The sequence below is a fragment of the Antricoccus suffuscus genome (assembly GCF_003003235.1).
Taxonomy (GTDB): domain Bacteria; phylum Actinomycetota; class Actinomycetes; order Mycobacteriales; family Antricoccaceae; genus Antricoccus; species Antricoccus suffuscus.
Map to the genome: position 1 here is coordinate 284221 of NZ_PVUE01000001.1, position 55072 is coordinate 339292.

Annotated in this window: 60 protein-coding genes (2 of these 60 running past the window's edge); 21 read left to right on the forward strand and 39 right to left on the reverse strand. The window is 64.2% G+C overall.

The features are described 5' to 3' along the window. The 3 genes from CLV47_RS01390 to CLV47_RS01400 form a co-directional block, all read right to left on the reverse strand. Nucleotides 1-634, reverse strand: partial view of a class I adenylate-forming enzyme family protein gene (locus tag CLV47_RS01390; protein WP_106347203.1) — the 5' portion only. It extends 914 nt beyond the left edge of the window; the window shows 634 of its 1548 coding nt (coding positions 1-634); the start codon lies at nt 632-634; the stop codon falls past the left edge of the window. A 158-nt stretch (nt 635-792) separates the two neighbouring features. After that, complete coding sequence (gene fdxA / locus CLV47_RS01395) at nt 793-1134, reverse strand: ferredoxin (protein WP_106347204.1); 342 nt, start codon at nt 1132-1134, stop codon at nt 793-795. After that, nucleotides 1131-1610, reverse strand: a complete 480-nt coding sequence (locus CLV47_RS01400) for a carboxymuconolactone decarboxylase family protein (RefSeq protein ID WP_106347205.1) — start codon at nt 1608-1610, stop codon at nt 1131-1133. Before CLV47_RS01400 ends, fdxA begins: the two co-directional genes overlap by 4 nt. 133 nt (nt 1611-1743) lie before the next feature. Here CLV47_RS01400 and CLV47_RS01405 point away from each other — a divergent pair, with 133 nt between their 5' ends. Beyond that, on the forward strand, nt 1744-2436 hold the full coding sequence (locus CLV47_RS01405) for a helix-turn-helix transcriptional regulator (protein ID WP_106347206.1): 693 nt from the start codon (nt 1744-1746) through the stop codon (nt 2434-2436). A 35-nt stretch (nt 2437-2471) separates the two neighbouring features. After that, nucleotides 2472-3119 carry a nitroreductase family protein gene (locus tag CLV47_RS01410; RefSeq protein WP_106347207.1) on the forward strand — a complete coding sequence of 216 codons (648 nt, stop codon included), beginning with the start codon at nt 2472-2474 and terminating at the stop codon, nt 3117-3119. 69 nt (nt 3120-3188) lie between these two features. Here the strand turns inward: CLV47_RS01410 and CLV47_RS01415 are convergent, their stop codons facing one another. Together CLV47_RS01415 and CLV47_RS01420 are read right to left on the reverse strand one after the other, a co-directional pair. Continuing rightward, nucleotides 3189-3629, reverse strand: a complete 441-nt coding sequence (locus tag CLV47_RS01415) for an OsmC family peroxiredoxin (RefSeq protein ID WP_106347208.1) — start codon at nt 3627-3629, stop codon at nt 3189-3191. 95 nt (nt 3630-3724) lie between these two features. Beyond that, complete coding sequence (locus CLV47_RS01420; protein ID WP_106347209.1) at nt 3725-4513, reverse strand: hotdog family protein; 789 nt, start codon at nt 4511-4513, stop codon at nt 3725-3727. Between the two features lie 175 nt (nt 4514-4688). Here CLV47_RS01420 and CLV47_RS01425 point away from each other — a divergent pair, with 175 nt between their 5' ends. Beyond that, nucleotides 4689-4991 (forward strand): hypothetical protein, encoded by a 303-nt coding sequence (locus CLV47_RS01425; protein WP_146135250.1) that lies wholly within the window; start codon nt 4689-4691, stop codon nt 4989-4991. 43 nt (nt 4992-5034) lie between these two features. On the opposite strand, the gene CLV47_RS01430 is transcribed toward CLV47_RS01425, so the two are convergent. The 11 genes from CLV47_RS01430 to CLV47_RS01480 all read right to left on the reverse strand — a co-directional run bounded on the left by CLV47_RS01430 (nt 5035) and on the right by CLV47_RS01480 (nt 15993). Next, nucleotides 5035-5661 carry a response regulator transcription factor gene (locus CLV47_RS01430; RefSeq protein WP_177557458.1) on the reverse strand — a complete coding sequence of 209 codons (627 nt, stop codon included), beginning with the start codon at nt 5659-5661 and terminating at the stop codon, nt 5035-5037. Beyond that, the gene (locus CLV47_RS01435) at nt 5658-6953 is read right to left on the reverse strand and encodes a sensor histidine kinase (RefSeq protein WP_106347211.1); all 1296 of its coding nucleotides are present in this window, start codon (nt 6951-6953) and stop codon (nt 5658-5660) included. The genes CLV47_RS01430 and CLV47_RS01435 overlap by 4 nt, the downstream gene beginning before the upstream one ends. 9 nt (nt 6954-6962) lie before the next feature. Continuing rightward, nucleotides 6963-7700: an ABC transporter permease gene (locus tag CLV47_RS01440; protein WP_106347212.1), complete on the reverse strand. Its 738-nt coding sequence runs from the start codon at nt 7698-7700 to the stop codon at nt 6963-6965. Nucleotides 7701-7734: 34 nt separating this feature from the next. Further along, the gene (locus CLV47_RS01445) at nt 7735-8637 is read right to left on the reverse strand and encodes an ABC transporter ATP-binding protein (protein ID WP_106347213.1); all 903 of its coding nucleotides are present in this window, start codon (nt 8635-8637) and stop codon (nt 7735-7737) included. Between the two features lie 195 nt (nt 8638-8832). Next, entirely contained in the window at nt 8833-9612 is a 780-nt protein-coding gene (locus CLV47_RS01450) for an SDR family NAD(P)-dependent oxidoreductase (protein WP_106347214.1), read from the reverse strand. A 21-nt stretch (nt 9613-9633) separates the two neighbouring features. Then, a complete protein-coding gene (locus CLV47_RS01455; RefSeq protein WP_106347215.1) occupies nt 9634-10401 on the reverse strand; it encodes an SDR family NAD(P)-dependent oxidoreductase in 768 nt (255 codons plus the stop codon). A gap of 74 nt (nt 10402-10475) precedes the next feature. Beyond that, a complete protein-coding gene (locus CLV47_RS01460) occupies nt 10476-11255 on the reverse strand; it encodes a hypothetical protein (RefSeq protein WP_106347216.1) in 780 nt (259 codons plus the stop codon). A gap of 138 nt (nt 11256-11393) precedes the next feature. Next, nucleotides 11394-12023 (reverse strand): GntR family transcriptional regulator, encoded by a 630-nt coding sequence (locus tag CLV47_RS01465; protein WP_106347217.1) that lies wholly within the window; start codon nt 12021-12023, stop codon nt 11394-11396. 31 nt (nt 12024-12054) lie between these two features. Beyond that, complete coding sequence (gene tcuA / locus CLV47_RS01470; RefSeq protein WP_106347218.1) at nt 12055-13548, reverse strand: FAD-dependent tricarballylate dehydrogenase TcuA; 1494 nt, start codon at nt 13546-13548, stop codon at nt 12055-12057. Continuing rightward, complete coding sequence (locus tag CLV47_RS01475; RefSeq protein WP_106347219.1) at nt 13548-14459, reverse strand: NAD(P)-dependent oxidoreductase; 912 nt, start codon at nt 14457-14459, stop codon at nt 13548-13550. The genes tcuA and CLV47_RS01475 overlap by 1 nt, the downstream gene beginning before the upstream one ends. Before the next feature lie 43 nt (nt 14460-14502). Next, on the reverse strand, nt 14503-15993 hold the full coding sequence (locus tag CLV47_RS01480; protein ID WP_202862316.1) for an aldehyde dehydrogenase: 1491 nt from the start codon (nt 15991-15993) through the stop codon (nt 14503-14505). A gap of 287 nt (nt 15994-16280) precedes the next feature. On the opposite strand from CLV47_RS01480, the gene CLV47_RS01485 reads away from it, so the two are divergent. Both CLV47_RS01485 and CLV47_RS01490 read left to right on the forward strand, forming a co-directional pair. Next, a complete protein-coding gene (locus CLV47_RS01485; RefSeq protein ID WP_106347221.1) occupies nt 16281-16949 on the forward strand; it encodes a 3-oxoacid CoA-transferase subunit A in 669 nt (222 codons plus the stop codon). Beyond that, nucleotides 16946-17596 (forward strand): 3-oxoacid CoA-transferase subunit B, encoded by a 651-nt coding sequence (locus CLV47_RS01490; RefSeq protein WP_106347222.1) that lies wholly within the window; start codon nt 16946-16948, stop codon nt 17594-17596. Before CLV47_RS01485 ends, CLV47_RS01490 begins: the two co-directional genes overlap by 4 nt. 3 nt (nt 17597-17599) lie before the next feature. Here CLV47_RS01490 and CLV47_RS22275 read toward each other — a convergent pair whose 3' ends face one another. Together CLV47_RS22275 and CLV47_RS22280 are read right to left on the reverse strand one after the other, a co-directional pair. Then, nucleotides 17600-18376: an FAD-dependent monooxygenase gene (locus CLV47_RS22275; RefSeq protein ID WP_202862350.1), complete on the reverse strand. Its 777-nt coding sequence runs from the start codon at nt 18374-18376 to the stop codon at nt 17600-17602. A gap of 15 nt (nt 18377-18391) precedes the next feature. Further along, entirely contained in the window at nt 18392-18799 is a 408-nt protein-coding gene (locus CLV47_RS22280) for an FAD-dependent monooxygenase (protein WP_202862317.1), read from the reverse strand. Nucleotides 18800-18937: 138 nt separating this feature from the next. Here CLV47_RS22280 and CLV47_RS01500 point away from each other — a divergent pair, with 138 nt between their 5' ends. Both CLV47_RS01500 and CLV47_RS01505 read left to right on the forward strand, forming a co-directional pair. Further along, on the forward strand, nt 18938-19339 hold the full coding sequence (locus tag CLV47_RS01500; protein ID WP_146135251.1) for an MFS transporter: 402 nt from the start codon (nt 18938-18940) through the stop codon (nt 19337-19339). A 46-nt stretch (nt 19340-19385) separates the two neighbouring features. Further along, complete coding sequence (locus CLV47_RS01505) at nt 19386-20276, forward strand: crotonase/enoyl-CoA hydratase family protein (protein ID WP_202862318.1); 891 nt, start codon at nt 19386-19388, stop codon at nt 20274-20276. A gap of 62 nt (nt 20277-20338) precedes the next feature. On the opposite strand, the gene CLV47_RS01510 is transcribed toward CLV47_RS01505, so the two are convergent. Together CLV47_RS01510 and CLV47_RS01515 are read right to left on the reverse strand one after the other, a co-directional pair. Beyond that, on the reverse strand, nt 20339-20689 hold the full coding sequence (locus CLV47_RS01510) for a hypothetical protein (RefSeq protein ID WP_106347225.1): 351 nt from the start codon (nt 20687-20689) through the stop codon (nt 20339-20341). A gap of 34 nt (nt 20690-20723) precedes the next feature. After that, nucleotides 20724-22397: a class I adenylate-forming enzyme family protein gene (locus tag CLV47_RS01515; RefSeq protein WP_106347226.1), complete on the reverse strand. Its 1674-nt coding sequence runs from the start codon at nt 22395-22397 to the stop codon at nt 20724-20726. Nucleotides 22398-22576: 179 nt separating this feature from the next. Here CLV47_RS01515 and CLV47_RS01520 point away from each other — a divergent pair, with 179 nt between their 5' ends. Then, nucleotides 22577-23233, forward strand: coding sequence for a class I SAM-dependent DNA methyltransferase (locus tag CLV47_RS01520; protein WP_202862319.1), 657 nt, complete (start codon nt 22577-22579; stop codon nt 23231-23233). Here the strand turns inward: CLV47_RS01520 and CLV47_RS01525 are convergent. The 7 genes from CLV47_RS01525 to CLV47_RS01555 all read right to left on the reverse strand — a co-directional run bounded on the left by CLV47_RS01525 (nt 23230) and on the right by CLV47_RS01555 (nt 31254). After that, complete coding sequence (locus CLV47_RS01525) at nt 23230-24681, reverse strand: aldehyde dehydrogenase family protein (RefSeq protein ID WP_106347227.1); 1452 nt, start codon at nt 24679-24681, stop codon at nt 23230-23232. The two genes, CLV47_RS01520 and CLV47_RS01525, sit on opposite strands and share 4 nt — an antisense overlap. 1 nt (nt 24682) lies before the next feature. Continuing rightward, nucleotides 24683-25906: a M20 family metallopeptidase gene (locus CLV47_RS01530; protein ID WP_106347228.1), complete on the reverse strand. Its 1224-nt coding sequence runs from the start codon at nt 25904-25906 to the stop codon at nt 24683-24685. Further along, the gene (locus CLV47_RS01535) at nt 25903-26793 is read right to left on the reverse strand and encodes an ATP-binding cassette domain-containing protein (protein WP_106347478.1); all 891 of its coding nucleotides are present in this window, start codon (nt 26791-26793) and stop codon (nt 25903-25905) included. Before CLV47_RS01535 ends, CLV47_RS01530 begins: the two co-directional genes overlap by 4 nt. Before the next feature lie 79 nt (nt 26794-26872). Continuing rightward, complete coding sequence (locus CLV47_RS01540) at nt 26873-27919, reverse strand: ABC transporter ATP-binding protein (RefSeq protein WP_106347229.1); 1047 nt, start codon at nt 27917-27919, stop codon at nt 26873-26875. Further along, nucleotides 27916-28734, reverse strand: a complete 819-nt coding sequence (locus CLV47_RS01545; RefSeq protein WP_106347230.1) for an ABC transporter permease — start codon at nt 28732-28734, stop codon at nt 27916-27918. Before CLV47_RS01545 ends, CLV47_RS01540 begins: the two co-directional genes overlap by 4 nt. Continuing rightward, nucleotides 28731-29678 carry an ABC transporter permease gene (locus tag CLV47_RS01550; RefSeq protein ID WP_106347231.1) on the reverse strand — a complete coding sequence of 316 codons (948 nt, stop codon included), beginning with the start codon at nt 29676-29678 and terminating at the stop codon, nt 28731-28733. The genes CLV47_RS01545 and CLV47_RS01550 overlap by 4 nt, the downstream gene beginning before the upstream one ends. 61 nt (nt 29679-29739) lie before the next feature. Then, a complete protein-coding gene (locus tag CLV47_RS01555) occupies nt 29740-31254 on the reverse strand; it encodes an ABC transporter substrate-binding protein (RefSeq protein ID WP_106347232.1) in 1515 nt (504 codons plus the stop codon). A gap of 244 nt (nt 31255-31498) precedes the next feature. Here CLV47_RS01555 and CLV47_RS01560 point away from each other — a divergent pair, with 244 nt between their 5' ends. Then, a complete protein-coding gene (locus tag CLV47_RS01560; protein ID WP_106347233.1) occupies nt 31499-33130 on the forward strand; it encodes a flavin-containing monooxygenase in 1632 nt (543 codons plus the stop codon). A gap of 253 nt (nt 33131-33383) precedes the next feature. Beyond that, complete coding sequence (locus CLV47_RS01565) at nt 33384-33944, forward strand: DUF5134 domain-containing protein (RefSeq protein WP_170110910.1); 561 nt, start codon at nt 33384-33386, stop codon at nt 33942-33944. 49 nt (nt 33945-33993) lie between these two features. On the opposite strand, the gene CLV47_RS01570 is transcribed toward CLV47_RS01565, so the two are convergent. Then, nucleotides 33994-34749 carry a hypothetical protein gene (locus tag CLV47_RS01570; RefSeq protein ID WP_106347235.1) on the reverse strand — a complete coding sequence of 252 codons (756 nt, stop codon included), beginning with the start codon at nt 34747-34749 and terminating at the stop codon, nt 33994-33996. 173 nt (nt 34750-34922) lie between these two features. Here CLV47_RS01570 and CLV47_RS01575 point away from each other — a divergent pair, with 173 nt between their 5' ends. The 7 genes from CLV47_RS01575 to paaE all read left to right on the forward strand — a co-directional run bounded on the left by CLV47_RS01575 (nt 34923) and on the right by paaE (nt 40542). After that, entirely contained in the window at nt 34923-35384 is a 462-nt protein-coding gene (locus CLV47_RS01575; RefSeq protein WP_202862320.1) for a MarR family winged helix-turn-helix transcriptional regulator, read from the forward strand. Then, on the forward strand, nt 35384-36667 hold the full coding sequence (locus tag CLV47_RS01580; RefSeq protein ID WP_106347236.1) for an MFS transporter: 1284 nt from the start codon (nt 35384-35386) through the stop codon (nt 36665-36667). The genes CLV47_RS01575 and CLV47_RS01580 overlap by 1 nt, the downstream gene beginning before the upstream one ends. 88 nt (nt 36668-36755) lie before the next feature. Beyond that, the gene (gene paaA / locus CLV47_RS01585) at nt 36756-37721 is read left to right on the forward strand and encodes a 1,2-phenylacetyl-CoA epoxidase subunit PaaA (RefSeq protein WP_106347237.1); all 966 of its coding nucleotides are present in this window, start codon (nt 36756-36758) and stop codon (nt 37719-37721) included. Beyond that, on the forward strand, nt 37718-38029 hold the full coding sequence (paaB, locus tag CLV47_RS01590; RefSeq protein WP_106347238.1) for a 1,2-phenylacetyl-CoA epoxidase subunit PaaB: 312 nt from the start codon (nt 37718-37720) through the stop codon (nt 38027-38029). The genes paaA and paaB overlap by 4 nt, the downstream gene beginning before the upstream one ends. Further along, nucleotides 38029-38862, forward strand: coding sequence for a 1,2-phenylacetyl-CoA epoxidase subunit PaaC (gene paaC, locus CLV47_RS01595; RefSeq protein WP_106347239.1), 834 nt, complete (start codon nt 38029-38031; stop codon nt 38860-38862). The genes paaB and paaC overlap by 1 nt, the downstream gene beginning before the upstream one ends. Further along, entirely contained in the window at nt 38859-39455 is a 597-nt protein-coding gene (gene paaD / locus CLV47_RS01600; protein WP_238145161.1) for a 1,2-phenylacetyl-CoA epoxidase subunit PaaD, read from the forward strand. The genes paaC and paaD overlap by 4 nt, the downstream gene beginning before the upstream one ends. Nucleotides 39456-39462: 7 nt before the next feature. After that, on the forward strand, nt 39463-40542 hold the full coding sequence (paaE, locus tag CLV47_RS01605; protein ID WP_106347240.1) for a 1,2-phenylacetyl-CoA epoxidase subunit PaaE: 1080 nt from the start codon (nt 39463-39465) through the stop codon (nt 40540-40542). Nucleotides 40543-40565: 23 nt separating this feature from the next. Here the strand turns inward: paaE and CLV47_RS01610 are convergent, their stop codons facing one another. From CLV47_RS01610 to CLV47_RS01620, 4 genes are read right to left on the reverse strand one after another with little or no spacing between them, the layout of a single operon-like run. Next, entirely contained in the window at nt 40566-41177 is a 612-nt protein-coding gene (locus tag CLV47_RS01610) for a TetR-type transcription factor C-terminal domain-containing protein (protein WP_106347241.1), read from the reverse strand. A gap of 1 nt (nt 41178) precedes the next feature. Beyond that, on the reverse strand, nt 41179-41526 hold the full coding sequence (locus tag CLV47_RS22285) for a DUF6285 domain-containing protein (protein ID WP_202862321.1): 348 nt from the start codon (nt 41524-41526) through the stop codon (nt 41179-41181). Then, on the reverse strand, nt 41523-42521 hold the full coding sequence (locus CLV47_RS01615; protein WP_202862322.1) for a phosphotransferase family protein: 999 nt from the start codon (nt 42519-42521) through the stop codon (nt 41523-41525). The genes CLV47_RS22285 and CLV47_RS01615 overlap by 4 nt, the downstream gene beginning before the upstream one ends. 2 nt (nt 42522-42523) lie before the next feature. After that, on the reverse strand, nt 42524-43297 hold the full coding sequence (locus tag CLV47_RS01620) for an enoyl-CoA hydratase/isomerase family protein (RefSeq protein ID WP_106347242.1): 774 nt from the start codon (nt 43295-43297) through the stop codon (nt 42524-42526). A 172-nt stretch (nt 43298-43469) separates the two neighbouring features. On the opposite strand from CLV47_RS01620, the gene CLV47_RS22205 reads away from it, so the two are divergent. Together CLV47_RS22205 and CLV47_RS01630 are read left to right on the forward strand one after the other, a co-directional pair. Continuing rightward, entirely contained in the window at nt 43470-43757 is a 288-nt protein-coding gene (locus CLV47_RS22205; protein ID WP_177557461.1) for a hypothetical protein, read from the forward strand. A gap of 9 nt (nt 43758-43766) precedes the next feature. Beyond that, nucleotides 43767-45332 carry a long-chain-fatty-acid--CoA ligase gene (locus CLV47_RS01630; RefSeq protein WP_106347243.1) on the forward strand — a complete coding sequence of 522 codons (1566 nt, stop codon included), beginning with the start codon at nt 43767-43769 and terminating at the stop codon, nt 45330-45332. 92 nt (nt 45333-45424) lie between these two features. Here the strand turns inward: CLV47_RS01630 and CLV47_RS01635 are convergent, their stop codons facing one another. The 5 genes from CLV47_RS01635 to CLV47_RS01655 all read right to left on the reverse strand — a co-directional run bounded on the left by CLV47_RS01635 (nt 45425) and on the right by CLV47_RS01655 (nt 51277). Next, nucleotides 45425-47857: a LuxR C-terminal-related transcriptional regulator gene (locus CLV47_RS01635; protein ID WP_170110911.1), complete on the reverse strand. Its 2433-nt coding sequence runs from the start codon at nt 47855-47857 to the stop codon at nt 45425-45427. Nucleotides 47858-48576: 719 nt separating this feature from the next. Further along, nucleotides 48577-49620, reverse strand: coding sequence for a hypothetical protein (locus tag CLV47_RS01640; RefSeq protein WP_106347245.1), 1044 nt, complete (start codon nt 49618-49620; stop codon nt 48577-48579). Nucleotides 49621-49641: 21 nt separating this feature from the next. Further along, nucleotides 49642-50268, reverse strand: a complete 627-nt coding sequence (locus tag CLV47_RS01645) for a TetR/AcrR family transcriptional regulator (RefSeq protein ID WP_170110912.1) — start codon at nt 50266-50268, stop codon at nt 49642-49644. A 10-nt stretch (nt 50269-50278) separates the two neighbouring features. After that, a complete protein-coding gene (locus CLV47_RS01650; protein ID WP_106347247.1) occupies nt 50279-50719 on the reverse strand; it encodes a MaoC family dehydratase in 441 nt (146 codons plus the stop codon). Between the two features lie 9 nt (nt 50720-50728). After that, nucleotides 50729-51277, reverse strand: a complete 549-nt coding sequence (locus CLV47_RS01655; protein WP_106347248.1) for an FAS1-like dehydratase domain-containing protein — start codon at nt 51275-51277, stop codon at nt 50729-50731. A gap of 162 nt (nt 51278-51439) precedes the next feature. Between CLV47_RS01655 and CLV47_RS01660 the strand changes: the two genes are divergently transcribed. Together CLV47_RS01660 and CLV47_RS01665 are read left to right on the forward strand one after the other, a co-directional pair. Then, on the forward strand, nt 51440-51940 hold the full coding sequence (locus tag CLV47_RS01660) for a winged helix-turn-helix transcriptional regulator (RefSeq protein ID WP_106347249.1): 501 nt from the start codon (nt 51440-51442) through the stop codon (nt 51938-51940). A gap of 121 nt (nt 51941-52061) precedes the next feature. Next, entirely contained in the window at nt 52062-53162 is a 1101-nt protein-coding gene (locus CLV47_RS01665; RefSeq protein ID WP_106347250.1) for an LLM class flavin-dependent oxidoreductase, read from the forward strand. On the opposite strand, the gene CLV47_RS01670 is transcribed toward CLV47_RS01665, so the two are convergent. Both CLV47_RS01670 and CLV47_RS01675 read right to left on the reverse strand, forming a co-directional pair. Further along, on the reverse strand, nt 53159-54472 hold the full coding sequence (locus CLV47_RS01670) for a phenylacetate--CoA ligase family protein (RefSeq protein WP_106347251.1): 1314 nt from the start codon (nt 54470-54472) through the stop codon (nt 53159-53161). The two genes, CLV47_RS01665 and CLV47_RS01670, sit on opposite strands and share 4 nt — an antisense overlap. Before the next feature lie 66 nt (nt 54473-54538). Further along, on the reverse strand, nt 54539-55072 hold the 3' portion of the coding sequence (locus tag CLV47_RS01675; RefSeq protein WP_106347481.1) for a TetR/AcrR family transcriptional regulator. The gene runs 63 nt beyond the window's last position; only the last 534 of its 597 coding nucleotides appear in the window; the start codon falls outside the window, past its right edge; it ends in the stop codon at nt 54539-54541.

Sequence of the window (55072 nt, forward strand, 5' to 3'; positions counted from 1 at the left end):
TGACGTCGTCGTGCCGTGCGTCCACGTGCTTGTTTTGGGCGCTGCCGGAAGCGATCAGGCTGGCGTGGGTCAGCGTCGCGCCCTTGGGACGCCCGGTCGTACCCGAGGTGAAAAGGATGACCGCCGGGTCCTCTGGTTTCGGTGCCGGCAGGTCGCCGTCGTACGACGCGCCCGCGGCGAGCAGATCGGCGTAGGTGCTGCCGGCGCGCGTACCGCCGAGGAAGAAGACGTCTTCGACCGAGGGGACGTGCGGCCGCAGCGTGTCGTAGAGCGACTCGAAGTCGAAGTCGCCTTGCCGAGCCGAACTGACGACCAGCTTCGTCCCGGACTTGGTGAGCATGTAGCTCAGTTCGCTTTCGCGGTAGCGAATGTTGAGGGTGACGGTGATGATCCCGACGCGGGCCGCGCCGAACAGCAGCTCTAGCCATTCGATCTGGTTGGGCGCGGCGATAGCGACTCGATCGCCGGGCTTGAGCCCGCGGGCGAGCAAGGCGCGGGCCATCGCGATGCTGCGCTCGTTCATGTCGCGGTAGGTCACCGCGACCATGGACTCATCCTGCGAGTCGACGTAAAGGAAAACCTTGTCCGGGTGCTTTTCGGCACCGTCCGTCAGCAAAGTCGCGTAGGTCGTCATATCGAAGACGCTAGGCCATCGCGCCGTGTTTCGTCACTACCTTCCGGACGTTCGTGCTTTCTGGACCGCTGTTGAAGATCTCGTGTGTAGAGGAAGGGCGTCTATAGCGCCCAATGTCTACACACGAACCGTGCGCGCGACGTTGGCGCTGGTCCAGATCAGCCTTGGGGTGCGTGCGTGCCGACGAGTTCGGTGTCCACTCCAAGGGCGCCGGTCTTGGCCGCGCCGCCCGGCGACCCGAGCGGTTCGCTGCGGTCGGTGAGCAGATCGGTGAAGAAGCGCGCGTTGTCGTTGAGGTAAATGACCCACTCGTCGGGTAGATCGTCTTCGTAGAAGATGGCCTCGACCGGGCACACCGGCTCGCAGGCGCCGCAGTCGACGCACTCGTCCGGATGAATGTAGAGCGCACGTTCGCCTTCATAGATGCAATCGACAGGGCATTCTTCGACGCAGGCGCGGTCGATGATGTCGATACAAGGTTCGGCGATTACATAGGTCATGCCGTGGACTCACAAACACTAGCGGGCGGATTTTCGGTCGGGTGATGCGTGCTGGACTCCAGCAGGCTCCACCCATTGATCGAGCTGATGACGATGAGTAGGTCAACGACTTCGCGTTCTTCGAATGCCAATGACGCGTCGTGCCAGACCGGCTTCGGCACCGAACACTCACCGTGGGCGTGCAGCGACTCGGCGAACGCCAACGCGGCTTGCTCTCGCGCAGAGAAGAAGCCCGGTGAGTCCGCCCAAGTCTGAAGTACGTCGAGGCGCCCCGGGGACTCGCCCATCGCGAGCGCCTGATCGGCGTACATCGCGCGGCAATAGGAGCAACCGTTGAGCTCTGCGGTGCGGACCTTGACCAGTAGGACTAGCCGAGGATCAAGCGCGCCTTCGTCAAGGTAGCGCTCCATCCCGAGTTCATTGTCGAGCGCGATCGGGTCGATATCGCCGTACTGTAAGTGACTGTGCTTGCTCATCTCGCCCCCGCTGATCTGACTCGGTACTTATTTATACGACTAAATCGTGTTAATTACAAGCCGTAGAATGAGGCCGGACAGGGACTGTAGCGACACCCAAGGTATTTACACGAACGAGTGATACATTCGAACGATGGTCTCGCGGACGGGCAATAATGCTCTCCAGATGCTCGGCGGCAGTAGGCGCCGGGTGCTAGGCGTACTCCGGGAGGCGCGCCGTCCCATCGACGTGCAAGAGGTCGTCCAGCGTGTTGGGTTACACGCCAACACGGTTCGATTTCATCTCGATGGCCTCGTGGAGGCCGGCTTGGCCAAACGTGGGGCCGAGGATCGCACGCGCCCGGGTCGTCCTCGCACGACGTACGCCGCCGCCGTGCTTGACGACCCGAGTGACCAGCGTGGCTACCGATTGCTCGCCAACATGCTGACCGGCTACGTCGCCACCGAAGTGAAAGACCCGGCCGCCGCGGCCCGACGTACCGGACGGGACTGGGGCCGCTACCTGGCCGGACGCCCAACCCCCGCCCAGAATCTAGATGCGCACGGCGCCACCGAGCAGGTCGTGCGGAGGTTGGCCGACGTCGGGTTTGCGCCGGAGGCGGTCGAGCATGACGGCGCGACACAAGTCCTTATGCGGCACTGTCCTTTTCTGGAGACAGCCGAGCGACACTCCAACGTTGTGTGCTCGCTGCATCTTGGGTTGATGCAAGGCATGTTGGCCGAGACTGGAGCGCCGGTGCATACCGATCGGCTTGAGCCGTTCGTCGAACCGTCGCTGTGTATTGCCTACCTGGCCATGGACGGCACCGGCAAGCACGACGACTAGCGAGCCCGGAAATGCCCAACGGCTATGGTCGAGCCATGACGATTACTGCCGAACAGAAGCAGGCCGCCGACTGGCTGCTGAGCACGACCCGCGCCGTACGCAAGAGGCTCGACCTCGAACGCCCCGTCGAACCCGAGGTAATTCTTGACTGTCTACGCCTCGCCGTACAGGCACCTACTGGAAGCAACTCTCAGGGCTGGCGCTGGATGGTTGTCACCGACCAGGCCAAGCGCGCGAAGCTTGCCGAGTTCTACAAATCGGTGGGCAACAAGTACATGGCCGCGAAGGGCCAGGAAGACACCGATGCGCAGACCCGCAAGGTGCGCGACTCGGCGGGCTACCTCGTCGACGTGATCGAGAAGGTCCCTGCGCTCGTGATCCCTTGCATCGCCGGAAAACCGACGAGTGTTGAGCAAGCGGCCGGGTTCTTCGGCTCGATCCATCCGGCGATCTGGAGCTTCTCGCTGGCGCTGCGCTCGCGTGGCCTCGGTTCGGTGTGGACGACCTTCCATCTCGCGCATGCTCAGGAAACCGCGGAGCTGCTCGGGATTCCTGAGGGCTTCACGCAGGCCGCGATGCTTCCGGTTGCCTACACCAAGGGCACCGACTTCAAGCCCGCCGTCCGCGGTCCGATCGAGGACATCACCTTCTGGAACACCTGGGACAACTCGACTCCGGAATAGACATGGCCTAACTGAAAGGGAGCCGACGGCTGAAACGCCAGCGGTCGACTCCCTTTCAGGTGCGCCGTACTACTTCTCGAGGCTGGCGTCGACGGTAATTTGCGCACCGGCGAACAGCCGGGAGATCGGGCAGAATGCCGCAGCTTCCTCGGCCGTCTTGATGAACGCTGCCTCCTCGATTCCCGGTACTCGACCGACGACGGTGAGTTCCGAGGATACGATCGTGGGTGCTCCATCGACTTCGTCCAGAGTCACCTCGGCCGTGACCGTAAGTTTCTCCGGGGGCGTTTTCGCCTTGCCAAGCATCAACGACAGCGCCATCGAATAGCAGGAGGAGTGTGCCGCTGCGGCCAACTCCTCGGGACTGGTCTTCCCGCCTGGGGCCTCGGTGCGCGCCGCCCATGTGACCGCGAGGTCTTTCAACGCGCCGCTGCCACCGTTGACTGTGCCCGCGCCTTCGGGGAGGTTACCTTCCCACACCGTCTGGGCCGTACGTTCCGCGATTGCCATTGCTAACTCCCTCTCGTTGAGTGAATGTGGCCTCACCATAGGCGTGGAGGCGGCCGCGTGGCCAGGGACAAACGGCTACGACTGAGCGCCTCGACTCAGGACGCTTCGGCCACCTGGCGTGGTAGGTAAATTGCCGTGTGCGTGATGGTCGAGACGATCGAGTCGTCGGCGAACACGGCGAGGTCGAGCTCGACGAACCGGTGACCGGACCGCTCGTATTCGCGGCCGACCGTCCCGCGGGTCACCAGATGTGCCCCCGCCGAGACGGGCGCGTAGTTCTGCACTGCGCTGCCCACGTGGATCCACGGACCCAGTACGACGTTACTGACCAGGATCCGGTTACCCATCCGAAGCATCCAGCCGGGATGGGCGAGTCCGTCCTCGGCGTACAGCGACAGGTCTTCGCGTACGTCGTCCAGGTACGTCGTCGATGTGTCGTCGGGGAAGTCGGTCACGAAGCTGGCCAGGATCGTGCCGGTCGCGAGGCTCTTGGGTGAGGCGGCCGGTTTGTCCCCGTGCAGCTCTGCGAAGGGGAAACGTGAGGGATCGGGCGGTTCCGGTGCCGCATCTGGCAGAGTCGCCTGGCCGGTGGAGACGACTTCGCCGTCCGGATTGCGCAGCCGGCACTCGCCGCTGTCCTCATCAAACTCGACCGTCACGAGGTCGCCGTCATAAGCCGGCTTGCCGAAGCGGGCCTCAAGGGTGCCGCGACTGAGCCAGTCGGCGCCCCACGTGGAGACCGGACCCCAACTCAGATAGCCGTATACTTCGACCCCGGGCACTAGGCCGCCGGTAAACCCGAAACGCTGCGCGGTGGCGTCGTCGTGGATCTTGTTTTCGGACTCGGCCGCGGTGTTGTATGCACGGAGTGCTCGACTAATCATGCTCGGGAGCGTATCGCGATTAGCAGTCCATGCGCAGGTCCGAGTGGTCGGAAGCCAGTCATGAGTCACCCAACCGGTCAACGGGGGATGGTCTTGTGCCACAGTGGCCACGTCGGCCGCGGATGGCGCTCTTGCGAGTGCACGTCGTATTGCGGTCGTTGTGTCAATCCCATCGATGGACAGGAATCGTGCTGTGATCGCCCTGGTCAACTCTTATCCACTTCCGATGCGACCGTCGGCGGCCGCGCCCGACCGCAGCGCCGTGTGGGAATGGCTCGCCCCACTCCAGGCCGACGGCACGGTGAAGTACTTCTACCCGAAGCTGGGTCGCGGCGCCGTCGCCTTGTTTGAGGTCGACTCGGCCGAGACGTTGCAGGGATACCTGACCCAGTGGGCGGAGTTCGTGCCGTGCACGTTCGACGTCACAGTCCTCGTTGACCCGGGCTACCAGAAGCGGCTCGTTGGAGCCGACGACTAATACTTGCTTGTTCCCGTCTGAGGCCGACATTGCGGCGGGCTCACTAACCGAGCAGGCCGCGCTTGTACGCCTCGCCGACCGCCGCCGCCCGATCGCGCACGCCGAGCTTCTCGTAGACGTGCAGCAGGTGGGTCTTGATCGTGGTCTCGCCGATGTAGAGCTTTTCTGCGGCCTGGCGGTTGGTGGAGCCGTCGGCGATCAGCCGCAGGACCTCGGTCTCGCGGGGGCTCAGTGTCGCCGCGGCGGGTTTTCCGACCTGGCCCATCAGCCGCCCGGCGACACTGGGCGCGAGCATGGGCCTCCCGGCGTACGCCGCACGCACCCCTTCCTTGAGCTCAGCCGCGGAGGAGTCCTTCAGTAGATAGCCAATAGCGCCGGCCTCGATCGCCGGCAGCACGTCGCTGTCCGTGTCGAACGTCGTCAGGACCAACGCGCGCACGCTCGGCCAGCGTTCGCGGATGGCGCCGATTGCCTCCACGCCGCCCATTTCGGGCATCCGCAGATCCATCAGTACGACGTCGACCAACTCCTGCTCCAGCCGGCGCAGCGCCTCGATGCCGTTACCGGCCTCGCCGACAACCTCGAAGCTCGCGTCGCTGGCAAAAACTCCGTGCAGACCGTCCCGGACGATCGGGTGGTCGTCGACGATCAGGATCTTGATCGGGCTCACGACTCTCCTTGGACGGCAGGCTGTGCGGTGACCGGTACGACGGCGCTGACCGTTGTACCCTCGCCGGGCGTGGAATCGAGTGAGAACTCGCCGCCGGCTCGTTCAATCCTGTCACGCATCGCGCGCAGCCCATACCCGCCGAGCGCGGACGCGCCCACGCGCGCGTCCTTGTCAAAGCCGGTCCCGTCGTCGCGTACGTCGAGAGCGACCGCGTAGTCCATATACGAGAGGGTAAGTACGACGTTGCCGGACGAGGCGTGCTTGGCGATATTGGTCAGCGACTCCTGCGTAACGCGATAGAGCGCGACCTCAAGGTCGGCGAGGATCTGGAAACTTTCCCCGGTGACACGTACGTCGACGTTGACGTTGTTGACCTCGGCCCAATGCTTCGCGAGCGCGGTCACCGCCTCTGGGAGCCGAGCTTCCTCCAGCGGCGCCGGCTGCAACGCATGCACCGAACGGCGCGCCTCGGTGAGGCTTTCCCGGGCGATCGACCGGGCGACTTCGAGATGGCGCGACCTCGCTTCGTCGTCGACCGACTGGTCCGCCGCCTCCAGCTGGGTGATGACCCCGGCCAGCCCTTGCGCGATCGTATCGTGGATTTCGCGGGCCATCCGCTGACGCTCATCGGTGATGCCGGCCTCGCGCGCCTGAGCGACCAACTGGACGTGAAGCCCGGCGTTCTCCGCCAGCGCGCTCTCGAGTCGAGAATTTGATTCTTGAAGGCGCTCGATGTCACGTAGGCGCTGTTCTCCGCGGACCTCGCTGACATGCTCGAACTGGACCATCGCGCCGCCAATTCCTGCGTTGACCAAGAAAAGGGCGGGCCACGCAAACCATCCACCGTGCAGCACCGTCGCTTGACCGCCGCATTGCCCGAAGCCGAGGATGGCCGCCGTCGCGAGAAGGAAACCCCAGCGTGGCCCTTTGCGGGACGTCGCCTCCACCGAGCGCAACAGGAGAAACCAGGTAGCGAGCGCGAACCAGGGCTGGAGCCAGACAAGCGAGGCAGCGATGAGCATGTGCCCCGACAGGTACACGGACGTATACCTCGAGGAGAGATCAGCACGAGGCGCCGGGCGTGAGGTCCAAAACAGGTATTCCCACGCCGCGCTCGCGATGACCAGGCAGCCGACGGCGACGCGGGCCGCTACGGTTGCCGGGGGAATCGCGATCGAGGTAGCGAACGCGATCGCCAGCAACACATACGGAGCGCCGAGATAGAACGCCGGCTGGCGACGTTCCCACACCGCGAGCCGATGTTCTACCTTCGCCTGCGAGTCCTTGGCCATCTATGAGTATTACTCCCAGCGAAATGTTTTCACGGCGATACCGCCGAATACAACTATGTAAGCGACGAGAACACCGACGTGCCCGATCTGCGGCCATCCGCCGGAAGCGGCCGCCTCCAGGCATCTCGTGGCTGCACCGAGCGGAGTGTATTCGGAAATGGTGGCCAGCGTCTTAGGCATCGCCTGGATCGGAATCCACAAACCGGCAAAGAACATCAGTGGGAAGAACAGGATAGTGCCAACTGCGGTGGCCACCTTCGCGGTCTTCGCGATGGACGCGACCAGGAGCCCGAGTGAGAGCAGCACGACGGCGATCAGTATCAGGCTGAGTAGGTAGCCGACGATGTTGTCAGCCAGCGGTACGTCGAACGCCAGCCGCGCGATCACGATTACGGCGACGATCATGACGGCCGCAAAAATGAGGTTGATCAGGAGCTGCGCGGCGAGCATCTTCGAACGGCCGATTGGCGTGGTCGCGAGCCGCTTGAGGATGAGCCGCTCGCGGTACGTCGTAAGTGTGGTCGGCAGGCCGGACACCGCGAGGAACGTCATCGCCATCAACAGCAGCGTCGGCGTATAGGTGTTGATCAGCCGCAGGCCGGTATCCGGATCGGTGTCCCGGAACGCGGGGATGAGACCGAAGATGATCAGCAGCCCGATGGGGAAGGCGAGTGACCAGAAGACGGCTGCCGGCTCGCGCAAGAACAGCCGTCCCTCGTTCTTGGTCATGACAGTGAGTGCAGACATAACAGAAATCCTTATGCGGTAGAGAAGTCAGTGGCTAGCGGTTTTTGCCGGTGATCGCGACGAATGCGTCGTCGAGGTCCGCCTGGTCGACGCGCAGCTGCCCGGCCACGATGTTGTTGCGCGCAAGCACGCCCATGACGGCTTGGATGACAGTGTCGTTGCCAGCGATGACGAGGTGGTCGCCGTCATGGCTGACCGAGGTGACCTCGGGGAGTGCCTTGAGCGCCGCCTCGTCGACCGGCGCGGATGGGATGAACCTCATCGTCTGTTCGGCGGCGACCTGCATTGCCAGCCCGGCCGGCGTATCGAGCGCGACGACCCGGCCTGCGTCGATGATCGCGATGCGGTCACAGAGGTGTTCGGCTTCCTCCATGAAGTGAGTGACGAGCACGATCGTCACGCCCCGGTCGCGCATCCGCTCGATCAGCGACCAGGTCTCCCTGCGTGCCACCGGGTCGAGACCGGTCGTGAGCTCGTCGAGTACGGCGATGCGCGGCTGCCCGATGAGCGCGAGCGCGATCGACAGCCGTTGCTTCTGGCCGCCGGACAGCTTCGCGAACCGAGTCTTCGCGGAGTCCTGAATACCGAGATCCTGGAGCAGCTCGTCGATATCCGCCGGATCGTCGTAGAACGACGAATACAGCTCCATCGCCTCGGCGACGGTCATCTTGTCGGGCAACGAGGCTTCCTGCAGTTGTACGCCGACGTACTTGGTCAACGCCTGCTGCTGGCGTACGGGATTGAGCCCGAGCACTTCGAGCGTGCCGCCGTCCGGCTTCGTCAGCCCGATCATGCATTCGACGGTCGTGGTCTTGCCGGCGCCGTTGGGGCCGAGGATACCGAAGATCTCGCCTTCCTCGACCGTGAAAGACACGTCCTCGACAGCGACCTTGTCGCCGTACGTCTTGCGTAGGTTGCTGATTGCGATGACCGACACCGGTCTGCCTCTCTCGATACGTCATGTTCGCTATCGAGAGTGCCCGCTCGCAGGCCGCGGCGGTATCGGGCAACAGGACAGAATCCATACGCCTTAAGGATGAGGGCCGGCATCCTCCAGATGGTGGATGCCGGCCCTTCGCTCGTTTGCGCTGCCCGTCCGTTGCGCTGTCGGTCCGTTGTGTGGACCCGACGCTCAGGTGTTCTGCGCGATCATGCCGCCGTCGACCGGGATGATCGCTCCGTTGAGGTACGACGCCGCGGGGAGCACCAGCGACAGCGTGATCTGGGCGACCTCTTCGGGGTCGCCGTACCGGCGCAGCGGCACCCGGCGGCGGGCGAACTTGTTCTTCGCCTCGTCGTTGATCCCTGCGGTCATGCCCGTGCGGATCGGTCCCGGGCAGATGCAGTTGACGGTCACCCCGCGGTCGCCGTACTCCAGGGCGAGCGAGCGGGTCAGTCCGGTGACTCCGGTCTTAGACGCCGTGTAGGGGCTCATGCCCTTGGTCGCGCCAAGTCCTTCTGTGGAGGCGATGTTGACGATCCGGCCATCCGCGTTGCGCACGAGGTCGTCATGACAGGCGCGGACGAGCTTGGCCTGGGCGGTGATGTTGACGGCGAAGCTCTTGATCCAGTTCTCTTCCCAGTGATCGTCGGTGATCACGCCAGGAAGGCTGATGCCCGCGTTGTTGATTAGGATGTCAATCGGCCCGAGGTCCCCGCGGACCTGATCGACGAGGCCTGGAATCGCGTCGCCGTCGGCAAGATCGGCGACGTATCCCTTCGCCGTACCGCCGGCATCGGTGATCTCGCGGACTACGGACTCGACGCCCTCGGAGTTGCGGTCGACCACGGCGACCTTCGCTCCTTCATCGGCGAACAGGTGGCTGGTCGCGCGGCCCATCCCTGACGCGGCCCCGGTGACGATCGCTACGCGACCATCGATTGAACGGCTCAGTGTGCTTAGTCTCGACATATTCGGACACTAGCGCACCGGCTAGTTGGGCGGCTCGTAGCGGCCGTCGATCGCGGTCCACCCGCCGTCGACGTACAGCACGCTGCCGGTCACGAACGACGACGCGTCGCTACACAGATACACTGCCGCGCCGGCCATCTCGTCGGCCCGCGCCCATCTGCCGAGCGCGCTCTTGGTCGCGTATGCGTCGTACCACTCCTTGTTGTCGCGGATCTGTTGCGTCAGGGGCGTTTCGACGACTCCTGGGGCGATCGCGTTGAGGCGTACGCCGGACGGGCCGAACTCGGCGGCCGCCGTCCGTAACAGCTGCACCAGGCCGGCCTTGGTTGCGGCGTACACCGACTGGCCGGGCTCCACGGCGACGGCGCGGATGGACGAGAAGCCGACGATCGAGCCGCGACCGCGTGCGGCCATGACCTTGCCGAACTCGCGAATGAGGTTGAACGACGCGCGCATATTGAGTGACACCACGCGGTCGAACTCGTCGACGCTGTAGTCGGCTATCCGTTTGCGGACGTTGGTAGCCGCGGTGAACACCAGCGCGTCGACGGCGCCCAGATTCCTTGCCGCAGTGGCAATCGCGGCCTCATCGAGTACGTCGAGCTCGTACGACGTGAGCCGGTCGCCAAGCGCGCACGTATGCGCGGCAGCGTCGGCATCGCGATCCGCGACAGTCACCCTCGCGCCGTGCGCCGACAGGGCCAGTGCGCACTCGCGGCCGATTCCGCTGCCGCCACCGATGACGACCGCGTGCCGGCCACTCATGTCAAACAACCTGCCGTAGTCCATCAACTCTCCCTATTAGGTGTTAGCGGGAGAGTTTGGTGCGCTGAGCGCACCAAATCTTCCAGCTAAGTCTCAGACTAGGGGCATTTGCGGCAACGCACGAACGACCCCGCCCAACCCAGCTGGATGAGCTGACCGACTACTTCAACCGCGACGCCGCACGGTTCCACGAAAATCTCCTCGGGCCCGTAGCGCAATGTCGGATGACCGGCGCGCACGTTGCGGTTGTCGCGAGCCCGGTCCCGAAATGCATCGGCATGCCAACGCCGCCCATCAACTTCAACGACGAGCCCGCAATCCTCGTACAGATTGTCGACCCATTCCCGTTCACTCCCGGCATGAGCTTGCCGGTGCGCGGTCGGTAAGCCGTGCGGTCGTTCGACCCGATTGACGTAGTCGAGTTCGATCACGCTGTGTACGCCGGCGCCGACGTCATCGAGCAACTTCTCAATCAACTCGCGGTGTGGCATTCGTTGGCGGCGAGAAAGAGCTTCCTTTAACCGCGCTGGTGTCGTGAGCCGACGCTGAGCAACGACGGTCACCCACCCGACGATCTCGCGCGGCGTGGCTGTGCTGCACAAATCCAGCACCGTGTCCTCGACTCCTACGCACCGCAGCCCACTTCGGGTGCGGTGTCGACGTACCGTCGGATCGACGCGGATGTACGACGCGTACTTCCGGGCGGTCACGCGCTGATGATGCGGGACCATCAGCTCGATCGGAAATCCAGGCTCATCCGCGAAGTCCTGGAGGTACGCCGCGGCATGCCCCGAGATGAGCGCCTCGCTACCTCCAACGATGAAAGCCGACCACGCGAGCGCTGACCAGGGAGGCGTCGCGGTGCCGGTCCAAAACATGCCCCGATCGATCGCGAACCGCTGGCAGGGTGCTTGCCGCAAATCTGTGGATAGCGCGAAAGGCTGTGGACGGCGGTTAGCGGGAAAGTTTGGTGCGCTGAGCGCATCAAGTCTTCCAGCTAAGGCGGCGTACGACGACTAGCCGACGATTTCCTTGCTGTAGATCTCAAGGCGCAGGTTGCGCGCGGTTTCCATGTGCGCCCCGGCGAGTTCGGCCGCGCGCACGTGATCGCGCGCCTCGATCGCCGCGATGATTGCCTCGTGCTCGGCGAGCGCCTCGTCCCAGCGACCGGCGGAGGAAAGCGTGGTCGCCGGGTAACGGGTGAGGTGGTTGTTGAGCCGGGTCAGCAGGTCGACGATGGTGCCGTTGTGGCTCGCCGCCCAGATCGTCTCGTGCACATTGCGGTTTGCCGCGGCCATCGCGTGCGGGTCGCTCGGCGAGACCCTGGCCATCGCGGACTGCGCGGCCTTGATTCGCATCAGGTCCAGTTCGGTACGCCGCTGCGCTGCCGCTCCACTCGCCGTGGCCTCGAGGGTGATCCGCACTTCGTAGATCTCCAGAATTTCCTCTGGGCTGCGGGTGCGCACGCACATCCCGCGCGATCCGCGTTCGACGAGCCCATCTTGTTCGAGCCGGCGTAGAGCCTCGCGGATCGGCGTACGGCTCGTTCCGTAGCGTTCGGCGAGCGAGACCTCGACGAGCGCCGTACCGGGTGCGAACTCGCCTTCGACGATCTCTGCGCGTAAGCGTTCGTATGCGTCCGGCATTCCGGTACCTCCGTCTATTCGGGTGTGGCGGTTATCCGGAGACTTTGTTGAGCGCGGTGAGCGCCGCGTGCTCCCCAGCAAGTCGCCCAAACACTGCCCCGGAGGTCAGACCCGAACCACCGGGGTAGTTGCCTGAGAATAGCCCGCCGACCATCTCGCCGGCCGCATACAGGCCGCGAATGGACGAGCCGTCACGATCAAGAACGTTGGCCGTGTCGTCGACGTGTACGCCGCCGAAGGTGAACGTCACGCCGCAGCCGACGGCGTACCCGTAGTACGGCGGGGTCTGCAGCGCCATCGCCCAGTTGGACTTGGGCGGCATGACCTGCGCGGCGCGCCCGTCGAAGACCGCCGGGTCGAACGGTTTGTCGATGATCGAGGCGTTGAAAGCGTCCACGGTCTCGACGAGCCCGTCGGGATCGATGCCGAGCTTTGTGGCCAGCTCGGGCAGGCTGTCGGCGACCGCGTCGGAGATCGGTGTCGAGTCGTACTCTTCCTTGCGCAGCAGCGGCCGGGTTGTCGCGTCGAATAGCTGAAAGGCGCGGCCTTCCGGCTGCGCCAGGATCTCCTTGCCGTACTTCGCGTAGGTGTAGTTGCGGAAGTCGGCGCCCTCGTCAACGAAGCGCTCACCGGCGGTGTTGACGACAATCCCGATCGGGTAGCTCTGTCGGGTCAGCTGGTTAGTCAGCTCACGGTTGCCGCCCTGTGGCGGTGCTCCGGCGTCCCACGCGACGCTGTGACATGAGGTCCAGTCGCCGTACGGCGCCGCGCCCGCCGCCAGCGCCAATTCGAGTACGTCGCCGGTGTTTGTCGGGCAGCCACGCACCATCGCCGCGCCCCAGCCGGCCCCTAGGTACTTCTCGCGGCGTTCAGGGCTCGACTCGAAGCCGCCTGCGGCGAGGACGATCGCGCCGGCGTATACCTGCGTAGCCTTGCCGTCGCCAAACCGGTAGTTGACCATTGGCTGGCCGGTCAGGGAGAAGCCCGTGACGTCCGCGCCGTACCGGATCTCGACCCCGGCGGCGCGCGCGGCCGCGGTGTGCCGGGCGATCAGGCCCTTGCCGCCGCTGACGGTGCCGACGTACAGGCCGCCGGAGAAGACCCACTTGCCTCCAGAGAGGTAGGACTGTCGTTCATACATCAGGCGCCACTGCAGACCGCGGCCCGCGAGCCAGCGCACCGTGTCCGCAGATCGGCTGACCAGTACGTCGGTCAGTAACGGGTCGCAGCGGCCCTCGGTGACTCGCTCCATGTCATGGCGGAAGTCCGCCACGGTGTACGGCGGAAGCACCGAGTCGGAGAGCCGCTCAGTAGTTATCTCGTCGTCGAAGAGGTCCACCACGTCGTCGAGACTGTCTATCGCGAAGCGAAAGGCGCCCGCAGTGTAGAAGGAATTGCCCCCGGCTTCGGTTTCGGGCGCGCGTTCGAGCATGAGCACCGAGGCGCCTTGCTCGGCTGCGGCGTGCGCTGCGCAGAACCCCGCGTTGCCGCCGCCGATGATCACTACGTCGTAGTCGGCAGGCATTAGTGATCCTCCGCCGTCGGCTTGGCGGACATCGGGCGGTCGGTCCACCGCTCCCAGAGGGTCGCGATCGATGAGTAGTCGAGACGTCCTAGGCCTTCGCTCATGGCGAGTTCGTAGACCGTGTGCGCGGCCTGTGTGGCAAACAGCGGTACGCCGGTCTCCTGCGCGAGGGTGAGGGCCAGCGTCGAGTCCTTGCGGGCCGCGTCGGTCGGCATCCCGCCGGCATAGTCACCATTCATGATTCGCTCGGCGAACCGGTAGGTCAGCGGCCGGGTCAAGCCGGCGTCCGGGCCGCTGAGCAGGTCGACTAGTGCCTGCGCCTCGACACCGGTCGCCGACGCGAGCGCCCCCGCCTCAACGAGGATGACCATTACGGCATGCGCGACCGCGTTGTTGATGACCTTCGCGGCCATCCCGCTGCCGAGCGCGCCGAACCTCTTCACGGTGGGCGCCAAGGCATCCAGTACGCGGCTCGCTTTCTCGATGTGCTCGTCCGCGCCGCCGACCAGCAAGGTCGACGTACCTTGCGCCATCTGCGCGACGCCGGACAGGATTGCCGCGTCGATCAGGCCGACGCCGTACGTCGTACACAACTCGTTTTGGTGCGCGATGTCCTGCGGGTTGACGGTGCTTGTCTCCACGATGACGCTGCCGTCGCCCAACGCGGGCGCCAACGTGGACACGACGTGCAGTGACGACTGTGGTGTGGGCAGCGAGAGTACGACGAGACTGGATTCGGCGAGTTCGCGTACGTCGGACGCCGGCGTGATGCCGTGCTCGTCGACGGCCGCGGCGAGCCTGTCGGGGTCGAGGTCGAAGCCGAGCACCGGACCGACGGCGGCGAGCCGCCCTGCCACAGCATGGCCCATGTTGCCCAGTCCGCAGAGCGAGACGGTCGGGATATCTGTCACGAGATGACTCCTAAGAAGCGTTGGTACGAAGGAAGACTGCCGGTCAGGTGCGGATAGAGAACGGGTCGGCGGTCTTGCCGGACAGGTCGATCATGACGTTCTTCGTGGTCAGGTATTCCTGCAGCGCCTCGAGTCCGCGCTCGCGGCCGTAGCCGGACTGCCGGGTGCCCCCGAACGGCGCCTGCGCGGCGCTCGCGCGGTACGTGTTTACCCACACCGTGCCGGCCCGCAGCCGACGGGCGACCTTGTGCGCGCGGGTCAGGTCGTTGGTCCAGATGCCCGAGGCCAGGCCATAGTTGCTGTCGTTGGCGATCGCGATGGCCTCTTCGTCGTCCTCGAACGGGATCGCGCTGAGGACCGGACCGAAGATCTCCTCGCGCGCCAGTGGTGAGGTATTGGAGACGTCCCCAAACACGGTCGGCCGCACGAACAGGCCGTTGCCGAGCCCCGCGCCGTCCAGCGGCCCCGTCGTCGTCACGGCGTGTGCCCCGGACTCCAGTCCGCCGGCGATCACCGCCTGGATTCGCTCGAACTGGGGCCGGTTGGCGACCGGTCCCATCTGGGTCTGCGGGTCGCGCGGGTCTCCTAGCCGGATTTCGTCGGCACGCTTCGCTACCGCGGAAACTACCTCGTCGTACACGGCGCGCTGGACGAGCAGGCGGCTGCCGGCGATGCAGGTCTGGCCGCCGGCGGCGAAGATGCCCGCGACGGCACCGGTCACGGCGCGGTCCAGGTCGGCGTCGGCGAAGACGATGTTGGGCGACTTGCCCCCGAGCTCTAACGTCACCGGCACCAGGTTCTGGGCGGCGGCCGTCGCGATCGCTCGGCCAGTGGGCACACTGCCGGTGAAACTGATCCGATCCAGGCCGGGGTGACTGGTCAGGGCGGCTCCGGCGGCAGCGCCACCGGAGATGATATTGATGACGCCGGCCGGAAAACCGGCTTGCTCGATGAGGTCGGCTATCGCCAGCGTGGACAGTGACGCGTGTTCCGATGGCTTGATCACCACGCAGTTGCCCGCAGCGAGGGCCGGCGCCAGTTTGTTGGCCAGCAACTGCATCGGTGAGTTCCACGCAGTGATCAGCGCGGCGACGCCGGCTGGCTCGGCCAGGGTGTAGTCGAAGGTGTCGATCGAGTCCATCGGGATCGTGCGACCGGACAGCTTGTCCGCGGCGCCGGCGAAGAACCGGTAATTGCGTGCAGCGAACCGTGCCTGGCTCGTGGTCTCGCGGACCAGCTTGCCGTTGTCGCGGGACTCGAGCAGCCCGATCTGCTCGGCGTTCTCCTCCAGAAGGTCGGCGAAGCGGTGCATCAGGGCCGCCCGTTGTACGCCGGGAGTGTCGCGCCAGGTCCCGTCGAACGCCGCGCGGGCAGCCTCGATGGCGACGTCGACGTCGGGTGCGCCGGCGTCCGGAATAGTGGCGAAGTCCTCGCCAAGGTAAGGATCGGTGACCGGCAGCTCGGCGCCGGAGGAGGCCGGCACCCGGTTGCCGTTGATGAGCATCGTCGTAGTGGGTGCAATTGCTGAAGTCACAGGGGACCGCTCCGTTCGTCGTGGGTCGAGGGCGAGGCCCACTGGGCAATGTATACCATGGCATGCGATGTGAGCGGTGGTTGGCGGACCAGGTCCGGCGCCGCAGGTACTTAGGATGCCTAAGTGAATGTGAGGTCGGAAACCAACTGGCCTCTGACGAGCATCCATCCGGTAACCTTTGGCTGCGCGACCATCCGTGAGTAAGTACCGCTCAGCCGTGAGTCTGTCTGCGCAATCTGTCCCCCTCGCTTGGTACTGCGCACATCCTAATCCTGTGGAGGAAGAGCTTGATCGACAAGAGAGTGGCGTCCCTCGAGGACGCCGTCGCCGGAATCTCCGATGGTGCGACCATCCTGGTTGGCGGTTTCGGTGACTCGGGAGTACCGACGGAACTCGTCGATGCGGTGCTCGACCTCGGCGTCGCAGACCTGACGATTGTCACCAACAACGGCGGGGCAGGCGACAACGGCGTCGCGGCGTTGATCCGCGAGAAGAGGGTCGCCAAGCTGATCTGTTCCTACCCCAGGACCAAGGAAGCTCATTGGTTCAAGCAGCGCTGGGCGGAGGGACAACTCGAGCTGGAACTCGTACCGCAGGGCACGATGAGCGAACGGATGCGGGCGGCCGGCGCCGGCCTCGGAGGATTCTTTACTCCCACCGGAGCGGACACCGAGTTGGCCAAGGGCAAGGAAACCCGGATGATCAACGGCCGGCTGCACGTGCTGGAAGATCCGCTTCCGGGAGATGTCTCGCTCGTGCATGCCCAGCGTGCGGATCGCTGGGGCAACCTGACCTACCACTCGGCGGCACGTAACTTCGGACCGACGATGGTCACGGCCGGCAAGCTCAGCGTCGTACAGGTCCATGAGTTCGTCGAGCTCGGCGACCTCGACCCCGAACACATCATCACCCCAGGCATCTTCGTCGACCGAGTAGTAAAGGTGGGGTCCAAATGACCGCAGTGACCACTCATGGTTTCACCAAGGAAGCAATGGCCGCGCGTGTCGCGCAGGACATCCCCGATGGTTCGTATGTGAACCTTGGGATCGGCATGCCGACCACGGTCGGAGACGCACTGCCGCATGACAAAGAAATCCTGCTGCACAGCGAAAACGGCATCCTGGGTATGGGACCGACGCCGACGCCTGAGCAGCTCGACCCTGAGCTGATCAACGCCGGTAAACAGCACGTCACGCTGCTCACCGGTGGCTCCTACTTCCACCACACCGACTCGTTCATGATCATGCGCGGGGGGCACCTCGACATCTCCGTGCTCGGCGGATTCGAGGTTTCGGAGTACGGCGACCTGGCGAACTGGTCGACCGGCGACCCCACGGTTGCGCCCGCCGTTGGAGGGGCGATGGATCTCGCGGTGGGAGCCAAAAGCGTCTTCGCGATCATGTCGCACACGACCAAGGACGGTAAGCCAAAGGTCGTCCGCGAATGCAGCTATCCGCTGACCGCGGGACGCGTCGTCGATCGCATCTACACCGACCTCGCAGTCATGGCGGTCGAAGAGGACGGGCTGCACGTCGTCGAGCTCGCACCCGGGGTCACTAAAGACGAGCTGCAGTCGGCCACCGAGCCGAAACTGCACTTCTAGTCGTCACTCCTCGACCGGACGAAGGACCTTAGCGCGGTACGCCGCAAGCCCATCTCCCGACACCGTCGCCGACCTGGCAGCGAGATAGCGGTCGGGGCGGACGAGATACCAGCAACCGCCGCGGGCGCCGTACGCCGCCCGGAAACTCCCCGTGTGGTCGACGATCGCCGGCATCCTGAGAGTCGCCGGCTCGAGACCAGGCGCCACGACCAGCCGTGTATTGAGCTCGCCTCGCCACGTATCGGCGCCCAAACTCTCCAAGGCGCGCAGTTGTTCCGCGCCGACGGTGGGATCGGCGTACAGCAGCAACCTGTGGCCAGGACTGTCCATGACTTCGAACAGTCGCACCGGAAAACTGACGCCGTCACGCGTCAGGTCGAAGGCGTCAGGAGCGCGTTCACCAGCGGACGGCGCGCCGTCGTCGAATCCGCCGTCATCCGGTACGGCGAGTGGCCCGCCGCGATAGCCGACCAGGAGTTGCGCTTCACGCATGATCACCGTCTCCGGCGACTCTTTGGTGCTCTCGATGCCCTCGCGCGCGTTTCGTACAGTGCGGCCGACGACCTCCTCGCCCACGGGGTCGCCGCTCGGCGACGTACTCGCCAGTAGCCCGTCGGCGGCCTGCCCGTTTGCCGCGAGTGCGATCTTCCAGGCCAGGTTGTAACCATCCTGAATCCCGGTGTTCATCCCTTGCGCGCCGGTAGGCGGATGGATGTGCGCGGCGTCGCCCGCGACGAATACCCGGTAAGTGCCGTAGCTGTTGACAATGCGGTGTGAAATTCGGAAGACCGATGCTCACCGCAGGTGTGATGCGACCGTCGGCTCAGGGGACAGCCGGTCGAGCACCGCCTGTATATGACGCAGTTCCGGTGCGCGACCACCTTCGAGACCGTGCGCGACCGCGCCGGGATCGTCAGACTTCGCGGTACGCAGCTCATCGGGCACGAGCATCGGCATGCGGTAGCGGTTGTGGCCCGGTAGCGGGATGCAGACCAGGAGGTCGTCGGTGTCGCCGTCGGTCTGATGCATGGCGCGAATACCCCAACCGGGCGGCTGATGCCAGTCCACCTCGACGTCGCCGAGCATGTACTCCTCCGGGAAAGCGTCACCATCGAAGTCCAACCCGAGTCCACGCCGTACGACGCTATGCGCGCCGTCGCACCCCACTAGGTAGCGAGCCCCTGATCTCTTCGACTCCCGCACTCGTGGTCACCTTAGCGGCGACTCCGGGTTCTTGCCACCTTCCTCACCGAGACGCTGGGCCGCGGTCAGGTCAACAGCGACCTGCTGGTCCTCGCCTCGATCCTCACGGTCGTCGTATTCATCCTCCTGGTGGGCCGGGTGAGCGACTATATCGGCCGCAGGCCGGTGTTCTTCATCGGCGCCATCGCGCAGATTGTGCTGGCGTTTCCATGTTTCATGCTGATCACCAGTTCGGGCACCTGGCGACCGCTGGTCGGGTGCGTGGTGCTTGGTCTGACGCTTGCATGCTTCGCCGCGCCATCCGTGTCGACCTTCGGCGGTACGACGCCTTTGGCTACGACGGCGCTGATCAAGATGACGGGAAGCAATCTGGTGCCGGCGTTCTATCTGGTCGTCAGCGGCATCATCGGGCTGGTCGCGGTGTATTTCCTCCGCGAGTCGGCGACTCAGCCGCTGTGGGGGTCCCCTCCGATCGTGGCCGACGACCTAGAAGCCGACCGACTGGTGAAGTACGCCGAAGGCCTGAACAAGAAGACTTGAGCAAGTAGGCGGATCTATGGTGAGGGCACCTTTGATCGGAGGAACCATGTACGAGACCATTCTTTACTCCGTGTCGGACGCGGTCGCGACCATCACTCTCAATCGTCCGGAGCGGCTCAACACGATCGTGCCGCCGATGCCGGATGAGTTCCAGAGCGCGATCGTCGAGGCGACGAGGGACACCAACGTCAAAGTGGTCGTCGTGCGTGGCGCCGGGAGATCCTTCTGCGCGGGATATGACTTCGGTGGCGGGTTTCATCACTGGGACGACCAGATGAACACGGACGGCGCGTGGGACCCGGGCAAGGACTTTGTCATGGCGACGACACCGAGTGAGTCGCCGACGCAAAAGTTCATGAGCATGTGGCGTTGTCCTAAGCCGGTGATCGTGCAGGTGCATGGCTGGTGTGTCGGCGGTGGCAGCGAGTCGGCGCTGTGCGGCGACATCGTGATTGCGTCGGATGATGCGCGGATTGGTACGCCGTACGCCCGCATGTGGGGCGCACACCTCTCAGGTATGTGGATCTATCGCCTGGGCCTGGCGAAGGCGAAGGAATACGCACTGACCGGTAAGGCTGTGTCAGGCAAGGAAGCCGCAGAGATCGGCCTGATCAACAAGTCGGTGCCATTCGCACAGCTTGAGGAAGAGGTGGCGCGGCAGGCCGCGCAGTTGGCCAGTATCCCCGTGTCGCAGCTGTCCGCGATGAAGCTCGTTGTCAACCAAGCCTACGAGAACGTGGGCCTGGCCAGCACCCAGACGCTCGGACCGATCTTGGACGGACTGATGCGCAACACCCCTGATGCGAGACGGTTTATCACGATCGCCGAGCAGCAGGGGGTGGCGGCGGTGGTCGCGCAACGCGACGGCCCGTTTGGTGACTACAGCGCGGCTCCGAAGGACCAGCAGCCCGATCCGGGCAACGTGATCATCCCGTGATCCCCGCTTCGCCGTACGCACCGTTCCCTGTCACGGTCGTCCCCAGTCACGTGGTGGGTCGGTCACGCGGGCAGGTCGATGTGCCAGACCACGGCCGTCACGGCGATCCCGAGCCCGCAGAACACCCACGCACCGAGGGCGCCGACGCGCCGTGCCGCCAGCCAGCCGCTCAGTACGACCACGACGAACAACGAAATGCTCGCCGATACCCGCGCCCAGGTGAGCGCGGATGCCGCCGTACGCAATGTCGCATCGGACGGCTCGGTCCCGAAGAACCACGCCGTGGAGATGGCGTATCCATAGAGCAAGATCGCGGGGAGCACGACCAGTCCGAAAATCCCGATCAGCGAGCGCGCCAACAGAAACCAACTGGTCGACGTACGGCGCGGGTCGGTCGGGTCCGGATTCGGCATAGCTAAGTATGTCCTTGACCGCTTCTACGTGCCCCTAGCTGGTAGAAGCGGTTGGTACGTCGGCAAGCGAGTCGCGTAGTTCCCGGCGCAGCACCTTGCCTGCTGCCGACACCGGGATCTCGTCGACGAGGTGGACTTCGCGAAGCTTCTTGTAGGGCACGACTCGTTCGTTGACGTAGTCCTGGATTGCCTGCGGGGTAGCGACAATGCCGTCGCGGAGCTTGACGAACGCGACCGGCAGCTCGCCGACCTCGTCATCCTTGCGTCCGACCACCGCCGCTCCGGCGATGTCTGGATGGCTGTGCAAGATCTCCTCGAGCTCGCGAGGGTAAACGTTGTATCCCTTGTATAGCAGCATGTCTTTGGCGCGATCGACGATCGACAGGTAGCCGTCTTCATCGATAGATCCGATGTCGCCGGTGTGCAACCAGCCATCCCGCAACGTTTCTGCCGTCGCGTCGGGCCGGTTGTGGTATCCCTGCATGACCTGCGGGCCGCGCACGCATACTTCGCCGGTTTCACCCGGGCCTACCTCGACGCCGGCCGGGTCCATCAGGCAGATGTCGGCGCCGTACGTCGAGATGCCGACCGTGCCCGCCTTCCGTATGCCGGACCGCCATCCCGGGTTGCCGCTTGCTGCCATCGTCACCTCCGTCAGGCCGTAGCCTTCGCCGATGATCGCGTCCGGGAATCTCGCTTCGAGTGCCTCGATCACCGCGACCGGCAGCGGGGCGGCGCCGGAGGAGAGCCCGCGGACCGAGGACAGGTCTCGGGTCTGGAAGTCCGGGTGCCGGATCAGCGCCACAAAGATCGGGGGTGCCCCGCCGATGATGGTCACCTGGAACTTCTCCGCGTCGGCGAGGTAGGCGCCCGGGTCGAAACGGGAGTGCAGGACGGTCGTCATGCCCGAGATGATCGGTAGGTTCAGATAGCCGATTGCCCCCATGGCGTGGAACCAGGGCGTCAGGTTGATGGCTACCGCCGTACCCAACCGGGTCGGCCATTCCTCGACGGAGCCAACCTGATCGAGCGCGAGGTCACCTTCGGCGTCGAGTGTGGGCACCGAACCGCCGCCGCGCGCGGACTGCAGCACGTTGGCGATGATGTTTGCGTGGGTGATGATGACACCCTTGGAGCGGCCTGTGGTTCCGCCTGTGTAGGCGAGGTGGCCGAGTTTCGTCGCCGCATCCTCGATCGGTGGTGGCGGGGTCGTCGAGGCATCCGCTACAAAGTCGCTGAGGGTAACCGCACCTGGTAGTTCGGCGTCGACAGTGATCACCAGACGCGCCGGAATCTCTTCCCGAACCGACTGGAGCACCGCTGATGCCGGACCCCACGTAACGACAGCCTTTGCCCCGCAATCACTGAGCTGGAAGGCAAGGTCGTGTGGTGGAAGTAGCGGATTAGTCGGCCCGAACGCGGCCCCCGACATCATGATTCCGAAGTAGATGGCCGGGTATTCGAGACAGTTGGGCAGGTGTACCGCGACGACATCGCCTTCGCCGATGCCATTGTTGTTCAGCGCGTTGGCAAACGCGGCGGCCTGGCTAAGCAACTCGGTGAAGGTGACGTCTGTGCCGTCCTTGTGGAAGGCGACTCGGTCGCCGTACCGGCGCGCGCCACCCCGCAAAATTGAACCGACGTCGACCGCCGGAAACTTAAACTCCTCCGGCAGCCCGGGTGGGGTGATCGATGCGACACGGTTCATGCGTGGTCCCTCCGTTTTGTGGCGTGATGGCAGGCGAAGAGTCCGGGATCCCCGCCCGGACTCTGGTGTTGCGATAGCGCGACCATATCGGGAACGGGGTCACTCGACAATCCCAACCGAGAATCACGTTCTAATTTGTGATCAACGGGGTCCGGAAGCGTAATCGGGACTGTGACAGCATGGAAACTTCGTACGCCGAAGATCGGAGAGTTGTGCAAGAGACGAAAAACGAACTGTTGAAGAAGGTCTACGGCCTCACTAACACCGCCGACGCCGAGCGTGTCTACGACGATTGGGCGACGACGTACGACTCCGACACGGTCGGCGGCATGGGGTACGTCGCTCCCGCGCTGGCGGCCGAGCGGCTGGCCAGCCTGACCGCGCCCGGCGCCGTCGTACTTGACGCTGGCTGTGGCACGGGGCTTGCCGGCGCCGAACTGGCCAAGCGGGCGGACGTCGTACTCGATGGCGTGGATCTGTCGCCGGGGATGTTGGACCAGGCCCGCGCCCGCGGTATTTATCGCAACCTGTCGACCGCAGACCTCACCAAGCCGCTCGAGCCGGCAAACGACTCGTACGACGCGGTCCTGTGCGTCGGCACGCTGACCGCCGGCCACGTGGGCCCCGCCGTCCTCGACGAGCTTGTGCGGGTCACCAAGCCCGGTGGTTACGTCGTCGCCACCGTGCATTCATTCGTCTGGGAGTCTGAAGGATTCCGTGCCCACCTCGAAGAATTGGACGCTGGCACCGCGGTGACCGTGCGACAGATGGACGAGCAGCCGTACCACACGATCGAGGGCCTCACCTGTCGGTTGTGCGTCCTCGAGGTCCGTTAGGCCTCGCGCGATGGCGAGGGTCGGATGGCGACCATGCGGGTCACCGTCATTTCCTCCATCGCGAAGCGCGGTCCTTCGCGGCCGATCCCCGAGTCCTTGACGCCGCCGTACGGCGCGATGTCCGAGCGGAAGCCGGGGACCTCGTTAATGACGATGCCGCCGGCTTCGATCCGGTCGACCGCGTCGTACGCCGTCGCCAGTGACGACGTGAAGATGCTGCAGTGCAGGCCATACCGCGAATTGTTGAGAGTGTCGTACGCCGCGTCGAGGTCCGGTACGCCGCGGACCGCGACGACCGGGCCGAAGATCTCCTCGTCCCACGCATCTGCACCGTCGGGTACGTCGAGCAGCACAGTCGGCTCGAGCGCCGTACCGCTTATGCCCCCGCCCGCGGCGAGCGTGGCGCCGGCCGACACCGCCGAGTAGACCCACGACCGCACTCGACCGGTCGACCCAGAATCGATCAGCGCGGCGACCCTTGTTTCAGGCAGGCGTGGGTCACCCACCGCGACTCTGTCCAATGCCGGCAGTAGTTTTGCCATGAAAGCGTCCTTGACGGACTCGACGACAATCACTCGCTGGACGCTGATACAGGCCTGCCCGTTGGCGTAGTAGCCACCGCGGATCACGGCGTCGGCCGCGGCATCGAGGTCCGCATCTGCAGCAACGATGAGCGCCGCATTGGATCCCAGTTCGAGCACGACCTTGGTCGGGGCCGCCGCTCGCGCAATCTGATGCCCGACTTCCGCCGATCCGGTAAACGACACGCAGCCGATGCGCGGGTCGGTGGTCAGTGCTTCACCGACGTCGGGACCGCCGGTGACAAGCTGTACGCCGCCCTCCGGTCCACCGACTCCACTAAGGGCGTCACGTAGCAGGGTCACCAGCATGATGGTCGTTATCGGCGCCTGCGGTGGGGGCTTGATGATGACCGGGCAGCCGGCCGCGATCGCCGGCGCGAGTTTGTGCACGGCCAGGAGCAGCGGGTAGTTGAAGCCGGTGATCGCGACGACCACGCCGATGGGCTTGCGAACCCAAAAGCCGAACATCCCTTCTCCCGCAGGCGAAACGTCCAGCGGAACGGTTTCTCCATGCAACTTCGAGATCTCCTCGGCCGCGGTCTGGAGAGTCAGCAGCGTGCGCGCGACCTCGACCTTGCAGTCCACGAGTGGTTTACCGGTCTCGAGGACCAGTATCTGCTCGATCTCGTCGGCGCGGGCAGCAATGTCGTCGTACGTGTCCATGAGTGCCTTGCGCCGAGCGTGTGACGGCATGGCCGCCATTTCGGCGCGGATGGACACCGCTTGCTCGACGGCCTCCTTTGCCAGCCTGGCGTTACCCACAGGCGTTTTCGCGATCACAGATCCGTCGTACGGGAAGGTGATGTCGGCCGATTCCTTGACCGGTACCCATTTGTTACCGATCGCCAACTCTAAAGGGAACTTCATCCTACTTCGCCTTCCTGGCAGCAATATCGGAATTGAGGAATTCGGCGGCCGCCTCGGCGTACACGTGCGCGTTGATCACGATGTCCTCGACACTGACCCATTCGTTTGCCTGATGGGCGATCCATTTGTCGCCGGGACCATAGACGACCGTGGGTATCGCGGCGTCGCGGGTGAGGATCGTGCCGTCGGTCGTACCGGGTACGCCGCCGTACACCGGCGTGCCACCGGTGACCCGTTCGTGCGCCGCGGCGAGGGCCGCCACCACAGGGTCGTCGATCGGGGTGTCAACGGGCGGCCGGTCATCGATGACGACGAAGGTAGCTTCGCAGCCGGCTTCTAACGCTGACTGATCGACGAGGGAATGTATGTGCGACAACAATGTTGGGTGGTCGACGGCCGTCGTCGTACGTATGTCAGCGGCTAATGAGCAGACCGTCGGGATGACGTTGATCTGGTCGTTGTCTCCGCCGTCGAGCACCGTCGGAGTGAGGTAGATGTCGCCGAGTGTCGGATGCTCGCCATGCTCCTTCTGCAGCTCGTCCTGCAGCGCGGCGAGTTTGCTGATGATCGCGGCCGCTACCGGGATCGGGTTGCGGCCATGTTGCGGCATCGCGCCGTGCGCCATTTTCCCCTTGATGATCACCTTCATTCGGATCGCGCCCTTGGCGACGTTGCAGATCTCGCCATCTTCGGGTTCGCAAATGATGGCGCCGTCGACTCCGAGGGCGAGTGATGAACCGGCGAATGCCTTCGCGCCGATCATCATGCCCTCCTCGTCAGCAAGTGCACCAACGACAAGCGTGCCGGGGAAGTCTCCGGCACGCTCGACGGCCCGAGCCGCATAAATCATCGCGGCGAGCCCGGACTTCATGTCGGCGCTGCCGCGTCCAAGCAGCTTGCCGTCGCGGATCTCGGCGCCGTACGGGTCAAACGTCCACTCCGAGAGGTCGCCCTCGGTGACGACGTCGGTGTGCCCCTCGAACATCAGCGTCGGCCCCGGGCGGTTCCCATGCAGTACGGCGATCACGTTGGGCCGCCCCGGTTCGATCTCGATGACCTCTGGGTCCCAGCCAAACGACCGCATCTTCGCCTCGACGAGGGCCGCCGCCTGCCCTTCGGTGTTGCTCGTCGCCGCATCATGCACGCTGCGCACCCGCACCAGGGCCTGGGTGAACGCGACCAGCCCGTCCGCGTCGATGTTGAATTTCGACGTAGCGCCGTTCATCGGTCTCCCCGTTCGTTGGGTTGGTCTGACTCGGTGAGCAAGTCTCTCGTGGTCGCGCCGCTCATCGATTTGGCTAACGTCGGGATCGCGGCGACGAGGCGGCGGGTGTAGTCGCTTTGCGGATTGGCATACAAGGCCTTGGTCTCGCTCAACTCGACGATCTGGCCGTCCTTCATCACCGCGACGCGGCGGCACAGATGGCGTACGACGCTGAGGTCGTGCGACACGAACACGAGCGTGAGCTCGCGGTCACGGACGAGGTCGGTGATCAGGTTGAGCACCTGCGCGCGCACCGACACGTCCAACGCGCTGACCGGTTCGTCGGCGACGAGGATCGATGGCTCCGGTGCGAGCGCGCGAGCGATCGAGATGCGTTGCCGTTGGCCGCCAGAGAACTGATGCGGATAACGCCGAGCCCCGGACGGGTCGATGCCGACATCGCGCAACAGCCGGTGCACATCCGCGTCGGTGAAAGGTTTGCGTTGAGCGACAAGCGGTTCGGCGACGATGTCGTACACACGCATCTGCGGGTCCAGGGAACCCATGGGGTCCTGGAAAACCATCTGGAGCCGCGAACGAAGCCCGTGAAGATTACGCCGGTAGTCCGGCGAGCCCGGCGGCGTACGCCCCCAAGGTGTGCGATGGCGCGAGATGTCCAGTCCGTCGACCTCGATGTGACCGCTCGTCGGCTCGTCGAGCCCGGCGAGCAGCCGCAGGAGGGTCGACTTGCCCGAACCGGACTCGCCGACAATGCCGAACCGCTCGCCGGCCTCGACCTCGAACGTCGCCTTGTCCAGCCCGATTACCTGCCCGGGTTGGCCAAACATCGAGGCCCGCGGAGTGCGGTAGTGCCGCGACAGGTCCGTCGCCGAGATAATCGCACTCATGCGCACCACCCACATCGGTAGCGTCCGGCAAAGTGGTCGCTATGACGACCACTTTGCCGGACCCTGTGCTCATACATCGTCATTCGGCGTTCTCCCCAAGTGGGTGGAAGCACGCGTACCCGAAGTCCTGCCCGCCCGTTTCGTCGCGTCCGGCGGGGTGGTCGCTATGACGACCACTTTGCCGGACGTCAGCCGGTACGCCGGTCCACGGCGGCTGGGTCTTACAGATGTCGGTCGCGAAGTCGCACCGGTTGGCGAACACGCACCCCTCCGGGAACTTCCCGGCCGGCGGCACGCTGCCACGGATCGTCGTCAAATGGCCCTCGGCGTCGACCGCGTCCAGGTCGGAGGCGGCGATCAGCCCCGCCGTGTACGGGTGCTGCGGGTTGGTGAAGACATCGGCAACCGTGCCGGCCTCGACTATCCGCCCGCCGTACATGACAAGGACTCGCTGGCAGAGCATCGCGACGACGGCGAGGTCGTGCGTGATGAACAGCAGCGCGGCGTTCTGGCGATCGGCTTCGCTGACGACGAGGTCGAGCACTTGTGCCTGGACGGTCACGTCGAGCGCCGTGGTGGGCTCGTCGCAGATCAGCAGGTCGGGTTCGTTGGCCATCGCGATCGCGATCACGGCGCGTTGCCGCTGACCGCCGGACAACTGGTGAGGGTATGAACGCGCGGCGCGTTCCGGGTCGGGCAAACCCACCCGCTCGAGGAGGCGCACCGCTTCGCCGTACGCCGCCTTCTTGTTCGGCTGCGTATCGTGCAGCAGCATGGTTTCGGCGATCTGCTTGCCGACCCGCATCGTCGGGTTAAGCGCGGTCATCGGTTCCTGGAAGACCATCGCGAGGTCCCGGCCGCGACGGCCGGCAAGAGCGGACTCCTTGGCGCCGATCACTTCGCCGTCCAGCACGCTGATCGAGCCGCTGGCGGTGAGGCCGGGAGAGAGCAGGCCCATGATCGACAGCGCCGTCAGCGACTTGCCGGAACCGGACTCTCCGATGAGGCCTACCCGCTCATCGCCGTCGACGGTGAAGGAAACCCCTTCGAGCAGGGGATAGGTGCCGGTGCGCACGGATAGTTCACGAAGAGTGAGGACGCGCCGCGGCGTACTGGTCACGGTCATTGCACGTCCACCAACGTCGCGTCGAGCTTGTCGCGCAGCCCGTCGCCGAGCAGGTTGAATCCGAGCACGGACAGGGCTATCGCGATCCCGGGGATCAACCCGAGTGAGAGTGCCTTGTAGAGGGTGTCTTGCGACTCGAGGAGCATGATTCCCCAGCTGGGGTTGGGGGTCTGGGTGCCGAGACCGAGATAGGAGAGTGCAGCTTCGGCCAGAATCGCGATGGCGAAGGCGATCGAGGACTGCACGATGACCAGGCTGGAGATGTTGGGCAGGATGTGTCGGCGCGCGATGGCGAGTCTGCTGTTGCCGGCGGCGCGTGCGGCGAGCACGTATTCGGTCTGCATCACCTGCAGCGTGCCGGCCCGGCTGACTCGCGCAAACGTCGGCACGGTGGCGATCCCGATCGCGATCATCGCCACGAGGGTGCCGCCTTTGTATATCGCCGATAGCATGATAGCGAGCAGTAAGGCCGGAAACGCTAGCAGCAGATCGTTTCCCCGCATCACCACCTCGCCGACCCATCGCCGCGACATGGCCGCCCAGATCCCTAGCGGTACGCCGATCACGGCCGCGATCGAGACCGCGACGATGCCGACGAGCAGCGTCGTACGGGCGCCGGCCATCAGCCGGGACAGCTCGTCGCGGCCGAACTTATCCGCGCCCAGCCAGTGCGCTCCGCTGATGGGCGCGAACTTGTCTGCGCCGTTGTTGAGGATCGGGTTGTACGGCGTCCAGAAGAACGATACGACGGCCGTGATGACGACGAGTGACACCAGGACGCCGCCGATGATCAGGCTGGGGTTGAGTCTCTTCATCGACTGGCCCGCAATCGCGGATCGATCACGACGTACAGGATGTCCACGATCAGCGTGATGATCAAGGTGGCCGCGACCAGCAGCATGACGATGGACTGCACCGCGATCAGGTCCCGGTTGGCGACTTTGTCCAACAGCATCGAGCCGAGCCCGGAGATCACGAACACCCGCTCGATGACGACCGCGCCGATCAGCAGCGTGGAAAGCTGCAGTCCGAGGACCGTCACGACCGGTATCGACGCGTTGCGCAGGCCGTGCCGGACGATCGCGCGGTACGGCGTGAGGCCCTTCGCGCGCGCCGTACGGATGTAGTCCTGGCGCAGTACGTCGAGAACGGCCGATCTGACGTAGCGGCTGAGCACGGCGCCTTGCACCAGCCCGAGCGAGATCGCCGGCAGGATCAGCTGTTGTAGGAACAGCCCGAAGTCGTCGCCCGGCTTGACCAGGTCGCCCGGCGGCAGCAGCCCCCATTTCAAAGACACGAACGAGATCAGGATCAGCCCGAGCGCGAACGCCGGGATGGAGATCCCCAGCTGCGACAGGACCGATAGGCCGACTCCGGACGCGGTGCGGTTGCGCGCGGCCATCAAGATTCCCAGCGGTACGGCGATGATCAGCGCGATCAGGGTGCCGCCGATCGCGAGATACAGCGTGTACTGGAACTTGTCGATGATCTCCGGGGTGAGCTCGTAGTCGCCGACGTACGACCTGCCGAAGTTGCCGCGCAACAGGTGGCCGACCCAGTCGAAGTACTGCACGATAAGCGGCCGGTCCAAGCCAAACTTGACCTCGAGCTGGTGCACCGACGTCGCGTCGGCGTTGATCCCGGCGGCTACTTGGGCTGGGTTGCCGGGCAGCACGTTCATGACCGCAAACACCGCGACCGAGGCCACGAACAAGGACATGAGGAAGATGCCGAGGCGGCTGAGCACCTTCAGCAGCATGAGCACCCCGCAGCGATCGTTGTCATGGTCGTGGAGTTACGACACCGACGCTTAGTCTGCCTTATTTGACGCCGAGATCAGCGACCCGGAACGCTTCTCCGATCGCGTTCTTCGGTAGCCCAGTGATCTCCTTCTTAGCGACCATGAGGTTGGGCAGCAGGAACAGGAAGTCCGCCGCGGCATCTTCGGAGATAAGCTTCGCGGCCGCCTTCATGTTGTCGATCTGCTGCTGCTCGGTACCTTCGTCCGCGGCGGCCAGCAGCGGTTGCAGCGCCGGGTTTTTGTACTGCGTGTAGTAGTCCGGGTTGCCGAAGACCGAGCCGAGGTCGCGGGGCTCGACGTGCGCGATGATCGACATGTCGTAGTCGTGCTGCTTGTAGACGGTGTCGAGCCACTTCGCCGGGAACTCCAGCGTGTCGATGTCGACCTTGATGCCGATTTTGGACAGCTGGCTCTGTACTTCGGGGGCGCAGGCGACGGCGTACGGCAGTGACGGAATGCGCAGCCGCAGCGTGATGTTTTGCTCGCCGGACTCCTTCAGCAATTCCTTAGCCTTCTTCTGGTCGTAAGGGAAGTCCTTGGTCCGGTCCTCATACCAGGGATCGGTCGGCGGGACCATCGATCCGATGAGCGTGCCTTTGCCTGCCCAGCAGTTGTCCAGGAGTGCTTTGTGATCGATGCCGGTGCGGATCGCCTGACGCACCTTGAGATTCGCCAGCGGTCCCTGCGACTGGTTGAAGGACAGGACGACTTCGCCGTTCGTCGTACCCTCGATCACCTGTAGACCACTGGCCTTGGGGCCCTTGGAGAACTGGTCCAGGGACTCCGGCGCCTGCACCGTTGTGACGACGTCGATCGTGCCGGCGAGCATCGCGTTGTTCATCGAGGTCGGATTGTTGAAGTATTTGAAGACGACGTTTTTGAAGTGCGGTTCGGTGCCCCAGTAGTTGTCGTTACGGACGAGTTCGATCGACGTACCGCGCGTCCATTTCGCGAACTTGTAGGGGCCGGTGCCGATCGGGGTGTTGGCCAGGTCGGCTATGCCATTGGGGGTCATCATCGCGCCAAGCCGGGTCGTCATGCGGTAGAGCCAGTCGTTGCTCGGATGCGCCAGTACGACGGTCAGCTCGGTCGGGCTGGTCGCCGTCGCCGATGTAACGACGTCAAACGACTTCTTCAGGCTGATCGTCCAGTCCGTCTTTACCCGGTTGATGGAGAACGCCGCATCGTCGGCCGTAAACGTCTTGCCGTTGGTGAACTTCGCATTGTCGACGAGCTCGAAGGTGTAGGTCAGGCGGTCGTCGCTGACCTTCCACGACTTCGCGAGGGCCGGCACGATCTTGCCTTTGTTGTCGACCTTGACGAGGGTCTCGTAGATGTTGTCCAGCAGCACCTGTGGTGTCGCGGCGCCATCGGTGGTCGTGAAGTCAAGGCTGGGCGGTTCTGCGACGAGGCCCAGCGTGACCGTGTCGCCGATCTTGTTGCTGCTACTGCCGCTGCCGGAGCTCGAGCACCCGGCCAGCGCCAAGGCCGCGGCGACCAGGCCGACGACGAGGCGTTTAAACGAGACGGACATGAAGGTGCTCCTTTGGCCGGCGCTTCTGCGGGTATAGCGATGTAGTTGCCCAGACAATTGTGGAGCACGGCCGCCCCGTCAAGACGTAAGTTCGAAAACTCACCGTCTCAGTTTGGTTACGCAATCTGGTTCAGGAGCCATTCAGTGCGACGTTTTGTCCGGACGTCGCGCACATTCGCTACAGCTAGTGACGGATTGGACCTAGTGTGGGTTGAGAGGTAACGGCCTACACGAGGAGCGCAGCATGGGTGACGACGCGACAAGCATGAATCCGGACTACGAAGTCATTGTTGTTGGCGCAGGAGTATGCGGCATCTATCAGCTCCACCGGCTCCTCGACCTCGGCTTCAACGCCACGCTGCTCGAAACCGGCTCTAACCTCGGTGGCACCTGGTTCTGGAATCGCTATCCGGGCGCCCGCTTCGACTCCGAGAGCATCACCTACGGCTACTCATTCTCCGAGGAGTTGTTGCAGGAATGGGACTGGAAGGAGCGCTTCTCCGGCCAACCCGAGAACCTTCGTTACCTTGAGTACGTCGCCGAGAAGTTCGACCTCCGTCCGCACATGCAGTTCGACTGCAATGTCGATGCGGCGGTCTTCGACGATGCGACGACGCAGTGGCGTCTACAGCTGAGCGACGGACGTGAGCTGTCATCTCGATTCCTCATTCCCGCTCTCGGGCTCCTGTCCGCGCCGACTCTTCCGCGGTACGACGGCATCGATGACTTCGAAGGACAGGCGTTCCACACGTACAACTGGCCCACCGAACCGGTGACGTTGGAGGGCAAGCTGGTGGCGGTCGTCGGCACGGGTGCGACTGCGATACAGCTCATCGGCGAGATCGCGGATAAGGTGGGGGACCTGACGGTCTTTCAGCGGCGACCCAATTGGACAGCGCCGCTGCACAACGGGGAAATCTCTCCGGAAGAGATGGCCGACATCAAGGAGCGGTACGACGAGATCTTCGCCGTCTGCGCGCGTACTCCGGGCGGGTTCATCCACCAACCCGACCGCCGGCCCTACTGGGACGTGCCGCGCGAGGAACGCCTGGCGATGTGGGAGAAGCTTTACACCGAGCCAGGCTTTGGCATCTGGCTGTCGAACTTCCGCGAGACCTTCACCGACGAGGCCGCCAACGCGGAGCTCTCGGCGTTCATCGCTGACAAGATTCGCGCGAGGGTGAATGACCCGGTCCTGGCCGAGAAGCTGGTCCCGAAGGATCATGGGTTCGGCGTACAGCGGCTTCCGATGGAAACCCATTACTATGAGGCCTATAACCGGGACAACGTGCACCTGGTCGATCTGCAGGAAACCCCGATCGACCGGATCACCGCACGTGGAATCCGCACCACTGAAGCTGAGCACGAGTTCGACATCATCGTGTTCGCGACTGGATTCGATGCCGTCACCGGCGCGTACGAGCGAGTGGACATTCGAGGCGTGGGTGGCCAATCATTGAAGGAAAAATGGGCCGACGGCCCGGCCACCTATCTCGGCATGCAGGTGGCCGGCTTCCCCAACATGCTGATGCCGACCGGCCCACAGAGTGCATCGGCGACGACCAACTTCCCGCGTGGGATCGAGCTCGCGGTCGACTGGACCACCGACCTGCTGGAGTACATGCGCGACCGTGGCTACACGCGGGTTGAGGCCGACGCCGAAAGCGAGCGGGCCTGGGGTAAGAAAGTCGCCGAACTCTACGAGATCATGCTGTTGCGTAAGGCGCAGGGCTGGTTCACCGGCTACAACTCAAACGTCGAGGGCCACGAGCAGGGCAAGATGCGCTATCAGGTCTACAACGGCGGAACGCCGAAATATCGAGCCACGATCGCCGAAGTCGCCGAGCGCGACTACGAAGGCATGCAGCTGACCTGACTTCGCATTCTCTAAATAGCGCCACTGTCTAAATAAGGTCATACGTTCCGTAGGTCATAACGGCCGGGACGTGTGACCTTATTTGGCATCTTGCACGGCTCTGCGGACACCGACCGCCGGCGCTATTGACACACGGTCGGCGTCGGCACAACGTACTGGATGTGAGATACGCCAGCGAGTCTGTACGTGGCGAGGACATGACGGTATCGATCAGAGGCAGCCGCTGATGAACGGGTCCGGGATGGATCCGGTCATGACAATGGATATGCCGCTATTGCCGGGCTGGCTGGAGGTGCTGTGGGCGCTGGTCTTGGGCGCGGTAGCGATCACGCACCTGTGGCACGTCTGGTGGATGTCCGGCCGGGCGCGTTGGTGGCATCTCGCGCACGTGCTGATGGCGGCCGCCATGATGGTGATGTACCTGGCCGCGCAGCCCGCGCACGCCGATCTGTACCGGGCGGGTGTCGCACTGTTCGGCGCGCTCACGATCAGCATGATCTTGACGTGCATCTGGTGGGCAAGCCAGGACAATTTTCCGAACTGGTTGTGGGCGGCATCGACGGTGGGCATGCTGGTGATGGCCTACATGTCATTGCCAGTCGGAGACCACCTCGCGACGGTGACATACCTGTTGGTGGTCTACCTGGCCGGCGAAGCGCTGGTGTGGGTGTGCAACCCGTTGCGGCTCGCCGCCGATGTCACGCCCGCGGTCCGATTGTCACTCGCGGTGATGGCGCTCGGCATGGGCTACATGCTGGTCGCGATGCAGACCATGCACATGCACGTTGTCCCCGCGGTCATGACGATGCACTGACTACAGGGGTAGCCGGAGACCTTGATTGTGCCGGCACAGGCGGTCGTGTTCAGCGAGACGGCGCGGTCCCGTGCGCCGTTCTGTCGAAGTGGCTTAACTGATGGCTGTTGTGCTGACGATCGGTCCAGGAGTGTGCTGATGGTAGTAGAGCCGTGGCGAGGCCGACGCCGACCACGAGAGACGCGGCGGCGGCGAAGACGCGCCATCGCCGGCCCCGCACCGCGGGGTCGGCGTGTGGATCGCGTAGTTCGCGCCAGGTGGTAGTGCTGGCCCGGAGGATATGCCCGAGCACATGGATTATGACCACGACTAGCCAGACGATGAAGCTAGCTTGGTGCAAAGTGAGCAACGGTTCGCTGTGATCGGGGCCGACAAAGACGAGCCCGATGCCAGTACCGAGGACCGCAAGGCTAGACAAGATGACAACCGGTCCCAGCAGCCGCAGGATCGGATGCGGCGGCCCTTTCTGCACGTAGGCGGGCGCGCCGGTGTAGTAGCGGACAAACCGGTAGATGGTGCTGGCGCATTTGAGCAGCACTGGACCGACGAGCAGTATCCCGAGGTATACGTGCAGCGTGATCATGCCCCGCACGTTGAGAACGGTGACGCCCTCAACGGCGAGTAGCGCGAAGAGCATCATGCCGCTGACAGCGGTAAGTCGACTATTGCCCTCGGTCATCTCTGGGCCTGCTGGCGGTGTGGTGATACCGAGGAAATCGCGCAACTGCGGCAACAGCCAGTCCGGCGCTTTCAGCTTCCCGGCCGCGCGCGTCTCCGTGGAGCGTGGCCGAGGAATTATCGACATGTCAGCCACCAATCTGATCGCATGGGACGAGTACACCAGGTGAACCTTTGCGAATAGTAAGAGCGAGGTGTGAGCTTTTGCTGGCGACGGGACTCACAACTCACGTCATGGCGGCGCGATGAGGTATATGCTTGCCGATAGGCAAATATTGGATTCGTACTGAATGGAGAACCGTGCCGCAGAGGTTCGAGAGTGAAGAAGTGGCGCGGCTGCGCATCGCGCTCACCAGAATCGCCCGCACGATGGACCGCGAGGTCGAAGGCGGCGGGCTGACTCGCACCCAGTTGTGGGTGCTCGGCACCGTCGCTCGCCTCGGTCCGCTCGGATTGGGAGAGCTCGCCGAGCTCGAACATCTCAACCCGACGATGCTGTCGCGGATCGTCGGCAAGCTGTCCGATGCCGGTCTGGTACGCCGGGTCGCCGATCCCGACGACCGCCGAGCGGCCAGAGTCGAGGTCACCGACGCCGGGCGGGATTTGCACGTACGCCGCAGGGCGGAGCGCACCAAGTTGCTGGCCGGGTTGCTGGCGCAGGTGCCGGCAAGCGATGCGGCGGCGCTGCTCGACGTACTTCCGGCTCTGGAAGCGCTGTCGGTCGTTCGACCTCAGAAGGCTAGTCCGGTGTCCACCTCGTGATGGCGATGAAGGACATCGGGCGGCAGACGTTCTCGTCGCTGCGTAACCCCAACTACCGGCTGTATTTCAGTGGCCAGGCCGTCTCGATGATCGGCACCTGGATGCAGCGGGTCGCTCAGTCGTGGCTGGTGCTCCAGCTGACCGGCTCCGGTACGGCGCTGGGCGTCGTCGTGGCGATGCAGACGCTGCCGGTGCTGTTGCTGGGCCCGTACGGCGGGGTGGTGGCCGACCGCTTGGACAAACGCAAGCTGATGATCGGGCTGCAGTCGATGATGGGGGTCCTGGCCCTCGCCCTCGGCGTACTCACCGTGACGGGCACGATCACCATCTGGATGGTCTACGGTCTTGCCCTCTTGCTTGGGCTGAACACCTGCTTTGAGAATCCCGCCCGCCAGTCGTTCATCCTGGAATTGGTTGGTCCCGACGATCTCCGTAACGCGGTAAGCCTCAACTCGGTGCTGGTCAACGTCGCGCGGGCGATCGGCCCCGCGGTCGCCGGCCTCGTCATTGCCACCGGTGGCCTGGGTATCTGTTTCTTGGTCAACGCGGTGAGCTTCATACCCGTCGTAGCGTCGTTGATGCGCCTCGACGTGTCGGCACTACAACCGTCCGAGCCAGCGGTTCGCGCAAAAGGTCAGATGCGCGAAGGGTTCTCCTACGTGTGGCGTACGCCGGAGCTGCGGGCGCCGCTGCTGATGATGGCGCTGGTTGGGTGCCTTGCCTATGAGTTCAACGTGGTGCTGCCGATCGTCGCAGAACAGACCTTCAATGGCGGTGCGCAGACCTTCGGGTTCATGACCGCGGCGATGGGCGTAGGCGCGGTTGTCGGTGGGCTTTTCGTCGCCGCGCGAGGCACGACCGGGCTGCGTGCGCTGATCACCTCGGCCGGCGTCTTCGGCTTGGCGATTCTGGCGGCCGCGCTCGCGCCGTACCTCTGGATCGAGATGATCGCGCTCGCACTTGTCGGCGCCGCCAGCATCAGTTTCATGGCGCGCGGTAACAGCACCCTTCAACTCGAGGCGGCGCCAACGATGCGCGGCCGGGTGATGGCGCTGTGGGCGGTGGCCTTCCTTGGCTCGACGCCGATTGGCGGCCCGATCGCCGGGTGGATCACCGAGCAGTTCGGCGGGCGAGCGGGTCTGATCCTCGGCGCGGCAGCTTGTTTTGTCGCGGTAGGGCTCGGTGAGTGGATCAGCCGGCGAAGCCGCCGGCCGGCACTCGTTGCACAGGTCGCCGATGAACAACCGCTCGACGAAGAGGCCGTCGCACCGAAAGCCGTGTGACGACTTCGGCCTGGCGGGGCACTCGGCGGTGGACTTCTTGCGGAATAGCATTTACCCTTAAACCAACCGAACGTTCGGGAGGTTTTCCGTGACCGTGACATCCCACCGGCCCACCGCCGGTGACCAGCAGAGCGACTTCGATGCCACCATCGCCGCCGATGGTCGCATCGAGCCGCGCGATTGGATGCCCGATCGTTACCGGGCGACGCTGATCCGGCAGATCGCGCAACACGCGCACTCGGAGATCATTGGCATGCAGCCCGAAGGCAACTGGCTGACCCGGGCGCCATCGCTTGAACGTAAGTCGATCCTGCTGGCGAAGGTGCAGGACGAGGCCGGTCACGGGCTCTACCTGTACGCCGCCGCCGAGACGCTCGGCATGAGCCGCGACGAGATGCTCGACCTGCTGCACTCCGGCGGGCAGAAGTACTCCTCGATCTTTAACTATCCGACACTGACCTGGGCCGACAACGGCGCGATTGGCTGGCTCGTCGACGGTGCCGCGATCGTCAATCAGGTGCCGCTATGCCGCGCGTCGTACGGTCCCTACGCCCGCGCGATGATCCGCATCTGCAAGGAAGAGTCCTTCCATCAGCGGCAGGGGTTCTCGATTCTGCTTGCCCTCGCCCGGGGTACCGACGAGCAGAAGGCCATGGCGCAAGACGCGGTCAACCGCTGGTGGTGGCCATCGCTAATGATGTTCGGGCCACCGGACGGCGAGTCGCCCAACTCGGCGGACTCGATGGCGTGGGGGATCAAGCGATTCTCGAATGACGAGCTTCGTCAGCGTTTCGTTGATATGACTGTCCCGCAGGCCGAAATCCTCGGAATCACATTGCCTGACCCGGAACTGAGATGGGACGAGGAGTCGGGCCATTACGCATTTGGCGCGCTCGACTGGTCCGAGTTCAAGCGGGTGCTGCGCGGTGACGGGCCCAACAACGCCGAACGCGTACGGCGCCGCAAAGCCGCCCACGATGACGGTGCGTGGGTACGCGAGGCCGCGACGGCGTACGCCGCAAAACAAGCCGCGCGGATGGAGCAGTCAGCATGAGCGAGCGGAACACAGACTACGGGTCCGCCGAGCGTTGGCCGCTGTGGGAGGTCTTCGTGCGCAGTCGCCGCGGCCTGTCGCACAACCACGTTGGATCGCTGCACGCCCCCGACGCACAGATGGCGCTGCGCAATGCCCGCGATCTCTACACGCGTCGCCAGGAGGGCGTGTCGATCTGGGTCGTGCCGTCGGCGGATATCACCGCGTCCAGCCCGGACGAGAAGGACGAGTTCTTCGATCCGGCCGGCGACAAGATCTTCCGCTACCCGACGTTCTACAAACTGCCGGCCGAAGTGGACCACATGTGATGGGCGCCGTCCCTGAATTCGCCGGTGAGCGGTACGCCGCAGAGACCTACTCGCCGCTCGTCGATCTCACGCTGAGACTGGGCGACGACGCGCTCGTGCTCAGTCAGCGCCTGATGGAGTGGGTCGCGAGCGCGCCTGTACTCGAGGAGGACGTCGCGATCGCCAACATCGCCCTCGACCTGCTCGGGCAGGGCCGGATGCTCATCTCGTACGCCGGATCCATTATGTCGCCGCCGAAGTCCGAGGACGAGCTTGCCTACCTGCGACAGGCGCGCGAGTTTCGTTCAAGTCATTTGGTGGAGATCCCGCGCGGAGACTTCGCCCAGACAATGGCGCGGCAGCTGGTCTTTTCGACCTACCAGTCCCTGCTCTACGCCGAGCTCACGCACTCGACCGACGCGACAATCGCTGCCATTGCAGCAAAGGCCAGCAAGGAAGTGCGCTACCACCTTGACCACGCAACGCAATGGGTGCTCCGCCTCGGTGACGGCACCGACGAGTCACACGAGCGGATGCAGGCCGGGCTCGACGTGGTGTGGCCGTATGTCGATGAGCTCTTTGACGCGGATTCCGGCGTCGAGGTCTACGACGGCCCGCAGACCGACGAGAAGCTTCGCCCGCTCATCGACGCCGGCGTGTGCCCGGACTTCGGGGCGCTGCGCGAGCCGTGCATCGACCAGCTCACAGCGGTGATCGAGACGGCGACATTGACTGTCCCCCAGACGAAGTGGCATGCCCGCGGTGGCCGGCGCGGCGTACACACCTCCGACCTGGACTTCCTGCTCGCCGAGATGCAGTCCGTGCACCGCGCCTACCCTGGAGCGACCTGGTGAGTACGACGACTCGCGATCTTGAGGACCTGTCACCGTTCGGGTATGGTGACCGCTCCCCGGCTAACGACATCGACGGGACAGATCCGAAGAGCGCAGTTGCCCTCGGCCCTGACGTGACGCCATGGGAGCTTGCCGCGGACGTCAACGACCCCGAGATTCCGGCGCTGAGCATCGCCGACTTGGGTATCTTGCGTGCCGTGGAGGTGTCGGACGATGGCGGCACCGTTACGGTGACAATCACGCCGACGTACTCCGGATGCCCCGCTATGAAGGCGATCGAACACGACCTGCGTCGAGTGTTCACCGAGGCCGGCTATCGGGAGGTCGTCGTTGACGTCGTACTCGCACCGGCGTGGACAACAGACTGGATCACCCCACGCGGGCTGGCGGCTCTCGAGGAGTCGGGCATCGCGCCACCCACCGGCACTCGAGCCGTCGCAGGCCCGGTGTCTGTCGGGCTGTCTGTGCGGTGTCCGCACTGCGGTGACTTCGATACCGAGGTGCTCTCCCAATTCGGCTCGACCTCGTGCAAAGCCCTGTATAGATGCAATACATGCCGTGAACCCTTCGACTGGTTCAAAACACTTCGCTAGAGGACCCATGGCTAACGCTCACGACTTCCACGCGCTCACCGTGTCCGGGCTGGAGCGCATCACCGACGACTCGGTTGCGATCAGCTTCGACGTACCCGATGAATTGGCGGACCTGTATGCCTTCTCGCCCGGTCAGCACCTGACCATCAGGCGAAGGGAGGCCGGCGAGGAAGTGCGCCGCTCCTACTCCATCTGTTGCTCCCCGGGCTCGGGCCGGCTGCGCGTCGCCGTACGGTCGCTGCCTGAGGGCGTTTTTTCGACGTACGCGTTAAATGAGCTCGAGGTGGGGGAGCGGCTCGATGTCATGACTCCTGCCGGATCGTTCACTACCGGCTTCGCGCCGGACCGACGTCGCCACTATGCAATGGTCGCGGCCGGCAGCGGAATCACGCCGGTCCTCTCCCTTGTCGCCACCGCACTCGAGGTCGAACCCAACTCCGAGGTCACGCTCGTCTACGGCAACCGCACCACCTCCTCGATCATGTTTATCGAGGAGATCGCGGACCTCAAAGACAAGTACGCCGATCGATTCCAGATCATCAACCTGCTCAGCCGGGAAGATATCGGTGTCGAGATGCTTTCCGGGAGGATCGATGCGCCCCGACTAGCCAGGATCTGCGAGGCGCTGATGCCCGTCGAGTCGGTGGACGAATGGTTCTTATGCGGACCTTTCGAGATGGTGATCGGCGTACGCGACTGGCTCAAGGACAACAGCGTCAAGCCCGCCAACGTGCACTTCGAACTCTTCCACGTCGAGGACTCGCCACGCGAACGACGGCCTCGCAAGGAAGTCGCGGCCCCGGAAGACCTCAGCAAGATCACGTTCATCATGGGCGGGGTGTCCTCGTCGTTCGACCTCGAACGCGACACCGTCCCGATCCTCGACGCGGCGCTCGGCGTGCGTGCCGACGTACCGTTCGCCTGCAAGGGCGGCGTGTGCGGCACGTGTCGATGCCGCCTGGTTGAGGGCGAGGTCGAGATGGAACGCAACTATGCCCTCGAACCAGAGGAGCTTGACCGCGGGATCCGACTCGCGTGCCAGTCGCGCCCGCTGACCGACAAGGTCACCGTCGACTTCGATGTCTGACCGGTCGTAGTTAGAGGCTCTTGCTAGCGGCCGGGGCCCTGGTATTGCACAGCATTCAGCGCTACCCGTTGATACCGTTCGATGATCTCGTCCACGGTCGCAGGACCCTTCGGGTTGAACCACCCGGCGACTGCCGTGCACGCAGATGAGATAAAGCGCGCCGCTTCGATGGGGTCCGGTGCGAGAAAGACGCCCTTTTCCACGCCATCTATGACGACGCGGTCGAACATGCGCTGCTGACCGTCGCGCTGCGAGACAACCAACTCACGCGCGGACGGGCTGAGGCTTCGTAGCTCTGAGTTCCCGATCAAGCTCTCTTTGGAGTATTGGGCGTGCCGACCGACGTGAATCCGAACGATTGCCTTCAGCCGTTCCGCCGGCTCGTTGGGCGCGTCAAACAGGGCTTGTTCGGTCGCGGCCAAAAGAGCGGCGCCGCCGCGATTAATGATGGTGACGAGAAGGTCGTGCTTGGAGCCGAAATGGTGATAGATGGATCCCGAGCTGACCTTCGCGATCGCAGCGATATCCCGGATCGACGTGCCGTGATAGCCCCGCGCGGCAATGGCCTCTACCGCGGATGCGAGGATTTTTGCCCCCGTGAGTCCGTCATCGGGACTGTAAAGAGAGTCGTCCACATTATGCCGGGGTCGCTAGGTATTTAGGATTCGCGACCGTCACCTTAGCGACGACCGACTCCCATAACGCTTCGACTACCTCAGCGGAGCGTCCATCGAGCGCTCCACTGCGGATCGCTGCGGCGAGTTTGACATCGTCACTGACATCAAACTCGGCTAGTCGGGCCTCGTGCTCTGCCTGCTGATCGGGCCCGAGGGTGAGCTCTCGCTCGATGATGGCGAGGACGTTGGCCGCGACGAGGGTGTGGAACCGCAACCGCCCGTCGAGCGCCGGCATGATTTCGTCGCGCAGAAACTCCTGCACCGCTGAAGCGAGTTCCGCGGTGGTTGGCCGCCCGTGCAAGTTCATGCCGATGCACCCGCTAACCGGTCGCGCAGCAGCAGAAGTACGTCGTACTCTTGCTCGCATACACGGCGCCCGATCGCGGCGAGCTCTACTGAGCGCGTAATGCCAGATAGGTGGCGTTCTGCCTGAGCCATGCAGCCAATGCCCCACCGCACGGTCCCGAGCACCTGCCACCAAAAGGCAGAGTCTGGGTCGACCGGAGTCCCTGACACTCGCTCGTATGCGCGATAAAGGTCGTCGTACTCGCCGAACCCGCCAACCGGCAGCGGTGCCCCGAAACGCCAGGCGCGCACGCACATCCAGCCGAGGTCTTCCATCGGGTCGCCGATGTGCACGACCTCCCAATCGAGCACCGCGCGGACACCGTCGGGGTCGATAATGAGATTGCCGTGCCGAAAGTCGCCGTGTACGACGGTGCGGCCGGTAGGCGCAGGCCGATGATCCTCAAGCCAACGAAGCGCGAGCTCCAGCGTGGGGCTAGGCCACCCGAGCTCGTCCAGTCGGGACCGCATAGTCGTGAGTACGTCGTACTCTTCATATAGGCCAGGCAGAGCGTCGATATCCATCGTGTGGATCTGCGCCAGAATCTCCCCGCACTGCGCCGCAAGCTGCGGCCGGACTGCCGCAAACGCATCTTCGCGCAAGATCTTGCGGGCGAGCGTTTCACCGTCGACGTAATGCATCAGGACGAACGGCGCGCCCAAGATCTGTGGGTCGCCGCTCGTGGTCACCACCTCAGGCTCGGGGACGCCTACCCGCGCCGCCTCTCGCAGCGCCGCCGCTTCGATCAGCATGAGATCCGGTCGCGGTGCGCTGGGCGGATCGCGCCGAAGAATCAGCGGTTTCACTGTGCCGCCATATGCCGCCTCGAACGCCCAAGTCTCACGACTGGCGCCGCCGGTGAGCTGTCGCAACGCCCGGATCTCGAGGCCTGGGTCCGCGAATTCGTCGGCTAGCAGGGTGGCCAACCGGGCCGCGAGCGGCTTTACGTCGGTCATTGTCACCGACCGACAAACTTCGGCTCGCGCCGTTCGAGAAACGACGCGACACCCTCGCGATGGTCTTCGGAGGCGAAGCATTCCTGCAGCGTCGCCTTGTGAGCGTCCATGTGGTGAGGTACATCGCGAGCGAGCCCATCATAGACAAGCTGCTTCACCCGCCGGGTCGCGAATGGCGATCCTTGAGATAGCGCTGATGCAAGCCGACGCGCCCGAGGCACAACCTCATCCGGCTCCACGACTTCGGCGACATAGCCGCAAGCGAGGGCCTCCTCCGCTGATACGAATTCGCCGGAATACAGGAAGCGTAATGCCGTGGGCAGCCCGACCTGACGCGGCAGCAGCCATGAGCCGGCGCCGGTGTCCGGCACCAGGCCGCGGTGCACGAAGTTCCACGCAAACCGCGCGCGAGTGCTCGCGACTCGGGCATCACACTGGACGGTGAACTCCGCGCCCATGCCGACCGCGGCGCCGTCGACCGCGGCGACGACCGGCTTGGGACAAGCCGCGAGCGGCCATGGCTCGTCGGTAGCGGCGTCGCGCCGGCTCCGCTGCCCCTCCGGCGTGGCGGCCAAGGCGCCGAGATCCGTACCGGCACAGAACGCGCCTCCAGCGCCGGTGACGACGACCGCTCGCGCCCCATCGTCGGCCCCCGCCCGCTGAATTGCCTCGATGAATTCGCCAAGGACTGCGTAGGTCATCGCATTCCGCTTCTCCGGACGATCAATCGTCACCAGCGCAATGCCGTCGGTCACGTCATAAGAAATGTCGCCCACGTAGTACCCCAGACTGTTCTGTTAATTACCGCTGCTAACTAACGGTTGTCACCTGATCAATCGTTCAGTTATTGTGGGCTGAACTTCACTATTACGCAAGTGCCCTGCGGCTAACCGGGAAACGTGCAGCAGTATCGAATTTTGACGTCTACTACGAAGGACTGATGGACATATGGTTCTCGAACTTCCGCAGGACCTCACAGATCTGCGTGGCGAACTCGACGACTTTATTGAACGAGAGATCAGGCTTCTCGAACAACAGGATGACAACGTCCGCTTCTTTGATCATCGGCGGGAGAACGCCCGTACCGATTGGGATGCCGGAGGTCTGCCAACGCAGGAACGGGAAAACTTGCTCAGAGGCAGGACTGGGTCGACCGAGGAGATCCAGATGCGACGTATTGCCGGCTATCTGTTTGGCTTCATGAAGCAGGACGCGCCCAAAGGCGTTCGGGACTGAGGCCCGAGTATGTCCGCAAGTCAGATGCTGGTCAGCGATATCGTGGCGTTCACCGCGCAGCGCGAGCCGGACCAACCGGCGTTGCAGTACGGCGATCGAATATATAGCTACGCAAGTCTCGCGGACCGCATTACCCAGTCGGCTAATGCTCTGCTGAGCATTGCCCGGCAGGGTGACCGGATCGCGATTCTGGCCGAGAATCGGCCTGAGTACGTCGAGTTGTACTACTCCGTCCCCCGAGCAGGGATGGGGCTGGTCTTCCTTAACTATCGGCTCAGTACGCGCGAAATTGAGCATATTGTTCGCGACTCCGGTGCCGCCGTCCTCATCACCGAGCCGGAGTATCTCGAGGTCGCCCAATCGGTGGCGGCGCAGGTCGGCGCGCTCCAGATTGTGATGCTTGGGGTCGACGAGGACAACACTCCTGCAGACGTTACGGCGTACGACGAACTGTTGGCCCGCGGTTCGACCCAGGAGCCGGACATCCAAGTCCGAGGGGATGATCTGGCCTGGATCATCTATACAAGTGGCACTACCGGTCGGCCGAAGGGCGCAATGCTGTCGCACGCGAACCTGGTCGCGGCCGCGTGCAACTCGGCGATGGGTTGGCCAAGTGAGGTTGCCGGTCCGCTCCTGTTCCCGTGGCCGCTGTGTCACGTCGCGGGCTACGGGATCCTGGTGACTCATTTGAGGGGACGGTTCCTAGTCCTCATGCGCAGGTATGACCCGAAGGGTTTGTTGGAGCAGATCGAGAAATACCAGATCGCGGAAACATCTGTGGCGCCGACGATGTTTAGCCAACTCCTTCGACATCCTGACTTCGACAAGTACGACGTCAGCAGCATTCGACGTATCGGCTACGGCGCCGCCCCGATGCCTGCCGAGGTGTTGCGACAGGGCATGGCCCGATTTCCGAACGCCGCTTTCTCGACCGGTTTCGGCATGACCGAGCTGTCGGGAAACGTGCTCTACCACCCGAGCGCGCAGCACGTGCGTGGGTTGACTGAGAAGCCGGAACTGTTGGTCTCGGTGGGCAGGCCGATGCCGTTAGCCATGCTTCGAATAGTGGATGACCGCATGCAGGACGTCGCGACCGGAACGGTAGGGGAGCTCGTCGTGCGCGGGCCTCAAGTCACGATCGGTTATTGGAACAACCAGGTCGCAACCCAAGAGGCGTTTGAGGGCGGCTGGTTTCATACTGGCGATCTGGCGCGGAACGATGACGAAGGAAACTGGTACATCGTCGATCGCAAGAAGGACATGATTCTGACCGGCGGTGAGAATGTCTACTCGCGCGAGGTCGAAGAAGTGATCTACGAGCATCCCGCGGTCGCCGAGGCTGCCGTGGTCGGCGTACCCGATGAGACGTGGGGTGAAAACGTAGTAGCCGCCGTGCAACTGCGTGCCGGCGCGACGGCAACGGCAGAGGAGATCATTGAGCATTGCAGGGCAAGTCTGGCGGGGTACAAGAAGCCCAAAAGGGTTCTATTCGTGGACGAACTGCCCCGAAATGCCGCCGGCAAGATTCTGAAACGTGAACTTCGCGAGCTGGCTGCGCAATCGACCGAAGAATGAATGCTCGTTGAACGGTCCGGCGGGTCATCGCAATCCGTAAGCGCATCGTGGCGCCGGGCGTGCACGATCGTGGTGTAGCCGCGGTGGGTTGGTCAGTCGATGAGGCCGAGCGCACGGGCCCGGATGAGTGCCTCGGGACGCGAACCGGCGCCGAGTTTCTGATAGAGGGTGCGCATCTGAGACTTGACGGTGTTGTACGAGACATAGAGCGCTTCGGCGATCTGCGGCATGGTCTGCCCGCCGGCGACCTCGTTGAGCACCAGCGTCTCGCGTTCGGTCAGCGTCACCACGTCGATAGTGTCCGGGTAGATCGGGGCCGTATCGCGGACGAGTCGGTGTCGCAGCAGCGCGACAGCCTCGGGAACTCGATCGGCGAGTACGGCGATCTCCTCGGTCGGCACGGTCGCAAACGCGCGCAGCGCGTGCGCCGACCGGGCCCGGCGTACGGCGCGGCGCAGCATAGTCGCGGCGGTGTCGATTTCGCCGAGCCGGAGATTGGCGACCGTGTGCAGGAGCAGCATTTCGCGCTGAAACTTCGAGGGCGCATTGCGGGTCCATGTGGTGCTGCTGCCCGTCATGAGCGCGTCTTGAGACCGCCCGGTGAGCAGCGCAAGGCGGGCCCGCGATACCTGCATCAGCGGATGGCTGGCATGCGGACCGTCGATGATCGCGCGTGCCTGGTTGCCCCATCCCAGTGACGTCAGCAGGTCGGCCTCGGCGCTCGCTAGCATCGGCGCGGCGATCCCGCCTTCACCGATCCACGCGCGATGCCGATCGCGCGTCTCGTCCAGCTCATTGAGTTGGCCGATCGGGTCTCCCCAGATCAGGGCGTATTGGGCGCGAACGTATGCCAAGAATGGCCACGACTCGTCGGGGTGAGGGCCATCTTGGATGCGGTCGAGAGCTTCTCGAGCGGCGTCAGGCAGCAGCTGGTCAATGGCGATCAGTGCGCGCGCGCCGTGCCCGGGAGAGCGCACAACCGGGACGAACCAGTCTTGTGGGTCTGGCGCCGCATCGTGACGCGCAAGCCATATCGCGGCCCTGTTGCTGTCCCCCAGAAGTGCCCACGCCAGCGCGGTTCGACCGGCGGCGTCGGGCGCCACGATGGCCAGCGGGCTCTCATGAGCAGTGTGATAGCTCGTCTGCAGGTGCCCGATCGCGTCTCTGAAGTTCCCGGCGAGCATTCTCGTCGTCCCGGTCTGCGTATACATCGGGGGGAGCTGCCATAACGATTCATTCGTGCGCGCGATCCGGGCGGCCCGGCCAAGAACTTCAAGCCGATCGCTGTACTCCCGCGCCTCACGGTGCAGACCTCGGCGGCGAAGCGCCATCATGACGACCAGGCCGGTAGGAAGCGCATCCCGTACGTCGGGTGAGCGTCCTAACTCCTCGAGCTCGGCGCGCGTGCTGGGCAGCGCCGTCGGTGCCATCGCCAAAAAGGTGTCGTCGGGGGCACGCAACATCAGGTCCCGACAAGCGAGGGCCCGAATCCCAGTGATCTCGGATAGCGGCGTGAGCATGAATGCTTCGTAAAGGAGTTCGCTATCGCGTCCCAGCAGCAGCCCCCAAAATTTGTTGATGACCTCGACCACGACACCCCAGTCCTGGGCGGTGATCGCATGTCGCAACGCCTCGGCCGGAGCCTGCTGCGTGAGGTGCCAGCGCGCCAAGCGGGAATGTACGTCGCAGGCGAGGCCCGGCCACCTGGCCGTCAGCTCCTCACCCAGAGCCACGCGCATGGCGCTAGGGATCTGGTACGCCGCCGTGCCGTCCTCGATGGTGGCGAACAGTACGCCGGCCGACTCCAGCTGGCGCAGCTTGCCGTCTGCTGCGGGATCGTCGGTGAGCAGCCGCATGATGTCGGCCGTGAGCGGACGCGGGATGCTCGCGATCAGGAGGAAACGACGCAACTCGGGCGCTTCGATCTGGGGCAGCAGGTGGCTACGGACGTAGTCCGCGGCGAGGTTGTCTGTGGTAGCTCCTTCGGCGAGCGCCGCGACCAGCGCGGGCCAGCCGTTTGTCTGCTGGAACACCGCCGCGGCGTGGGCTTCGGTGACCTGGGCACCTCGAGCGCTCAGCAGAACGCCGACTTCAGCGACGCTAAACAGCAAATCCATCGCGTCAATGATGACCGTTTCGAGCCCGACCCGGGCTCCGGCTGGCAACCGTTGATGGCTGCGCAGGCTGATGATCAGCGTGAGCTGGGGCTGCTGCCTGAGAAGGTCGACGAGCGCACGATCGAGCTCTTCTGCTGCGGCATCGTATCCGTCGAGGATGAGGGTGACCGGTCGATTGGCGCCTTGGATCGCGCGTTGAACATGACGGCGATCGGACTCCGACGTACGAGCTGCTCCTGGGACGCCTATACCAACATCGTGAAGAGTTTCCCGTATCCGGCTCCAGAATGCTCCCGGGTCGCGGTCGTCCTCATCGACGTGGGCCCACGCGACGACCTCGGTCTCTGATCGCGACGCCGCCCAGGTCGCCAGCAGAACGGTCTTTCCGAAGCCGGTCGGTGCACGCAAGATTACTAGCGGCGCGGGGGTATCGAATACTTGAAGAAGGCACGGCCGATCAATGACATGCGTGGGAAGCCGCGGCAGCCGCGGAACAGGCAGTGATCTGACTGTCGGGCTCGCGCCGCCATCCCCGTTGGCAGCGACCATCGAGCAAGACTCCTCGGCAACAGGTACGGGATCGAGACGACCAAGGTGCTAGTCATCTCTACCCTACCTGCGCCGCGTCCCACCGTTTGCGGGACGTGAGGGCGTCGGCGACCGATCTGCGGCGCGTACGCGCGATCTATGCCCCCCGACATTATGTTACCGACGCCAAGCGACACCGATGATCTTGCGTCGCGACGTCCATATAACGGCAAGAATGCCAGGCCCGGTACCTGTTAGATGAAAATTCACCAGGAGGTTCACCCGGCGGGTGCTTGGTGTAAGGACCCCGTTGACCTCGCCATAGGTCGGCCGGACCGATAGCGCTCAGTCCTTCCAGTACATATGTGCCCGAATACATCACCCGCGAGTCGGTCACGCTGCGAATCGGCACAAATGTTTTCCCGTGGGCCCGGGCCCCCAGAAAATATGCCCTCACCACTAGACAAGGACACGCACTACAACCGCGGTCCTGTATCACCCTCAACAACCGACGCGAATAGACACACGACCGGCAACGAATCTAGCGAGCACGAACGTTCTCGAACCACCACGACCGATCGCTCGGAGTGCAAAACTCCTCAGCTGGTAGGTCGGCGTGGGTTGGCCGAAATCGTCCAGGTGAAGTCGTCGGTGACGTGCAGCGCGAGCCGGTGGTTGTGCGCGACGAGTGTGCCCTCGAACAGCCGCGCCCAAATCGTTGCGATGGCGGGGTGCGGGTCGAGATCGCGGCCGAACGACCAGCCGCTCTGCCGGATCTCGATCCCGGCCGGAGTCGCCGCGACTGTGCATTTGTCGCCGTGACCTTCCAACATCGCCACTAGGAACGCCGCGAACGACTCGGCGCTCCCGTCGGGTGAGTGCCCGAGGATGCCGCATAGATCGTGATAGAACTGCATGCCAATCATTCGGGCGGCGATACCCAGGACGTGCGTCGCTTCCTCTGCGCCCCAAAGGTTTATTGCCATGGGTACGGCGGTCTGCACGTACGCGATCGCGTAGTTGCGGTGTGCTTTGGCGAGTCGCGCGGTCGGCCAAGTGTCGGTCGGCAGTTTGGGCGCCGCGTCCGGATCGAAGTCCGGCGCGTCCTCGTGGCGGGCGAACCGCAGCCGATCGTGCGGCTCGAGGTCCTCGTCGTACTCGTAGTAGTAACCCTCAAGACCGGAGTCGCCGTCGACTCCCTGCTTGGTGCACACGAAGCCGAGCCGTGGGTTTCCAAGGGATACGCCGTTGCGAGCGTGCCAGCCGCGCAGCATTGCCTTGGACACGTCAGAGGGAACAGCGCACATCGCGGCGCCGGCCCACACCCACCGTGGTGCGGCGTACCGGATCCACGCCTTGCGGTCCGACTCGGGCATGTACTCGACGCTCACTCCGCCGATGTGGTTGGACAAGTAGTGGTACTGCGCCGCGGCGACGGCGTGGGGGAGCCCGTCGATGCCGAGCTTCTGCAGGCCCGGCAGGAACTTGTCGCTGCGCTGTTGCGCAAAGACCTCGTAGACCAGTTCGGCGGTGCGCGCCGAACCGCAGCGCGTCGTACTCGACAGCACGATTCCGGTGAAATATGCGTGGTACAACTCGGCGACCGCGCGCCAAGCCGCCTCTTCTTTTATGCCAGATCCCATGGGGGCAATATACGTTCGCGATCAGCCGGATCCATACCGGACTAGTGCGATAAGAGCCCGCGCGATCTGCGTCGGGCTGTCGCCTTCGCGGCGGTACCATACCGGCGACCACGCCATTGCGCCGAGGATTGTAAGCCGCAGATGCGTGCGGCTCACGCCGTCACCGATCGGTAGCGCGTCGATGAGGTCGCGGAATAGGTTCTCGTACTCCCGCCGGATACGAAGCAAGTCGGACTCAACGCGACCCTCGCGGCGACGCTGCAGCTCGAAGTACAGCACCCGTACGACGTCCGGCCCGTGCAGCAACGTCGTCAGATGCGCTGCGCATGCTCGCTCGAGCTGGGTCCATGGATCGAGTTCGCTGTCGGTCGCCGCGTCGACCGACGCCTTGAGCAGGCCAGCTCCGTCGGCGACGGCAGCGACCAGCAGCGCTTCCTTTGACTCGTAGTGGTAATAGATCGACGCTGGCATCACGCCGACCGCGGCGGCGATGTCTCTCATCGACGTCGCGTCGTAGCCGCGGTGCAGGAACAACGCGACCGCCGCGTCAAAGATCTCGGCTCGTTTATTACCGGCCGCGATGGTCGTGTCGCCGTGCCGGCCGGGGCTGGATCGCTTCGTGGGTATCGACCTCGACCGCGCGGTCATCGCCGGCTCGTCAGTCGGGGACCGCGACGCGGAAGGCCCCGACGCTGATCGTCTCGCCTTGGTCGTCGGTGCCCTTGAGCGAGACAACAACCGTGTTGTTACCCGGGCTATGTGGGTGCAGTTCCCAGACGGAGCCTTCGAAGCGGACCGTGGTGCCGACCTTGACAGGCTTGGTGAATTTCGATTCCATCTTGCGGATCGTCGCGCCATGCGGTCCCCAGGCGCGTTCGATCACCGACGCCATCTGAGACATTGTGAACATGCCGTGCGCGACCGTCTTGGGGGTGCCGAAGACCTGAGCGCGAGTAGCCCATTCGATCGCGGTGTGTACCGGGTTGAAATCCAGATGAGTCAACGCGGCACGGTCGATGATCTGCTGGGTAACGTCGACCTCGATCGGCGGAAGCTGCTGTCCGACTTCAATACTGGCAAAGCTCAACGTGCTGCTCATCTGTTCCCCTTAGGCCGATGCGAAACGTTGGACGTCGGCGCGCGTCTTCGGCAGCAGCAGCGAGACGTACCAGGTGGCCTTCAGAGTGCCGTCCTGGTTGCGGTACTCAAGCTTGTCCTGCATGTAGTAGTTGCCGCGCCGGACCCACTTGTCGTAATGGGTGATGGTGAGGTTGATTTCCTCGCCGATCTCGAACTGCTCGTGGATCTCGATGTCTTGACCCGGATTGCGTGCTCCGGGCGTCCGGATCCAGCTGCCCATACCCCGATCAATGCAGTAGAAGGCAATCGCGACGCAGAACAGCGGATGGATCCGCGGGCCGCCGTGCGTCCGGGCTTGCTCTGCGTCGACGTACCGCGGGTCGGTCTCTAGTGCGCCCCGGTTGAAGTCAAGAACGTCATCATCGGTGATCAGGTAGGTCTGTGCCCCTGTCCCGACCTGCCCGACCTGGATTTCGTCCCACACTTCGTACTGGGCGATGTCTTTACGGAAGTCCCACTCGAACCCGCGCTGCTTCTCGGTAGTGGCGTACGTCTTTAGTCGTTCGATGTCTGTCATGCGGCGCCTTCCCCTTTGCCTAACGAACGTACAGTAGGTTGGGTTGACGGGCAAGAGAGCGGCGAGTCTCCCCGTGGTACTAGTGCGTAGTGAGGGTTTCAAGATGGCTGAATATCCTCTTTACCGGCTGGGTCTTACTTGGCGACTCGGTATGATGAGTTCATGAAACGTCCTTCGTTCGCCCGTTGGCCATGCTCGATCGCGCGCACCGTCGACCTGCTCGGCGACAGCTGGACGCCGTTGGTGCTGCGCGAGGCGTTCTACGGGATACGGAGGTTCGACGAGTTTCAGCTTGAGCTCGGTATCGCTCGTAACACTCTGTCCGATCGGCTGCGCAAGCTTGTAGAAGAGGGCCTGTTGCAAAGACAGCGCTACGAGGACGAGCCGCCCAGACACGAGTATGTCCTCACCGAAAAGGGCCACGAAATCTACGGAGTGCTGGCTGCCATGTCGCGGTGGGGTGATCGTTGGCTCGCCGATGAGGACGGCCCGCCGATCACTATGCGTCACGACCCGTGCGGTCACGACACGTACGCCGAGGTGGTCTGCGCGCACTGCCATGAGCCCCTTAAATCGGAAGACGTCAGCCGCCGGATGGGACCGGGTTACCCCGAACGGCTCAAGACTCATCCGAGCGTGCTGCGGAGATTCTCATCTTCTTGACAAATAAGTCTTATTACGCAACTGTGGTGCTCAGCGACTAGTTGAGGGCGAGCATCATGATGTTGAATCAAGAGTGTGAACGGCGCCAGGGCCGCAAGACGGACTCGAGCGGGGACCGCTGATGCGTACGGCAACCACGATCGAGGCCTCCAGCGGTGGCCGGTGGCAGGAGCAGACCGACTTCGTCGTCGAGGCGGAGAAACTCGGTCTGGACGTGTGTTGGGTGGCTGAGGCTTGGGGTTCGGATGCGCCGTCGGCTCTTGGCTACTACGCGGCCAAGACCCATCGGATGTTGCTCGGCTCTGGAATCATCCAGCTGGGCACCCGAACGCCAGTCGCGATCGCACAGGCCGCAATCACGCTTTCCAACCTTTCAGGTGGGCGGTTCTTACTCGGTCTAGGCGCATCTGGCCCCCAGGTAATCGAGGGTTTGCACGGCGTACCTTTTGCGCGGCCGCTGTCGAGACTGCGCGAGACGGTCGAGATCGTCCGGAGTGTCTTCGCCGGCGGAAAGATCTCGTATTCCGGTCGCGAGTTCGAGATCCCAATGGCGGGCCGTGACGCGGTGCCGATGCGGCTGTCGACCGGTCCACTACATGACATACCGATCTATCTTGCGACGATGTCGCCGGCGATGTTGCGGTTGACCGGGCAGATCGCCGACGGATGGGTCGGGACTAGTTTTGTGCCCGAGGGCGCCGACGAGGCCTACTTTGCCCCGCTGGACGAGGGTCTGGCCAAGTCCGGTCGCACTCGCGATGATCTCGACATTTGCCAGGGAGCCGAAGTCGCCTTCGCGCCCGACGAGGATGCATTGCGCGACATGATCGTCGACCGCAAGAAGGGCCTTGCCTTCAGCCTCGGCGGGATGGGTTCCGCGTCGACAAACTTCTACAACAAGGCATACAGCCGGCAGGGATGGGCCGAGGTCGCCGCCGAGGTTCGTGAGCGGTGGCAGGCCGGTGATCGTGACGGTGCGACCGAGCTCGTGACCGATGACATGGTGCTCGGTACGACGCTGATCGGCACCGAGTCAATGGTCCGGGACCGGCTGCGGGTATGGCAGGACGCCGGTGTCGACACCGTGCGGCTATATCCCGCGGGGGACACGCTCGATGCGCAGCTCGCGACCATGGGCCGCGCCATCGAACTAGTCCGCGCAATCGATGACGCCTCGGTCAATACCGGAACGTCGCAACCGCTGGAACCGCGCTCGGGCTAGGCCAGTACGCCGGGGAAAGGTGATTCGGCGTTCGGCTTCCATCGCTGGACGCGGACGGCCTTGCCGACCTCGGTGCGCGGCAGCCCGCCGGGCTCGGCGAAGACGACCTTGCACGAGACCCCGAGACGTTCCTTGAGCTGGCGCTGAAGGCCTTCGAGCATCGTGTCGAGCGCCGAGCGGTCGATGCCGGCAACCGGTTCGGTGACCGCGACGAGTGAGGGCATGGTGCCGCGTTCGTCGATGACCAAGGTGTACGCCGTGGCGACCCGTGCGTCGGCGAGCAGGACGGCTTCGATCTCGGACGGGAAGACGTTGACGCCGCGGATCACCAGCATGTCGTCGGCGCGGCCGAGGATCCGTGACATGGTGACAAACGTGCGGCCTTCTGGGTCGTTGACCCGTTGCAGGGAGGCGAGGTCACCGGTCCGGTAACGCACCACGGGGACAGCCTCCTTAGTCAGCGTCGTGAAGACGAGTTCACCTACTTCGCCTTCTGCGCAGGGCTTCCCGCTCACGGGGTCGATGCACTCCACGAGGAATTCATCCTCGTTGACGAACAGATGACCACCGCTGTTGACAGTCTCGAATCCGACTCCCGGTCCTTGCACCTCGCATAGGCCATAGATGTCGAGTGCGGTGATGCCCAGTCCGGCTTCGACCTTCTCGCGCATCCCCTCGCTCCACGGCTCGGCGCCTAAGATTCCGGCGCGCAAGGCGATGTCGGCCGGGTCGACCCCTTGTGCGGCAAAGAGGTCGGCGATCACCGCGGCGTACGACGGCGTGCACAGGAGGACTTCGCTGCGCAGGTCTTGGATCATCGCGGCCTGCCGCGCCGTGTTGCCGCCGGAGATCGGCAGACAACAGGCCTTGAGCTCCTCGATGCCAGCGTGCAATCCGAGGCCGCCGGTGAAAAGCCCATAGCCGTAGGCATTGTGGACCATCGTGCCGGCGATGACGCCGGACGCATCGAGAGCCCGGGCGTTGGTACGCCGCAGCACGGCCATGTCGTGGTCGGTGTAGGCAACGATCGTTGGTTTGCCCGACGTGCCGGACGTGGCGTGGATTCGGCGCAGTTGCGACCGGTCGACGCACAGCGAGTTGAGTGGGTAGAACTCGCGCAGATCCTGCTTGCGCACTGATGGGAGCTCGTGCAGGTTGTCGAGGGTGACGTCGGAACTGTCGATGCCGCGCAGCTGCGCGCGGTGTTGCGGCGAGGCGTCCTTGACGCGGTCGATCAGCGTGCGGAGCAGGCGCTGTTGGTCGGTGCGCCGCTCTTCGACGGGCTGAGTCTGTGCCGCGTGGTCAAACATGGATCCCCATTTCGGTTGGAGCTATCTGGTGGGTTTATCGATGTCCGGGGCTACCTGCATCTTGGTTTATCTGTGTCGTAGGCCGTCCAGGACGAGCGCGGAGACGTGGTCCACGACCTGGTCGTCGGTGAGCCGGCCGCCGGGCTTGTACCAGTCGATGAGCGAGTTGATGGCGCCGAACACAAGCTTGGTGATCACTGGTGGGTCCAGGTCGGCGCGGATGTCGCCAGCATCGGCCGCGAGCGTGACCAGTTCGCTGACCCGCTTGTCGAAGTCGCGGCGCTTGTCGATCGCCTTGAGTTCAGTGGGGGAGTTGCCGCGCACTCGCAGGAAAAGCGTGATGACCTCGATGTCGTCGAGGAGGGCCTTCGTCGTGCGGCGTACGACGCCGTCGATCGCGACAATCGGCGCGCCGAAGTCCTCGAGGGCTTGCCCGGCAGGAAGAAACGCACCGTCCAACGCGTCGATCGCCCGGTCCAGCGCGAGCCCGAGCAGAGCCTCTTTCCCGTCGACATGGTGGTAGATCGACGACTTCGTGATACCGGCCGCGAGCGCGATATGCTCCATCGACGTACCGTCGTAACCACGTTCGTTGAACAC

Bases quoted from the DNA above. Each gene is read 5' to 3' on its own strand.
- CLV47_RS01460 (WP_106347216.1), bottom strand. From the start codon at position 11,255: ATGTTTTGGACCGGCACCGCGACGCCTCCCTGGTCAGCGCTCGCGTGG.
- CLV47_RS01415 (WP_106347208.1), bottom strand. From the start codon at position 3,629: ATGGCAATCGCGGAACGTACGGCCCAGACGGTGTGGGAAGGTAACCTC.
- CLV47_RS01465 (WP_106347217.1), bottom strand. From the start codon at position 12,023: ATGCCGGACGCATACGAACGCTTACGCGCAGAGATCGTCGAAGGCGAG.
- CLV47_RS01515 (WP_106347226.1), bottom strand. From the start codon at position 22,397: ATGAACCGTGTCGCATCGATCACCCCACCCGGGCTGCCGGAGGAGTTT.
- paaC (WP_106347239.1), top strand. From the start codon at position 38,029: ATGGGCGCCGTCCCTGAATTCGCCGGTGAGCGGTACGCCGCAGAGACC.
- CLV47_RS01570 (WP_106347235.1), bottom strand. From the start codon at position 34,749: ATGTCGATAATTCCTCGGCCACGCTCCACGGAGACGCGCGCGGCCGGG.
- CLV47_RS01645 (WP_170110912.1), bottom strand. From the start codon at position 50,268: ATGACCGCGCGGTCGAGGTCGATACCCACGAAGCGATCCAGCCCCGGC.
- CLV47_RS01450 (WP_106347214.1), bottom strand. From the start codon at position 9,612: ATGTCGAGACTAAGCACACTGAGCCGTTCAATCGATGGTCGCGTAGCG.
- CLV47_RS01520 (WP_202862319.1), top strand. From the start codon at position 22,577: ATGGAAACTTCGTACGCCGAAGATCGGAGAGTTGTGCAAGAGACGAAA.
- tcuA (WP_106347218.1), bottom strand. From the start codon at position 13,548: ATGCCTGCCGACTACGACGTAGTGATCATCGGCGGCGGCAACGCGGGG.
- CLV47_RS01425 (WP_146135250.1), top strand. From the start codon at position 4,689: ATGGACAGGAATCGTGCTGTGATCGCCCTGGTCAACTCTTATCCACTT.
- paaB (WP_106347238.1), top strand. From the start codon at position 37,718: ATGAGCGAGCGGAACACAGACTACGGGTCCGCCGAGCGTTGGCCGCTG.
- CLV47_RS22285 (WP_202862321.1), bottom strand. From the start codon at position 41,526: ATGAACTTGCACGGGCGGCCAACCACCGCGGAACTCGCTTCAGCGGTG.
- CLV47_RS01550 (WP_106347231.1), bottom strand. From the start codon at position 29,678: ATGCTGCTGAAGGTGCTCAGCCGCCTCGGCATCTTCCTCATGTCCTTG.
- CLV47_RS01650 (WP_106347247.1), bottom strand. From the start codon at position 50,719: ATGAGCAGCACGTTGAGCTTTGCCAGTATTGAAGTCGGACAGCAGCTT.
- CLV47_RS01565 (WP_170110910.1), top strand. From the start codon at position 33,384: ATGACAATGGATATGCCGCTATTGCCGGGCTGGCTGGAGGTGCTGTGG.
- CLV47_RS01510 (WP_106347225.1), bottom strand. From the start codon at position 20,689: ATGCCGAATCCGGACCCGACCGACCCGCGCCGTACGTCGACCAGTTGG.
- CLV47_RS22205 (WP_177557461.1), top strand. From the start codon at position 43,470: ATGGTTCTCGAACTTCCGCAGGACCTCACAGATCTGCGTGGCGAACTC.
- CLV47_RS01670 (WP_106347251.1), bottom strand. From the start codon at position 54,472: ATGTTTGACCACGCGGCACAGACTCAGCCCGTCGAAGAGCGGCGCACC.
- CLV47_RS01545 (WP_106347230.1), bottom strand. From the start codon at position 28,734: ATGAAGAGACTCAACCCCAGCCTGATCATCGGCGGCGTCCTGGTGTCA.
- CLV47_RS01400 (WP_106347205.1), bottom strand. From the start codon at position 1,610: ATGAGCAAGCACAGTCACTTACAGTACGGCGATATCGACCCGATCGCG.
- CLV47_RS01655 (WP_106347248.1), bottom strand. From the start codon at position 51,277: ATGACAGACATCGAACGACTAAAGACGTACGCCACTACCGAGAAGCAG.
- CLV47_RS01490 (WP_106347222.1), top strand. From the start codon at position 16,946: ATGACCGCAGTGACCACTCATGGTTTCACCAAGGAAGCAATGGCCGCG.
- fdxA (WP_106347204.1), bottom strand. From the start codon at position 1,134: ATGACCTATGTAATCGCCGAACCTTGTATCGACATCATCGACCGCGCC.
- CLV47_RS01630 (WP_106347243.1), top strand. From the start codon at position 43,767: ATGTCCGCAAGTCAGATGCTGGTCAGCGATATCGTGGCGTTCACCGCG.
- CLV47_RS01535 (WP_106347478.1), bottom strand. From the start codon at position 26,793: ATGAGTGCGATTATCTCGGCGACGGACCTGTCGCGGCACTACCGCACT.
- CLV47_RS01580 (WP_106347236.1), top strand. From the start codon at position 35,384: ATGGCGATGAAGGACATCGGGCGGCAGACGTTCTCGTCGCTGCGTAAC.
- CLV47_RS01615 (WP_202862322.1), bottom strand. From the start codon at position 42,521: ATGACCGACGTAAAGCCGCTCGCGGCCCGGTTGGCCACCCTGCTAGCC.
- CLV47_RS01660 (WP_106347249.1), top strand. From the start codon at position 51,440: ATGAAACGTCCTTCGTTCGCCCGTTGGCCATGCTCGATCGCGCGCACC.
- paaE (WP_106347240.1), top strand. From the start codon at position 39,463: ATGGCTAACGCTCACGACTTCCACGCGCTCACCGTGTCCGGGCTGGAG.
- CLV47_RS01505 (WP_202862318.1), top strand. From the start codon at position 19,386: ATGTACGAGACCATTCTTTACTCCGTGTCGGACGCGGTCGCGACCATC.
- CLV47_RS01420 (WP_106347209.1), bottom strand. From the start codon at position 4,513: ATGATTAGTCGAGCACTCCGTGCATACAACACCGCGGCCGAGTCCGAA.
- CLV47_RS01435 (WP_106347211.1), bottom strand. From the start codon at position 6,953: ATGGCCAAGGACTCGCAGGCGAAGGTAGAACATCGGCTCGCGGTGTGG.
- CLV47_RS01410 (WP_106347207.1), top strand. From the start codon at position 2,472: ATGACGATTACTGCCGAACAGAAGCAGGCCGCCGACTGGCTGCTGAGC.
- CLV47_RS01455 (WP_106347215.1), bottom strand. From the start codon at position 10,401: ATGGACTACGGCAGGTTGTTTGACATGAGTGGCCGGCACGCGGTCGTC.
- CLV47_RS01540 (WP_106347229.1), bottom strand. From the start codon at position 27,919: ATGACCGTGACCAGTACGCCGCGGCGCGTCCTCACTCTTCGTGAACTA.
- CLV47_RS01665 (WP_106347250.1), top strand. From the start codon at position 52,062: ATGCGTACGGCAACCACGATCGAGGCCTCCAGCGGTGGCCGGTGGCAG.
- CLV47_RS01560 (WP_106347233.1), top strand. From the start codon at position 31,499: ATGGGTGACGACGCGACAAGCATGAATCCGGACTACGAAGTCATTGTT.
- CLV47_RS01530 (WP_106347228.1), bottom strand. From the start codon at position 25,906: ATGAACGGCGCTACGTCGAAATTCAACATCGACGCGGACGGGCTGGTC.
- CLV47_RS01440 (WP_106347212.1), bottom strand. From the start codon at position 7,700: ATGTCTGCACTCACTGTCATGACCAAGAACGAGGGACGGCTGTTCTTG.
- CLV47_RS01640 (WP_106347245.1), bottom strand. From the start codon at position 49,620: ATGGGATCTGGCATAAAAGAAGAGGCGGCTTGGCGCGCGGTCGCCGAG.
- CLV47_RS01405 (WP_106347206.1), top strand. From the start codon at position 1,744: ATGGTCTCGCGGACGGGCAATAATGCTCTCCAGATGCTCGGCGGCAGT.
- CLV47_RS01555 (WP_106347232.1), bottom strand. From the start codon at position 31,254: ATGTCCGTCTCGTTTAAACGCCTCGTCGTCGGCCTGGTCGCCGCGGCC.
- CLV47_RS01525 (WP_106347227.1), bottom strand. From the start codon at position 24,681: ATGAAGTTCCCTTTAGAGTTGGCGATCGGTAACAAATGGGTACCGGTC.